The organism is Nostoc sp. ChiQUE02, assembly GCF_034531305.2.
Lineage (GTDB): Bacteria > Cyanobacteriota > Cyanobacteriia > Cyanobacteriales > Nostocaceae > Nostoc.
Window position 1 is genome coordinate 1 of sequence record NZ_JAVRBN020000027.1, and the last position, 57,671, is coordinate 57,671.

General features: G+C 41.0%; 48 protein-coding genes and 1 riboswitch (1 of these 49 running past the window's edge). Of the genes, 27 read left to right on the forward strand and 21 right to left on the reverse strand.

Going from position 1 to position 57,671, the window contains the following annotated elements:
- Positions 1-197 precede the first annotated feature (197 nt).
- Together cobO and RM347_RS23990 are read right to left on the reverse strand one after the other, a co-directional pair.
- Complete coding sequence (gene cobO / locus RM347_RS23985; protein ID WP_322715630.1) at positions 198-875, reverse strand: cob(I)yrinic acid a,c-diamide adenosyltransferase; 678 nt, start codon at positions 873-875, stop codon at positions 198-200.
- A 490-nt stretch (positions 876-1,365) separates the two neighbouring features.
- The gene (locus RM347_RS23990; protein ID WP_322715631.1) at positions 1,366-2,634 is read right to left on the reverse strand and encodes a plasmid pRiA4b ORF-3 family protein; all 1,269 of its coding nucleotides are present in this window, start codon (positions 2,632-2,634) and stop codon (positions 1,366-1,368) included.
- Between the two features lie 195 nt (positions 2,635-2,829).
- Between RM347_RS23990 and RM347_RS23995 the strand changes: the two genes are divergently transcribed.
- The 3 genes from RM347_RS23995 to RM347_RS24005 all read left to right on the forward strand — a co-directional run bounded on the left by RM347_RS23995 (position 2,830) and on the right by RM347_RS24005 (position 10,184).
- Positions 2,830-3,366 carry a nucleotidyltransferase family protein gene (locus tag RM347_RS23995; RefSeq protein ID WP_322715632.1) on the forward strand — a complete coding sequence of 179 codons (537 nt, stop codon included), beginning with the start codon at positions 2,830-2,832 and terminating at the stop codon, positions 3,364-3,366.
- Between the two features lie 184 nt (positions 3,367-3,550).
- On the forward strand, positions 3,551-8,977 hold the full coding sequence (locus RM347_RS24000; RefSeq protein ID WP_322715633.1) for an ATP-binding sensor histidine kinase: 5,427 nt from the start codon (positions 3,551-3,553) through the stop codon (positions 8,975-8,977).
- Between the two features lie 544 nt (positions 8,978-9,521).
- Positions 9,522-10,184, forward strand: a complete 663-nt coding sequence (locus RM347_RS24005) for a nuclear transport factor 2 family protein (protein ID WP_322715634.1) — start codon at positions 9,522-9,524, stop codon at positions 10,182-10,184.
- 182 nt (positions 10,185-10,366) lie between these two features.
- Here the strand turns inward: RM347_RS24005 and RM347_RS24010 are convergent, their stop codons facing one another.
- Positions 10,367-10,786: a (2Fe-2S) ferredoxin domain-containing protein gene (locus tag RM347_RS24010; RefSeq protein WP_322715635.1), complete on the reverse strand. Its 420-nt coding sequence runs from the start codon at positions 10,784-10,786 to the stop codon at positions 10,367-10,369.
- A gap of 197 nt (positions 10,787-10,983) precedes the next feature.
- Between RM347_RS24010 and RM347_RS24015 the strand changes: the two genes are divergently transcribed.
- Both RM347_RS24015 and RM347_RS24020 read left to right on the forward strand, forming a co-directional pair.
- Positions 10,984-11,376 carry a carboxymuconolactone decarboxylase family protein gene (locus tag RM347_RS24015; protein WP_322711936.1) on the forward strand — a complete coding sequence of 131 codons (393 nt, stop codon included), beginning with the start codon at positions 10,984-10,986 and terminating at the stop codon, positions 11,374-11,376.
- A 55-nt stretch (positions 11,377-11,431) separates the two neighbouring features.
- Positions 11,432-12,253: an alpha/beta fold hydrolase gene (locus RM347_RS24020; protein ID WP_322715636.1), complete on the forward strand. Its 822-nt coding sequence runs from the start codon at positions 11,432-11,434 to the stop codon at positions 12,251-12,253.
- Positions 12,254-12,294: 41 nt separating this feature from the next.
- Here the strand turns inward: RM347_RS24020 and RM347_RS24025 are convergent, their stop codons facing one another.
- The 8 genes from RM347_RS24025 to RM347_RS24060 form a co-directional block, all read right to left on the reverse strand.
- On the reverse strand, positions 12,295-13,854 hold the full coding sequence (locus RM347_RS24025) for a hydantoinase B/oxoprolinase family protein (RefSeq protein WP_322715637.1): 1,560 nt from the start codon (positions 13,852-13,854) through the stop codon (positions 12,295-12,297).
- A gap of 118 nt (positions 13,855-13,972) precedes the next feature.
- Positions 13,973-16,069, reverse strand: a complete 2,097-nt coding sequence (locus RM347_RS24030) for a hydantoinase/oxoprolinase family protein (RefSeq protein WP_322715638.1) — start codon at positions 16,067-16,069, stop codon at positions 13,973-13,975.
- 19 nt (positions 16,070-16,088) lie between these two features.
- The gene (locus RM347_RS24035) at positions 16,089-16,922 is read right to left on the reverse strand and encodes an energy-coupling factor ABC transporter ATP-binding protein (protein WP_322715639.1); all 834 of its coding nucleotides are present in this window, start codon (positions 16,920-16,922) and stop codon (positions 16,089-16,091) included.
- Positions 16,897-17,730, reverse strand: coding sequence for a cobalt ECF transporter T component CbiQ (gene cbiQ / locus RM347_RS24040; protein ID WP_322715640.1), 834 nt, complete (start codon positions 17,728-17,730; stop codon positions 16,897-16,899). The genes RM347_RS24035 and cbiQ overlap by 26 nt, the downstream gene beginning before the upstream one ends.
- The gene (locus RM347_RS24045; protein ID WP_322715641.1) at positions 17,727-18,029 is read right to left on the reverse strand and encodes an energy-coupling factor ABC transporter substrate-binding protein; all 303 of its coding nucleotides are present in this window, start codon (positions 18,027-18,029) and stop codon (positions 17,727-17,729) included. The genes cbiQ and RM347_RS24045 overlap by 4 nt, the downstream gene beginning before the upstream one ends.
- Positions 18,016-18,795, reverse strand: a complete 780-nt coding sequence (locus tag RM347_RS24050; RefSeq protein ID WP_322715642.1) for an energy-coupling factor ABC transporter permease — start codon at positions 18,793-18,795, stop codon at positions 18,016-18,018. Before RM347_RS24050 ends, RM347_RS24045 begins: the two co-directional genes overlap by 14 nt.
- Before the next feature lie 26 nt (positions 18,796-18,821).
- Positions 18,822-18,961, reverse strand: a riboswitch (cobalamin riboswitch).
- A 98-nt stretch (positions 18,962-19,059) separates the two neighbouring features.
- Positions 19,060-21,882, reverse strand: coding sequence for an ATP-binding protein (locus RM347_RS24055; protein WP_322715643.1), 2,823 nt, complete (start codon positions 21,880-21,882; stop codon positions 19,060-19,062).
- Positions 21,883-22,162: 280 nt separating this feature from the next.
- Entirely contained in the window at positions 22,163-24,469 is a 2,307-nt protein-coding gene (locus RM347_RS24060; protein ID WP_322715644.1) for a glycoside hydrolase family 65 protein, read from the reverse strand.
- Positions 24,470-25,115: 646 nt separating this feature from the next.
- Between RM347_RS24060 and RM347_RS24065 the strand changes: the two genes are divergently transcribed.
- Positions 25,116-27,752: an ATP-binding protein gene (locus tag RM347_RS24065; protein WP_322715645.1), complete on the forward strand. Its 2,637-nt coding sequence runs from the start codon at positions 25,116-25,118 to the stop codon at positions 27,750-27,752.
- 133 nt (positions 27,753-27,885) lie between these two features.
- Here the strand turns inward: RM347_RS24065 and RM347_RS24070 are convergent, their stop codons facing one another.
- Positions 27,886-28,284, reverse strand: coding sequence for a hypothetical protein (locus tag RM347_RS24070; RefSeq protein WP_322715646.1), 399 nt, complete (start codon positions 28,282-28,284; stop codon positions 27,886-27,888).
- Between the two features lie 499 nt (positions 28,285-28,783).
- On the opposite strand from RM347_RS24070, the gene RM347_RS24075 reads away from it, so the two are divergent.
- Entirely contained in the window at positions 28,784-29,218 is a 435-nt protein-coding gene (locus RM347_RS24075; RefSeq protein ID WP_322715647.1) for a hypothetical protein, read from the forward strand.
- A gap of 99 nt (positions 29,219-29,317) precedes the next feature.
- On the forward strand, positions 29,318-31,192 hold the full coding sequence (locus RM347_RS24080) for a tetratricopeptide repeat protein (RefSeq protein ID WP_322715648.1): 1,875 nt from the start codon (positions 29,318-29,320) through the stop codon (positions 31,190-31,192).
- A gap of 31 nt (positions 31,193-31,223) precedes the next feature.
- Here the strand turns inward: RM347_RS24080 and RM347_RS24085 are convergent, their stop codons facing one another.
- Entirely contained in the window at positions 31,224-31,370 is a 147-nt protein-coding gene (locus RM347_RS24085) for a hypothetical protein (RefSeq protein WP_322715649.1), read from the reverse strand.
- Positions 31,371-31,414: 44 nt separating this feature from the next.
- On the opposite strand from RM347_RS24085, the gene RM347_RS24090 reads away from it, so the two are divergent.
- The 7 genes from RM347_RS24090 to RM347_RS24120 all read left to right on the forward strand — a co-directional run bounded on the left by RM347_RS24090 (position 31,415) and on the right by RM347_RS24120 (position 34,084).
- Positions 31,415-31,672, forward strand: coding sequence for a type II toxin-antitoxin system ParD family antitoxin (locus RM347_RS24090; protein WP_322715650.1), 258 nt, complete (start codon positions 31,415-31,417; stop codon positions 31,670-31,672).
- Positions 31,669-31,869, forward strand: a complete 201-nt coding sequence (locus RM347_RS24095) for a type II toxin-antitoxin system RelE/ParE family toxin (protein ID WP_322715651.1) — start codon at positions 31,669-31,671, stop codon at positions 31,867-31,869. Before RM347_RS24090 ends, RM347_RS24095 begins: the two co-directional genes overlap by 4 nt.
- A 220-nt stretch (positions 31,870-32,089) precedes the next feature.
- On the forward strand, positions 32,090-32,269 hold the full coding sequence (locus RM347_RS24100) for a hypothetical protein (protein WP_322715652.1): 180 nt from the start codon (positions 32,090-32,092) through the stop codon (positions 32,267-32,269).
- Positions 32,270-32,399: 130 nt separating this feature from the next.
- Positions 32,400-32,651, forward strand: a complete 252-nt coding sequence (locus tag RM347_RS24105; RefSeq protein ID WP_322715653.1) for a UPF0175 family protein — start codon at positions 32,400-32,402, stop codon at positions 32,649-32,651.
- 5 nt (positions 32,652-32,656) lie between these two features.
- Positions 32,657-33,148, forward strand: coding sequence for a DUF3368 domain-containing protein (locus RM347_RS24110; RefSeq protein ID WP_322715654.1), 492 nt, complete (start codon positions 32,657-32,659; stop codon positions 33,146-33,148).
- Positions 33,149-33,415: 267 nt separating this feature from the next.
- On the forward strand, positions 33,416-33,589 hold the full coding sequence (locus RM347_RS24115; RefSeq protein WP_322715656.1) for a hypothetical protein: 174 nt from the start codon (positions 33,416-33,418) through the stop codon (positions 33,587-33,589).
- Positions 33,590-33,730: 141 nt separating this feature from the next.
- A complete protein-coding gene (locus RM347_RS24120; protein ID WP_322715657.1) occupies positions 33,731-34,084 on the forward strand; it encodes a hypothetical protein in 354 nt (117 codons plus the stop codon).
- On the opposite strand, the gene RM347_RS24125 is transcribed toward RM347_RS24120, so the two are convergent.
- Positions 34,081-34,290, reverse strand: a complete 210-nt coding sequence (locus RM347_RS24125; protein ID WP_428850601.1) for a hypothetical protein — start codon at positions 34,288-34,290, stop codon at positions 34,081-34,083. The two genes, RM347_RS24120 and RM347_RS24125, sit on opposite strands and share 4 nt — an antisense overlap.
- Before the next feature lie 374 nt (positions 34,291-34,664).
- Between RM347_RS24125 and RM347_RS24130 the strand changes: the two genes are divergently transcribed.
- The 3 genes from RM347_RS24130 to RM347_RS24140 all read left to right on the forward strand — a co-directional run bounded on the left by RM347_RS24130 (position 34,665) and on the right by RM347_RS24140 (position 38,320).
- Positions 34,665-36,017 carry a histidine phosphatase family protein gene (locus RM347_RS24130; protein ID WP_322715659.1) on the forward strand — a complete coding sequence of 451 codons (1,353 nt, stop codon included), beginning with the start codon at positions 34,665-34,667 and terminating at the stop codon, positions 36,015-36,017.
- Between the two features lie 27 nt (positions 36,018-36,044).
- A complete protein-coding gene (locus tag RM347_RS24135) occupies positions 36,045-37,349 on the forward strand; it encodes a dihydroorotase (RefSeq protein ID WP_322715660.1) in 1,305 nt (434 codons plus the stop codon).
- Positions 37,350-37,783: 434 nt separating this feature from the next.
- Positions 37,784-38,320, forward strand: a complete 537-nt coding sequence (locus RM347_RS24140) for a pentapeptide repeat-containing protein (RefSeq protein WP_322715661.1) — start codon at positions 37,784-37,786, stop codon at positions 38,318-38,320.
- Between the two features lie 221 nt (positions 38,321-38,541).
- On the opposite strand, the gene RM347_RS24145 is transcribed toward RM347_RS24140, so the two are convergent.
- Positions 38,542-38,889 (reverse strand): hypothetical protein, encoded by a 348-nt coding sequence (locus tag RM347_RS24145; protein WP_322715662.1) that lies wholly within the window; start codon positions 38,887-38,889, stop codon positions 38,542-38,544.
- 124 nt (positions 38,890-39,013) lie between these two features.
- Entirely contained in the window at positions 39,014-40,519 is a 1,506-nt protein-coding gene (locus tag RM347_RS24150) for a CIA30 family protein (RefSeq protein ID WP_322715663.1), read from the reverse strand.
- 1,024 nt (positions 40,520-41,543) lie between these two features.
- Between RM347_RS24150 and RM347_RS24155 the strand changes: the two genes are divergently transcribed.
- The 4 genes from RM347_RS24155 to RM347_RS24170 are packed head-to-tail and all read left to right on the forward strand — an operon-like array spanning position 41,544 to position 47,033.
- A complete protein-coding gene (locus tag RM347_RS24155; protein ID WP_322715664.1) occupies positions 41,544-43,037 on the forward strand; it encodes a sensor histidine kinase in 1,494 nt (497 codons plus the stop codon).
- A 22-nt stretch (positions 43,038-43,059) separates the two neighbouring features.
- A complete protein-coding gene (locus tag RM347_RS24160; protein WP_322715665.1) occupies positions 43,060-43,488 on the forward strand; it encodes a response regulator in 429 nt (142 codons plus the stop codon).
- A gap of 11 nt (positions 43,489-43,499) precedes the next feature.
- The gene (locus RM347_RS24165) at positions 43,500-44,537 is read left to right on the forward strand and encodes a sensor histidine kinase (RefSeq protein WP_322715666.1); all 1,038 of its coding nucleotides are present in this window, start codon (positions 43,500-43,502) and stop codon (positions 44,535-44,537) included.
- Between the two features lie 21 nt (positions 44,538-44,558).
- A complete protein-coding gene (locus RM347_RS24170) occupies positions 44,559-47,033 on the forward strand; it encodes a GGDEF domain-containing response regulator (protein ID WP_322715667.1) in 2,475 nt (824 codons plus the stop codon).
- A gap of 187 nt (positions 47,034-47,220) precedes the next feature.
- Here RM347_RS24170 and tmk read toward each other — a convergent pair whose 3' ends face one another.
- The 5 genes from tmk to RM347_RS24195 form a co-directional block, all read right to left on the reverse strand.
- Positions 47,221-47,856: a dTMP kinase gene (gene tmk / locus RM347_RS24175; protein WP_322715706.1), complete on the reverse strand. Its 636-nt coding sequence runs from the start codon at positions 47,854-47,856 to the stop codon at positions 47,221-47,223.
- Positions 47,857-48,030: 174 nt separating this feature from the next.
- Positions 48,031-49,362: a lactate racemase domain-containing protein gene (locus tag RM347_RS24180; protein WP_322715668.1), complete on the reverse strand. Its 1,332-nt coding sequence runs from the start codon at positions 49,360-49,362 to the stop codon at positions 48,031-48,033.
- A gap of 2 nt (positions 49,363-49,364) precedes the next feature.
- Entirely contained in the window at positions 49,365-50,201 is an 837-nt protein-coding gene (locus RM347_RS24185; RefSeq protein ID WP_322715669.1) for an SDR family oxidoreductase, read from the reverse strand.
- Positions 50,202-50,758: 557 nt separating this feature from the next.
- Positions 50,759-52,180 carry a glucuronate isomerase gene (uxaC, locus tag RM347_RS24190; protein WP_322715670.1) on the reverse strand — a complete coding sequence of 474 codons (1,422 nt, stop codon included), beginning with the start codon at positions 52,178-52,180 and terminating at the stop codon, positions 50,759-50,761.
- 215 nt (positions 52,181-52,395) lie between these two features.
- A complete protein-coding gene (locus RM347_RS24195) occupies positions 52,396-53,424 on the reverse strand; it encodes a LacI family DNA-binding transcriptional regulator (RefSeq protein ID WP_322715671.1) in 1,029 nt (342 codons plus the stop codon).
- 182 nt (positions 53,425-53,606) lie between these two features.
- On the opposite strand from RM347_RS24195, the gene RM347_RS24200 reads away from it, so the two are divergent.
- The 5 genes from RM347_RS24200 to RM347_RS24220 form a co-directional block, all read left to right on the forward strand.
- Entirely contained in the window at positions 53,607-54,116 is a 510-nt protein-coding gene (locus RM347_RS24200) for a gluconokinase (protein ID WP_322715707.1), read from the forward strand.
- Positions 54,117-54,254: 138 nt separating this feature from the next.
- Positions 54,255-54,578, forward strand: a complete 324-nt coding sequence (locus tag RM347_RS24205; protein ID WP_322715672.1) for a DUF1815 family protein — start codon at positions 54,255-54,257, stop codon at positions 54,576-54,578.
- 322 nt (positions 54,579-54,900) lie between these two features.
- Positions 54,901-55,179, forward strand: coding sequence for a hypothetical protein (locus tag RM347_RS24210; RefSeq protein WP_428850602.1), 279 nt, complete (start codon positions 54,901-54,903; stop codon positions 55,177-55,179).
- Between the two features lie 150 nt (positions 55,180-55,329).
- A complete protein-coding gene (locus RM347_RS24215; protein WP_322715674.1) occupies positions 55,330-56,226 on the forward strand; it encodes an inositol oxygenase family protein in 897 nt (298 codons plus the stop codon).
- Between the two features lie 1,105 nt (positions 56,227-57,331).
- A protein-coding gene (locus RM347_RS24220) for an ABC transporter substrate-binding protein (protein ID WP_322715675.1) crosses the window boundary here: on the forward strand, positions 57,332-57,671 show its 5' portion. 656 nt of this gene lie beyond the right edge of the window; only the first 340 of its 996 coding nucleotides appear in the window; its start codon is at positions 57,332-57,334; its stop codon lies off the right edge, out of view.

The following is a 57,671-nucleotide window of genomic DNA, read 5'->3' on the forward strand; positions in this document are numbered from 1 at the left end:
CTTTGGTGCCGTACTCTCGCCGATAACACACCCTACAGATACTTAGATTTTTTCAGAAATCAAATCGGATTCCTATAGCTTGACAAAGTACTAGAAAATATAGACTTGACATCCGATAAAAAACTAGGTTTCTGATCTCTGCTGAATAGGAAACCTAGTTTTTTATCGTCCTCTTTTTCTTCCTCTGTTTACTGAATTTAATATTCAATTCCCGGTTGCGCTTTAACACCTTGATCGCGGAAAGGGTGTTTAACTAGGGTCATTTCGGTTACTAAGTCAGCACACTCAATTAAAGCGGGTGGTGCGCCTCTACCTGTGAGAATAACGTGTTTGTTAGCTGGTTTTTGTGCCAAACCCGCTAAAACTTCTTCTACTGGTAAGTAAGCCATTTTAAGGGCGATATTGATTTCGTCTAACAACACCAGTTGAAAGTCTGGGTTGCGGATGTATTCTAATGATTTCTCCCACGCAGCGCTAGCTTTGTCGAGATCGCGATCGCGGTCTTGAGTTTCCCAGGTAAACCCTTCGCCCATTGCGTGAAATTCTATCTGGTCTTCCCAATAGCTGAAAACCCTTTTTTCGGAAGGTTCCCAGCTACCTTTGATGAATTGAACGATCGCTACTTTATACCCGTGACCAAGCGATCGTAACACCATCCCCAAAGCCGCAGTGGTTTTACCCTTACCGTTACCAGTATTTACAATAATTAACCCTTTTTCTGGTACAGCTTCTGCTATGCGCTTGTCTTGCACTTCTTTGCGTCGCTGCATCTTTTTGCGGTACTGTTCATCAGTCAGAGATGAAGACATTACCTCATCAATCAAGCGTCCAATTTCTTGGTCTGGGTTCAATTCTTGTGGTGTATCGTTTTTCATCAACCTTGTGTGCAAATAACTGTTAAAACTTTCGAGAATGAATCGAAATTCTGTTAATTATCCGATTTTACTTAAAGCACATAATTGAATACGTCCAGTAAGATTTTACGGAAATATATTTGATACTATCTTAGCTTTTTCTACATAAGTAGTAGACAAGTATGTAAAACTATATGATATCCAAACTGAACTTATAATTTGAGTTTACTATTACTATTTTAAATAATTTAATATGTTCATTAAAGCACTTTACTGATAAAACTTTGTCTTTTTCTTGGGCAGGTGAGTTGGGTAAGATAAAGATTACTATTTTATCACTTATTTAAAAACAAAAGGCTAAGATTCCCTACTTATCTAAGAAGTAATAAATGTTGTTGTATCGCTGACAACTTCATGCTTCTGTAATTTTGATAAAATGTTGACAAACATAGAACTACAGCGTAGAAAGACACGGGGACATTTTCACTCTCCTCGTTTCCCCAAATCCCCCTCATCCGTCATCTTCATCCGATTCATCATCCTCACTCCAATACTGTTGAGGTGCATTTCCCTGAACTTCTAAAATCTTGGCTTTTTTTATTTTGTTATCAGGTGGATTAATTGCTTCTAACAGCACATCAAATTTCCAGCTGTCACCAAAATCATAAAGATAGGTCATCTTAACACCTGGTTCTACAGACAAATCACCAATCTGTACTTGATCTGCAAATGGAGGTGTTTCCATATAGGGATGACCGATTTTTATTATGCGACCAAAACGGTCTTTATAACTAAACTCGTACAGGTGATCGTAATCAAAGTCAAAAGCATCGAGAATTGTCTCTGCTAGCCAGCTTAATGGTTTTTTTGCTGGGATGGCAATACGTCGCCAAGCCTTATCAATGGATACTTTAAAAATATAAATACCATCAGTAAAGCCTTGCTTTTGAACAAGTAAATTATGCTCCCATTCTGGAAAAAATGGTTTAAAAGGTGACTGCAATTTTCCAAAATTAACATTTACATCATCCTGTAATTCTCCTCGTATACCCAATGGAAATAGTAATTGCAACAGAGCATCACCAAAGGGCAAACGTTGTAAACTATGAATACGCCATCCTTTGCCTTCTTGTGGTTTTCCATGTTTGATAGATAAAAATCCAAATAACTCTAACAGGGCTACATTATGTAGACCAGGATAATAACTAATATCGTGTTGGTCTTCATATTTAGGAAATTTCAAACCTTTATCTGGCACGCGGGGCCAAAGTTGAATGCATCTAAATAAATTCCCAAATGAATCTTGATGTTCGCCCAAAATTTCGTTATTTCCCCAAATCAACCAGGCTTCTAATAAGTTGAAATAGCGTTCTGTTGAGTTCAGACTTGACCATGATTGCAAAGTTGCTGCGTCTAAAACTAAAACCTGCTTCTTCCCTTGGGATCTAATTTGGGCTATCCCAGAACTGCGTAATAACAGATATAGTCCATTAATGTAGGGGTATGATTTTTGTACGGGGCGTTTGAGTTTAGTTTCAATTGGGTGACTTAACTGAGAATTAAGTTCTGATAGTACTTTTAGCGGTAGAAGGTTATTAACACTACTAACTTCCACTCCATTTGGTTGCAAGAAATCTATCAGGGTTTGAAAGTCATGCAGAATCGTACCAGGTTGATTTTGATCGATACTGAGTTCTTGTAGGAGTTGTTGTTGTGACTCTGTTAGGGAAGGGAGTTCAGGATTGAGTGTGCGTTCTAGTCGCGCAAATAAATCTTCCATAAATAAAAATTCTAAATTCTAAATTCACGATTTAACCTTCCGTAAAACCCTGTTATTTTTATACTATGAGTTCAGCAGTTTCCCTAAAAAACATTGAACCGCCAAGTGTCACCCTTGAACTATCAACACCGTAAGTTTAATGAAATGTGAATGATAATATTTTCACCTTCTACTTGACAATCCCAGGAATTTGATATGAATAGTAACACTCGCCTACAGATGATTTTAGCGGATACACGTATTGATACAGTATTACCTGCGATCGCTCAACTAAATCTACCTAATTGGTGGTTAGCCGGAGGTGCAGTCCGAAATACCGTTTGGTCTTCAGTTTTTGGTGAGAATTGTGGGTTAGGTATTAAAGATTTTGATATTGCATTCTTTGATATAGAGGGGAACCGTTCTCAAGAACTAGCAGCGAAGGCGACTCTCACAGAACAATTTCCTCATGATGAGTTCGATGTCAAAAATCAAGCTAGTTTTGCTCGTTGGCGTCTTGGTAGTAGACCCTACACTAGTACAGAGGATGGCATTACAGATTGGCTGCACACCGCTACTGCTGTGGGAGTTCGACTAGATAGCCAAGGTCAATGGCAATTTTTCACACCCTACGGATTGGATGACCTATTTGGTGGCATTATTCGACCTACACCAACACATACTCATAATTTAGATGCCCATAATAAGGCCTCTGGATTTTTACAAAAGTGTCCTTATCTGCGGTTGGCGTAAAAGTTACAGTCAGATTTTAGGCACTGGTTTCCGTTACAAGGGAATAATCGCTTTTTAATTTACAACCCTTGAGTACGGAATCCCAATGTTAATAATTTTCTACCGTTGGGAATAATTAAACTAGAACCCCTTTCACGACGGAATGGGGGTGATGCTAATTTTGTAACTTTATAGTCAAAAATCAATGCCAAATCGTACTGGATACCAAATAAACTCGATTCTCCACGAAGGAATCCAAACAATTATTTATCAAACACAAATTCCAAAGACACAACAGCGAGTTATCCTCAAGCTGCTTAAAAATGAATATCCTACTCTCGAAGCCTTTACTCACCTGAAAAACGAGTATCAAATTCAGCAAGGTTTAGATCATCCCAATATAGTTAAATCTATTAGTTTAGAAACCTTTGAAAATCGTGTGGGACTGTTGTTGGAAGATTTTGGTGGTCAGTCTTTAGATAAACTACTACAAATAGAAAAATTTAACTTAATTAACTATTTAAAGATTGCTATTCAACTGACTAAAGCTTTAGATTATTTGCATAATAACCAGATTATTCATAAAGATATAAAACCCAGTAACATCATCATTAACTCTCAGACAGGTATTGTTAAGCTCACTGACTTTGGTATAGCTTCTCGCCTCAATAAGGAAAATCCTCAATTTAATAACCCTAACTGCGTTGAAGGCACACTTGCTTATATGTCTCCTGAACAAACTGGGAGAATGAATCGCATTCTTGATTATCGTACTGACTTTTATTCTCTTGGTGTAACTTTATATGAAATGCTCACTGAGAAAACACCATTTTTTAGCCAAGATCCCTTAGAAATAGTTTATAGTCACATTGCTGTTCAACCGATAAACCCGCAGTCATTAAATCCGCAAATTCCTACTGCTATCTCTGAAATTGTGATGAAGCTGATGGCCAAAAACGCGGAAGACAGGTATCAAAATGCTACAGGATTATTAGCAGATTTAGAATTATGTCTTAACCTGTTAGAAACCAAAGGAATAATTACTGATTTTGTCCCAGGTCGTTTAGATATCTTGAGCCAGTTATTAATCCCTCAAAAATTATATGGTCGTGAAGAACAAGTTAATGAACTGTTAGCTGCATTTGAGCGTGTTACATGTGGAACTAGTGAAATGATGCTAGTTTCTGGCTATTCTGGTATTGGCAAATCAGTTTTAGTCAACGAAGTTAATAAACCCATTACTCGCAGACAAGGGTACTTTATTTCTGGTAAATTTGACCAATTAAAGCGAAATATACCTTATGCTTCTTTAATTCAGGCTTTTGCTTATTTAATGCGGTATTTGCTGACAGAGAATAATGAAAGAATAGAAGCATGGCGTAATAAAATATTATTAGCTTTGGGAACAAATGGAAAAGTTATTACTGACGTAATTCCAGAAGTAGAATTAATCATCGGTATACAGCCGGAAGTTGCCCAAATTGGCGCAACAGAATCACAAAACCGTTTCAATCATGTTTTTAAAGAATTTATCCAAGTTTTTACTCAAAAAGAACACCCTTTAGTCATCTTTTTAGATGATTTGCAATGGGCAGATTCAGCCACATTAAATTTAATCCAACTACTTGTAACTGACACAGACAGCAAATATTTTTTATTTATTGGGGCATATAGAGATAATGAAGTTAGTCCGGCACATCCTTTAATCCAAAAAATAGAAGAAATTAAGAATAGTGGCAGAGTTGTTAATAATCTAGTATTGCAACCTTTAAATTTAGACAATGTGACTCAGCTACTTGGCGAAACTCTCCAACAAACAGAGATTAAGCAGCATGTAGAAACGAGAATATTTAACAAGCAAATTATTGAACTAGCTGAATTAATTTGTAACAAGACAGGTGGAAACCCATTTTTTATAACACAACTAATTCAAGCACTTCATCAAGAAAAGCTGTTTATATTTGACTTTGCTAATGCTAAATGGCAATGGAGCATAGAGGATATTCAAGCAATTGGAATTACCGATAAAAACGTAGTTGAGTTAGTTGCCAGTCGAGTTGAAAAGCTACCAAAGTTCACCCAAGATGTTTTAAAACTAGCAGCTTGTGTGGGTGACAGATTTAGTCTGGATATTTTATCGATAGTCAATGAAAAATCACCTTCTTTGACAGCGAATGATTTACACTCGGCTTTGCAAGCGGGATTAATTCTACCTTTAAGTGAAGCTTACCGTATTCCGTTAGTTTTTAATCAAGAAGAAGCGGTTAATTTAAATTTCGACAGTTCACGGGTGGGTTACAAGTTCTTGCATGATAGAGTACAACAAGCAGCATATTCGTTGATTCCAGAAGAACTAAAGAAATCTACTCACCTGAAAATTGGGCAATTGCTTCTCCAAAATATACCTAAAGATGAAATAGAAGCTAATATTTTTGATATCGTCAATCAGTTGAATGTAGGTATTGTTAACCTGATAGAACAATCTGAAAAAACTGAATTGGCACGATTAAATTTAATTGCAGGGCGAAAAGCTAAAGCTTCTACAGCTTACGAAGCTGCTCTTAAGTACTTCACAAATGGGATAGAACTTTTAAATATAGATGCTTGGCAAACTGAATATACCTTAACTATCGGTTTATATGAAGGAGCCGCAGAGGTAGCCTATCTGGGCGGTAATTTTGAGCAGATGCAACAATGGGCTGAGGTGGTGCAACAACAAGCCAAAGTCCTTCTAGATAAAGTGAAAGTCTATGAAGTACAAATTATCGCTTCTATAATTCAAAGCAAACAACTGGAAGCCATTCAGATAGCAGTATCAATTCTGCAATTGTTAGGAATAAGTTTTCCAGATGAACCGACATCAACTGATATTCAGCAGGGGATGGATGAAATCGCTGCTTCTTTGAAAAGGAAAGCTATTGCAGATTTAATTAACTTACCATTAATGACCGATCCTAACAAGATTGCAGCTATGAGAATCTTAATGGGAGTTCTTCCTGCGGCTTTTCAAACTGCTCCTGCAATGATGCCAATTATTGTCTGTAAAATGGTGAATTTGTCCTTAATGTATGGGAATACGGCTGTATCTGCCTATGGTTATAGTCTTTATGGATTACTTCTTTGTGGAGTTCAAGGAGAAATTGATTCTGGCTATGAATTTGGAAAATTAGCTTCACGTCTGGTATCACAATTTAATGCTGAAGAACTTAAGGCTAAGATTCTGACGGTTGTTAGTGCCCATGTTATGCATTGGAAAGAGCATGTTAGGGAAACATTAACATCATCAATGGCAGGGTATTCTAGCGGTCTTGAAACTGGAGATTTAGAATATGCTGGTTATTGTGGTTATATTTATCCCTATCATTCATTTTGGCTAGGTAAGGAACTTTGGGTTTTAGAAAAAGAACTGACAGCTTATTGCGATTCGCTGAAAAAAATCAAGCAACAAGTAGCTTTAACTTGGAACTTAGTATATTTACAAACAGTTTTGAACTTGAAAGGTAATTTTGAAAATGTGGACTGTTTAATTGGAGAAGCCTACGACGAGCAAAGTATGCTGCCAATTCATCAGCGAGTAAATGATCTTTACACAATTAACCATCTATTTGTTAATAAGTTGATGCTCTCTTACATATTTGGGGAGTATTTGAAAGCTGTAGAAAATGCTGCGATCGCAGAAAAATCTTTAGGTGGTGTTACAGGATTATTTGTTGTTCCACTGTTCTATTTTTACGATTCTTTAGCCCACTTGGCAATATATCATACTGCTAAAGAGTCTGAGAAGCAAGCTATTCTAGAAAAAGTCCGAGCTAATCAGCAAAAGATGGAACTTTGGGCTACTCATGCTCCCACAAATCACTTACATAGATTTTATCTTGTGGAGGCAGAACGATATCACGTTTTGGGGCAAAAGCTTGAAGCAATGGACTATTATGAACACTCTATTGCCAAATCTCAAGAAAACGGTTTTCTCCAAGAGGAAGCTTTAGCTTATGAGTTAGCCGGAAAATTTTATCAGTCTTTAGGTAAAGAGTTAATTCATCAAACTTATATAACTAAAGCCTATTATGCCTATATTCGTTGGGGTGCGATCGCTAAAGTTAAACACTTAGAATCAAAGTATGCTTTTCTAGTAGGACAAACTACTACTATAGAAAATAGTACTTCAAAAATAGATACAATTCAGCTTACTACTAGCACTACTACCAATAGCAGCTTGAGCGATTTTTTAGATTTTAATGCATTCATTAAGTTTTCACAAGCGATTACTAATGAAATTGTCTTAGAAAATTTATTAGGCAAACTGATCAAAATTTTACTAGAAAATGCTGCTGCACAAAAAGCGGTACTACTTCTACTTAAAGATAATCACTTGTATGTCGAAGCTTCTGGAAATACTGCTAACGATGTTGTGACAGTTTTAGCCTCTATTCCTGTTGAAACATATCATGATTTACCACTCTCTGTAATTAATTACGTTTTCCGAACTCAGCAATATCTTGTATTAAATGATGCTAGCCTTGCAGAACCTTTTAACCTTGATATCTATATTCATAAATTTCAAACAAAATCAATTTTCTGTTTGCCTATTATGTACCAATCACAGCTTACTGGGATTATTTATTTAGAAAACCAGTTATCATCAGGAGCTTTTGTTCTAGAAAGAGTAGAGGTATTAAAAGTTTTAGTTTCTCAAATGGCAATAGCCATAGAAAATGCCAGTTTGTACACAAGGGCGAAAGATAAATCTAGGGAATTAGAACAGTCAATAAAAGATTTACAAGAGGCGCAACTACAACTTATCCAAAGTGAAAAAATGTCTTCTCTGGGAAATTTAGTTGCAGGTGTCGCACACGAAATAAATAATCCTATTGCTTTTATTACAGGTAGTATTGCCCAAGCAAAAGATATTGTTAAAGATTTGATAGACTATCTGCAATTGTACCGAGAAAAATTCCCAAATCCTGGTGCAGAAATTGAAGAAAAAGCCGAAGAAATAGATATAGATTTTTTGCTAAAAGATTTACCCAAAATGATTGATGGTATGACGGTAGGGACACAGCGCATTCGTAATATTAGTACATCTCTCCGTACTTTTTCCCGTGCCGATACTACCTCTAAAGTATTAGCGAATATCCATGAGGGCATTGATAGTACTTTAATGATTTTACAGCATCGACTGAAAGCCGATCATAATCGTCCTGCCATTCAAATAATTAAAAATTATGCATATATTCCATCGGTAAAATGCTATTTAGGACAATTAAATCAGGTATTTATGAATATTCTTGCAAATGCAATTGATGCTTTAGAAGAAGCAAATATCGGTCGTGATTTTTTAGAAGTTCAAGAAACATACCCTAATATTATTACCATAGAGACTTATTTAGAAATAGATAATAAAAATGTGGTAATTAAGATTAAAGATAATGCCAAAGGAATGACTGAAGAAGTTAAATCTTGCATTTTTGAAAATTTGTTTACTACTAAATCTGTAGGAAAAGGTACGGGATTAGGATTATCTATTAGTCAGCAAATTATAGTAGAAAATCATGGTGGAAGATTGATTTGTGAATCAGTTTTAGGAGAAGGAACACAGTTTATAATTTCTATCCCTATTTTGGGAGATTAGGGACTTCCAATTAAAAACATATCCCATCGCTTTGATGGCAGGGGAGCAGAGAGCAGGGAGAGGGAAAGTTGTTTTGAAAGATTGAAATTGGATAATTTATTTTTTGGAGTTCCCTTAAAAGACTTTTGATAGTTACAGCCACAGAACCCCGACTTCTTGGAGAATTCGGGGAATTATCATGAATGATCTAGAATTGCCAGAGTGATTATATTTGATTTCTGTCACTTGGTAAAATAAAATTTATCTCACTATTAATAAAACTATGTAAGTAGTAACTTGTTTACTTAATCAAATCAATATAAATTAAGTTGCAATTATCACTTACAAACTGGATGCATACTTGCTATAACTAATTATATACATCAAATCTTGTCCTATTTCATCATTTACTATAAGACAGATTTTTTAGCATACATAAAATGTAATTGCTAGCAAATTTTGCAAGTATTTTAGCCATGTCTAATGAGCTAAAACTATTAGCTAAAGCTTTAGTTTATGGTAAATTGCAAGATGCGTAAATCGTAAAAACTAAGGTGGCTATACTGTGGAAAAAAGAAGAGGTAATGGGCGAATAGTTACAAATTCTATCTCGTTTCTGTTAAGTCAGATAACTCTGATTGTGATTGCAGTTGCTCTTGTGCTGTTTATTGGAGGGAGGTTTGAACTAGCAAGTGCAACTCAACCTAACGCAGAATTAGAAATTCAACAATTAACATCCTGTTATGCACTGGGAACTGACGCTATTGGTAGAGGAAATCTCCTAGAGGGAAAGAATATTTATCGGGATTGTTTTACTCAAGATTCAGTCCTCACTGCTATTTTTCCTGATGGTGCGAGTGAAACACGTTATGGGACAGATTCTTGGGCGGATTTTGTCTATTCAGTATTCCAAGGAAATGGATATCAAGCTACTCAACATTTGATGGGTACGATAAACATTTCAGTTGAGAATAATAAAGCAGCGATGACCTCTTATCTCCATGCGACTCACAAACGTTCGGAAACCAGCATTGATGTCGCTAATGGGACTTATGAAGATCAAGTCGTCAAAATAAATGGGCGCTGGAAAATTCGTAATCGTACTCTCAAACTCATCGATTTCTTGAATCTCAGTTCCCCAACTACTAATTCTTCAAGCACTAATGCTCGAAGCATTAATTCCTCACCTACCTTTGTAAGACCAAATATACCTCGTTTAAAAGAATAATTCTTGAGATTGAAATAGCGCTAATACGGGTTGGATAAATATTCTTTACCTCCCTTATAACCTGGAAAAAGGGGTGAATTAAAATATTCACCCCTTTTTTATTTGCCACTTCACCAAAACATAGTGCGAGATAAAATACAGTTTTGAATTCAATAATTTTAAGCTTTAGTAAACCTTTGCAGTCAGCCTTGATTTTGTTTGATGTATGAATAGAGAAGTTCGCGATCGCTCTGGGGATTTACAATTAAGCATGGTCTATTACCGCCACTTCTATTACTGACAAGAACAACAGTAATGCCCATCCGGGGACAAACTCCTAAACAACTGGTGCTAACGACCCGAAATTCACCCCATAATCCCTCAAATTTTAAACGCGATTTCAACCAATTCTCTAAATCTTCGGAAGCCGTTGAGCCTGATTGCTCGTTTGCACATTGTGAACACACAAGCACCAAACCAGACTCCCATCGCGGAGAAACGGTTGGAATAGAAGTTTCTAATGGGCGAGAATTTATTACGGGCGATGGTTGCTGAGAATTGGATGCAGACCTCTTGAGGATACGTTTGAGCAATCTCTTAATACGCTGGATCAGTTTTTTCATGGACGACCCTACCTATTTCTCTCTCTGAGAGAATAATATAAGTTTCCCGTTTAGTCTGTTCAAGTAGATAAGTATCAGTAACCTGACATTGGCTAAAAGTTTCAGCCTCAAAGACTCAAGTTACTATCTTTAAATTGCAACTCAGTATTACAATCTAGGGGTTCCCACTCGCTGGGGAGACTATATGGAATTAAAACATGACTAAGCTGATCGAATACGAAGAAGCCAGCGACGAAGTACGTGCAGTGTATGACGACATCCGCATTACACGTCAGAATGACTACATCAATAACTTCTGGAAAGCCATAGCTAACCATCCGCCCACCCTGCAACGAACGTGGCAAGCGTTAAAGGAAGTGATGGTTAGCCCTGGTGAAATTGATCCACTGATGCGCGAACTGATTTATATCGCCGTGAGTGCAACGAATGGCTGTGAGTATTGCATCGCCTCGCATACAGCGGCAGCACGTGCCAAGGGTATGAATGATACTATGTTCGGGGAACTAATGGCGATCGCAGCTACTGCCAACATGACCAATCGCCTCGCCAACGGCTATCAGATTCCAGTGGACGAGAAATTCAAGACATAGCAGTATAGCCTTGTCTATCCCTGCTTCAAAATAAGGTTTAGCAGAATCATTTACTATGCCCAAGGTTCAGATTAACGGGATTGATTTGTTCTACGACATTAAGGGAACGGGTGAGCCTTTACTATTAATAGCTGGCTTTCTTTGCGATCATGCCTATTGGTCGCTAATTATGCCATCGCTGGTTTCGCAGTATCAAGTCATTCGCTTAGATAACCGAGGTATGGGGAGAAGTTCTGCTCCCGAAAGTCCCTATAGTTTGAAACAGATGGCTAGTGACGTAGCAGGATTGCTCGATCGCATCGGAATTAATCAGGTGCATTTAGCAGGTCATTCAATGGGTAGTCAGATAGCCCAAGAGCTAGTGTTAGCACACCCTGAAAAGGTAAAAAGTCTGATGCTACTCTCATCTTTGGCAAAGGGTGATGCATTATTCAACAGCATCATCGAGACTTGGGGCGAACTTCCTAGTAATGTAGACCTAAAACTTTATGAAAAAGTCGTATTGCCCTGGATATTTACAGATGCATTCTACTCGATTCCGGGAATGATCGAAGGTCTGATTGAATTTGCTATCAGATATCCTTTCCCGCCTGCGACTCATTCACTTTATCATCACAGCCAAGCCATCCTTGGTAGTGACACAACAAATAGTCTCCAAGAAATTCGTTGTCCTACCTTAGTTTTGGTTGGTAAACAAGATATTCTCACTCCACTAAAATTTTCTCAGCAACTTGTTGAAGGTATTCCCAATGCTGAACTTGTAGTCATCGAACGTGGTGGTCATGGCTTCTTGATTGAGTCACCTGATGTTGTAGTTTCAGCTATGCTTAATTTTTTGGGGAAGTTTAAGCCAGCTTATACTAATTTTGGCTTTTAGATTTTGGTGAGTCCAGTGTTGCAAAATTTTGGTAAATGGTATTAGGATTTCCCAAAGCCACCGCCACCAGGAGTTTCGATCACAAAAACATCTCCAGTTTCCATCTCTACTGTTGCTGTGCTGTCTAAATTCTCTTCAATTCCATTCTGACGTTCTATCCAGTTGCGTCCTACTTTTCCTGCTTCCCCACCATTTAATCCAAAAGGAGGAACAACCCGATGACCAGAGAGAATATTAGCTGTCATCGGTTCTAGAAATCGAATGCGGCGGACAACTCCATTACCACCCGAATATTTTCCTTTACCACCGCTATCAGAACGAAGATTAAAGCTTTCTAAAAGTACAGGATAACGGCTTTCTAAAACTTCTGGATCGGTCAAGTGGGAGTTAGTCATGTGGGAATGGATACCATCAGTTCCATCAAAATCAATTCCTGCCCCAGAGCCGCCACAGATAGTTTCATAATATTGATATTCCTCATTACCAAAAGTAAAATTATTCATCGTTCCTTGAGAAGCAGCCATGACACCTAAAGCACCATATAAAGCATCAACAATAGTTTGAGAAGTTTCTACATTACCCGCTACTACTGCTGCTGGATAGGTTGGGTTGAGCATACAGCCAACCGGTATAATAATTTCTAAAGGATTAAGACACCCAGCATTGAGAGGAATATTATCATCAACTAGAGTCCGGAAGACATATAAGACTGCTGCTTGAGTTACAGCTTTGGGAGCATTAAAATTACTATTTAGTTGCCGAGAAGTTCCAGTAAAATCAATAGTAGCACTGCGGTTTTTTGGGTGAATCGTCACTTTAACTTGAATTTGTGCTCCATTATCCATCTTATAAGTAAATGAGCCATCCTTGAGAACTGCGATCGCTCGTCTAACCGACTCTTCAGCATTAGCTTGCACAAATGTCATATAAGCTTGAACAGTATTGAGCTTGTATTGTGAAACCATTTTAGAAAGTTCTTGAACTCCCCGTTCATTTGCGGCAATTTGTGCTTTGAAATCAGCTATATTTTGGTCAGGGTTACGAGCAGGGTAAGTATGATTTGACAGGTGCTGTCTTACTGCGGATTCTCGAAAATTTCCCTCTTCAACCAAGAGGAAATTATCAAAAAGAATTCCTTCTTCTTCTACTGTGGTACTGTGGGGAGGCATAGAACCGGGAGTAATTCCACCGATATCTGCTTGGTGTCCACGAGAAGCAACAAAAAAGAGGGGAGTAGGTAGATTATTTTCACTACTTTCCAAGAATACAGGGGTAATTGCAGTGACATCAGGGAGATGTGTTCCGCCATTATAGGGGTTATTAGATAGATAGACATTTCCCGGTTTTAGGGTGTCGCCTTTATCATTAATTAAACTGCGGACACTTTCACTCATTGAACCTAAATGTACAGGGATATGGGGGGCATTTGCTACTAATAATCCCGATGAGTCAAAAATAGCACAGGAAAAATCCAGCCTCTCTTTAATATTCACAGATGTGGCCGTGTTTTGTAACACAATTCCCATTTGTTCGGCGATAAATTGATAGAGATTTTTAAATATTTCTAATCGAATGGGATCAGCTTGAGATGTTGTATACATTTTTAACTCCTTTTTATAAAAAACGCAAATATATAATAAAAATCCGAGTCTATATATTTTTACAGATTAAGGTAATTTATATTGATTATGCTGCAAATGCAGGCGAAGCCTAATAAATTCATCGATATTTACGCTGTAAAATCAGATGATTTTGTGCAGTTAATTTGGCATTCCAGTTAGATTCCACTACAATTGTGCTAATTTTTTCGACAACGATCGCAGGCCCATCAATACTATCTTCTGGTTGTAAATCTTCCCGTCGATAAACAGGAGTATCATGCCATTGATCAGTAGTAAACATCCTAACTGTTTCAACAGATAAGGGGGTTTCATCTAAAGGTCGATTACAAATGGTTAAAGGTTCTTCGGGAGTATCCATCTTCTGAATTACTTCTACTGAGGCGGATTCGACAATTAAAGTTTTCTCTAATTGAATAAAACCATAGCGAGATTTATGTTCAATCTCAAATTCTTGTCGCATCAATACTACATTGTCAGCAAAATTAACGGTCAAGGTAGAGTTAGTCCCATCATATTTTAAGTTGGCTTTCCGGATTATTTCAACTTGACTATGCGCTTCATCTATTTCACTTCTAGCTTGAGTTTCTAAAGTCTCCATTAACTGCTGTAATTTAGGGATTAATGTTTGAGTTAAAGGTTGTTCAACTCCCCCTTCTCTAATCGCCCTAATATCAGCTAATCCCATTCCATAAGCAGACAGAACGCCAGCATAAGGATGTAAAAAGATTTGTTTCATTCCTAAGGTATCGGCAATTAAACACGCAACTTGCCCACCTGCACCACCAAAACAACAAAGCACATATTGGGTAACATCATAACCGCGTTGCAGACTGATTTTTTTAATTGCGTTCGCCATATTTTCCACTGCGATCGCAATAAATCCAGCGGCTACTTGTTCGGGAGTACAATGATTTAATGTAGCGGGTTGAATGTCTTGGGCTAATTGTGTAAATTTCTGAATAACAGTATCTTTATCTAAAGGTAAATTGCCATCAATGCCAAAAACTGAGGGAAAATATTGTGGGTGAATTTTGCCTAACATCACATTGGCATCAGTAACCGCTAATGGCCCGCCACGTCGATAACAAGCAGGCCCAGGATTTGATCCAGCAGATGCTGGGCCGACACGATAACTAGAACCATCAAAAAATAGAACTGAACCACCACCAGCAGCAATGGTATTAATTGCTAATACAGGAACTCGCATCCGTGCGCCAGCAATTTCCGAATCTAGTTGTCGTTCATACTCTCCTTTAAAATGGGCAACATCTGTACTTGTCCCTCCCATATCAAAGGTAATAACTAACTCGAAACCTGCTCTTTTGCTAGTTTGAACTGCGCCAACAATACCGCCAGCCGGACCACTTAAAATACTATCTTTTCCTTGAAATTGTTCGGCTGCAACTAAACCGCCATCAGATTTCATGAACATTAATTTGACTCCGGGTAACTGACTCGCTACTTGGTTGACGTAGCGACGGAGAATAGGAGTTAAATAAGCATCGACTACTGTTGTATCTCCTCGACTAACCAACTTCATTAACGGACTAACTTGATGGGATACGGATATTTGAGTAAAGCCGATTCCTTGGGCAATCTTGGCTATTTGTTGTTCGTGATTCGGATAGCGATCGCTGTGCATAAAAACAATAGCGCAACTCCGAATTCCTGTATGGTAAACTGCTTGTAAGTCACTTTCGACTTGTTCAATATTTATGGGTATTAATTCATTTCCGTGGGCATCATAGCGTTCGTCTATCTCAATCACTTGCTCATAAAGCATGGTTGGTAAAATGATATGACGAGCAAAGATGTTAGGACGGTTTTGGTAGCCGATTCGCAGCGCATCTTTAAATCCTTTCGTGATGAGAAGAACGACGCGATCGCCTTTCCTTTCTAACAGCGCATTTGTTGCTACTGTTGTCCCCATTTTTACCACTTCTATCTCTTCATTAGGAATGGGTTCGTTGCTAGAAATACCTATGATATCCCGAATACCTTGGATGGCTGCATCTTGATATTGTTCGGGATTTTCTGAAAGTAGTTTATAGACTATAATCCATTGTTGATTAGGCAGAGGAACAATTAAAAAACGTTCAGGATGTTTTGAGAGTCCATCTATAATTGATTGATTATTAGTAACAGCGACAATATCTGTGAATGTACCACCACGATCAGCAAAAACCTTCAACATTACTCTGTTTCCTGTATAATCATGAAAAATTACGAAATAGCTCTAATATCCGTTGTCGCACTCGTTCTATAACTACTTCTTCCTCAGCAGATAGCCCATCAAATAACATCTCATATATTAATGGTACGCCCAACTCTAACTCTTCTAAAAGTGGACGCTGATTAAATACATCTTGTGGTTTACCTTCTAGCATCAGCCGCCCTTTATCCATGACAAAAACCCAATCTGCCCAGCGGTAAACTAAATCTAAATCATGGGTTGCCATTACTAAAGTAGTTCCATCCCGATGAATCTTTTTCAAAGTTGCTATCAAGTTACGAGTATGTTTTATATCTAAATAGGCAGTTGGCTCATCCAACACCAACAGTTCCGGTTGCAACACCATCACATCAGCTATAGAAACTCGCTTTTTCTGCCCTAAACTCAGGTGATGTACTGGTCTTTCTGCTAAATCAGTTAGCCCAAATTCAACTAATGCTTGCTCTACTCGGTCTTTAATTTCAGGTTCTGGCAAACCCAAATTACACAAACCGTAAGATATATCTTCTTCAACAGTAGAAGCTACTAATTGTTGTTCTGGATCTTGAAATACTAGTCCAATCTTCTGCCGTAAGTTACTAAGATAATTCCGGTTATAGATTAACGGCTCACCACGCCAACGGACAATACCGGTATTAGGTTTATATAAGCCATTAGCTAATAAGAATAGTGTAGTTTTACCACAACCATTTTGACCAATTAACGCACATTTTTTACCAAATGGAATCTTCAATGTTACACCATTCAAAGCTGATTCCTGTGAGCCTGGATAGGTGTAACTTACCTGCTCAAATTCTAGTAAATATTCCTGCATTTTGCCAAAATTCTAATCCTATTAATCCTAGACACCCGCAAATTGCTTCGATGATATATCGCGCTTGGGGATGATAGCGGCGGGGATGCCAAACTCGAAATTCACTCACAAAACCCCGTGCTTGCAATCCGAGAGAAAACTGACTATATCGTTGTAAGGTTCGCTGTAATAGTTGCCCGATTAGTAGCGCTAAACTCTTCATCCCACTAGCAAGAGTGCGGTAGCCACCACGAGAATTTTGTGCTGTCCACAATTCATCGGCTGTGTTCAGCAGGATGAAAATAAACCGATACATTAGTAATAATAAATCGGTTAAAAGCACTGGAAATCGCAAGGAACGCAGAGTTTGTAATATTTCCGTGAAAGGAACAGTTAGCATGAGAAAATATAGGCAAGAGACAGAGGCTAATGCTCTGGTTAAAATTCTAAATGCTTGAATACTGCCTCCATGACTGATATAAATATAGAAGTGTCCGAGAGTTAGTCCATACCACGAATCTAATTGTACGCTTGGCAAATCAGCGTAGGCGTAGCCCGTCGTAGACATCGCAACTCCATTCACCATCAGTGCTGGTAAACTTGTCAAACAAAAAACTATGGTGAACATTAACAAGCGGAAATAAACACCAGCCGGTATTCTTGCATAAATAACTGTCCAAATGCCCATCCAAAGCGCTATTAAAATTTGCACTAGCGGATGGGCAGCAATGGAAATAGCAAGAGTAGTAAATGCAAAAATTAGTTTATGTTCTGGTGGCAATCTTCGCAGTCGATTAGTATAAGCTAAAGTGTCTATTTGCAGGCTCATTCTTCACGTTTCTGTTGTTGGGAACGTCCTTTATACAACCCAATTGCATAACCAACTACTCCAGCACCTAAAGCTGCTTGGGAAGCAAATAATAAGCTTTCTATTTCCCCACTAGCTGGTTCAAAAAATGATTTAAACCAGGGTTTATATCCAGGTTGTATTTCAGTAATTGCTTTTTCGGCTTTGTCATCGGAACCAGCAAATTCTCCACCACACACAAATATTAACGGTGCAACCGCTAAAGCTATAACTGCTACTACCAACAACCAGTTACTCAACCCTTTTTTAGATTGACTCATTGCTTTGACGCCCCTGCTTGATTAATTTCAACAATTCCAATTCTTGAGGATTATAAGATTGCAGCCAGTTCCACACCAACACAGTTAGCAATCCTTCACTAATTGCTAAGGGAACTTGAGTAATGGCAAAAATTCCGGCGAATTTAGTAAACGAAGCGATAAACCCGCCAACAGGTGCAGGAAAAGCCAGGGCGAGTTGAATAGAAGTGATAATATAGGTGAGTAAATCTGCGATCGCAGCTGCTAAAAATATGGCGATTTTTTGTTTACCACCCAACTTTATTGTGAGATTATATATCCAGTAAGCCATAAATGGTCCAGCGATCGCCATCGAAAAAGCATTTGCCCCCAGCGTCGTCAAGCCGCCATGCGCCAGCAACAAAGCTTGAAACAACAATACTAAGCTACCCAAAACCGACATAGTCAGAGGGCCAAACAGCACCGCACCTAACCCTGTTCCCGTAGGATGAGAACAACTACCTGTAACGGAAGGGATTTTTAACGCTGACAGCACGAAAGTGAAAGCACCAGCCAAACCCAGCAGTAGTTTCAGTTCCGGGTTAGCTTGGGTAATGCGAGTCAGACTACGCAATCCGAGTAGAAAAAATGGTAATGCCACAATCCACCAAAAAATTGCCCACTGCACGGGTAAAAAACCTTCCATAATGTGCATGGCGTAGGCAGGTTTGGGTAAACCAACTACTAGATAAAAACTGATAACTCCCATCAGGGTTAGACTGACTAACGCCTGTTTTTTTCTTTTCATAATCTGTACCTCGCAGATTTATGTAAACGAATTGATTCTAACCGGCGGGCATCCTGACTCACCTAATTTTGGTTCACAGTTGCGGGACAGCGCCGGATTTACACCGGACTTTCCCCCTTGCGTCCGATGGCTGCTTCCCATCAGAACCGATTGGAGTAACTATATCACCATTACCAAGTTTGAGCAGCGACTTTTTACCCTTTCGAGCAAAGTTAATCATTCTACTTTAGTTAAATTTTTAACTACGTAGGATGATGTCGACAATTAGATAGCTTGCTGATTTAGCGGAATTACAATTACAAATTCTGTCCCCTGCCCAGGAGCAGAAATACATTCTAATTTTCCCTGATGTTTTTGGGTGATAATCTGGTAACTAATAGATAAACCCAACCCAGTACCTTTACCAATTGGTTTAGTCGTAAAAAATGGTTCAAATAAGTGTTTTTGTATAACTTCTGGAATACCCAAACCATTGTCGCCAATCCGAATAACTACTTGCTTTTGGTTAGTTAGTTGGGTGTGAATGCGAATTTGTCCTCTGTCATTAGTAGTTTGTCCTTTGTCGGTTGCAAATGACGAATGACTAATGACTAATGACTCTTCTAAAGCATCGATCGCATTTGCTAGAAGATTCATAAATACTTGATTCAGTTGTCCAGCGTAACATTCTACTAATGGTAGATCGCCGTACTCTTTAATCACCTCAATTGTTTGATTGTTAGATTTAGGTTTGAGGCGATGTTCTAGAATCATCAACGTATTATCTATACCCTCATGGATATTCACAGCTTTCATTTCTGCTTCATCTAACCGGGAAAAGTTTCGCAGAGATAGGACAATTTCTGTGATTCGTTCGGCACCAACTGTCATCGAAGTGAGCAAGTTTGGCAAGTCTGCAATCAGGAAATTTAAGTCGATCGCTTCTGTTTCTTTTTGAATTTCCGTTACTGGATGAGGATAGTTTTGCTGATATAGTTGCAGCAGTCTCAGTAAATCTTGGATATATTGATTGGCATGGGTGATGTTGCCATAAATAAAGTTTACTGGGTTGTTGATTTCGTGCGCTACACCTGCTACCAACTGCCCCAAACTGGACATTTTTTCACTCTGCACTAATTGAGATGCTAGCTGCTTTGCTTCTTGGCGCAATTGTGCTTCTGAGTATCGCAATATCTGCTCTGCTTGTTTGCGCTGCGTAATGTCGTGGAGAATGACGACATATTCCTGAAAATCCTGATGGGGTCGGTCTGAAATGGAAACTTCCAGAGTTCTGTTTTTCCCATTACCGATGAGGTTTTGTTCACTACGCTTTGTCCACTGGTCTGGATAGTAGACTAATGCGGGTAGCCATTTGTTGAGGTAATTTCCCCGCAACTCAGATGGGTTGACACCAAAGAACGATTCAGTCGCTGGGTTAGCTTGCCGGATAATGCCTTGATCGTCTACGACTAAAATACCATCCTGGGCGACAGTAAACAGGTGTTCGGCAGCTTCACGGGCTTCTGCGATCGCCACCACTTGAGGTAAACTTGTCCAACAAGCGATCGCAACTCCCACAAATGCCACGCTCATCAGCAACACCACAAATATATTTTCACCGCCCGCAGTTGCCACTTTATTAAGTTTGACACCAAATAACCAGCCAACTCCCACGGCGCTGCACAGTAAAAAAATCAGGATGCTCACCTGAAGAATTACTGAGTCTTTGATGATTACCACAGAGGGTTTGCGATATCGCCGCATCCACCAACTGGGATGGAACGGAGGGAAATTCACACGGCGAATCACCGCATCTATTCCCATGACACCAATAGGAAATAATAACCCAATGAGCAAGTTGAGCCAACCCCAGGCTAGTCCACCCACCAACAGCACCACAACTTCTAACAGCAGAATGCCCAGAGATATCCGAGGGAACAAAACTTCTTGGCGATCGCGCCGGAGCCAAAGCCCTAGATGCAGTAACATAAAGGAGACAAACCAGCCGATGTTACCAACGGCTACGATTCGCGCTACATCTCCCCAAATCAGATAGATTAAGCACAACACTAGTGTCAATGTCAATGCTGGAACAAACACACCCCGACGTGAGACAACGGCAAATACTGGTGAGATGTGTTTATCTAAGGCCAACTGATACAAAATTCGCGGACAATTAGAAACGACTGTTGCCGAACCTAAAAGACTTGCAGCTACTAGCAAGAAAGAAACACTTACACCAGCGAATCTTCCCCAAAAAGGTAGGGAAGCCGCTACAAGATTCAGGAAAGCATTGTCTTTAAGGTTTGGATCTGTTGCTAACCGCATCACTACCCAAGATCCCCCCAAAAAGATCGGTGGCATCATCCAAGCTGCAACGTCGAGAAAACGTAGTGTTTGACTAGGGCGGCGGCTATCGGCGACAAAGGAAGAAGCCGTTTCACAGCTGTAGGTTGCATAAGTGACGAAAAAGAACCACTTTGCCCAATCCACGAAGTTAAAAGGTGACCAATTGCTAGGAAAAAACCCAGGACTAACGGGAGAAAAGGCTAACCAGCAGAGACCTTGCACACAAAAGATGATTAGCAGTCCAAAGGCTGGAATTATAAAGAACAAATGTAAAATACTCAGGGCACGAGTACCACTAAACGCCACTATAAACGGCAACAGTGTAAAGCTAATCTCCAGAAATATATCTGGACAAGCAATACCCAGCGCCTCCAAATTCACTTTGATTAAATCTTTGAGTACGATTGTATTAACTGCTAAGTAGGAAACCCAATTGAGCAGGTATCCAATTGCTGCATAGTTAGCAAGTCCTGGGTAGTGTTGCAGTAGCTTGCTAGCATAGTTAGGTGTTCCTCCTGCCACATTCATAAAATGCATACCCAAGCGTTTTACCTGATAGTTGAGCAGCATTCCGAAAATCACTGCGGGTATCCAGACAAAAATAGCTTGGGAACCAAGAGCAGCATGAATTGCTGGAACCAATGCTGTCCAAGAAATATGAGCTGTCAAACCAAAGCCCCAACTTTCAACAGCACTCAGGCTTCTAGTCAAGCGAGGGTAAGAAGATTGGCCCAAAGTGGCATGAGCAGGATGGGACATGATTGGCAGTGTTAGATGGGATACTGTAATTAAGCTTATTAGCTAGAGTTCCCATCTCTTAAGTATTCTGAACAGAGATTTTCTGCTCTAAATCATACTTAGATGTTCAGTATATCACCAGAGAAAATTACCTTCACAACACCAGCATTTATTCACACCTACGCCTTTTTTAGTCAATACAGCGGTTTCAATTGAAAACCGCTGTATGGGAAGCAATTAGACGGACATTAAGATGAAATAGGCAAAATGCCCACCTCACAAGACTTTTAAACTGTCCTTTCTACAAGTGAAACTCTGAACTATCAATTAAAACTTCATCCAACTCGAAGATAACCTCACTAGTTTTTGAGCGTGTATCTTCCAAGATGGGAACCTTGACTTCTGTTTCGGCTTGTAAGTCGAAATCATACCACTCGTTACGCCATTGCAGGCGAAACTTCAAACGCGTCCAGTTAGGTGGTAGGTTGGGACAGGCAACGGGGCCAAACTGAGTCATCCGAATACCGCCAAACCCGAAAACTACCGCTTGCCATACTCCTCCAGCACTGGCAGCGTGAATCCCTTCGGCGGCGTTCAGTCTCACATCCTCCAAGTCTACCAAGGCCGATCGCAGAAAGTGTGTATAGGCTTCGGTTGGTTTATTAAGGTCGCAAGCTAAGATGGCGTGAATGGCTGGGCCTAGTGAAGAACCATAACTGTGGTCGGTGCGCTGGTTGTAATAGTCCCAGTTGGTGGCGAGGGTTTGATGGTCATAACGTTCGCGCAGTAAGTACAGGAGCATCAACACATCTGGCTGCTTGAGAATCTGCTTTTGGCTTGTGGCTTCAATTCCCAACAAACCTTGCAGAGATTTGCTGCGCGGTTCGTAATCAGCCAGGTTAACGTCTTCTAGCTGGAAAAAGCCTTCAAACTGCTCAATTAAACCCGTTTGGGCATCTTCATTTACAAATAGACGCTCTTGGATTTCCGCCCAACGGTGCAGACGCTCTGTGGTTAAATTGAGTTTTTGGACCAGTTGTGCTGAAGTTTCAGGGTAAGCTTGTTTGAGCCAGTCCCATAGTCCCAAAGCTGACTGCAAATGCCACTGTACCATCAGATTGGTGAAGGCATTATTATCAACGCGATCGTGATTTTCATCAGGGCCAATCACATCTAAGATGTCATAGCTGTGGCGCTCTTGGTTCCACTGCACCCGACTTTCCCAGAAAACAGCCGTATCTAGGATAATTTCCGCGCCATAATCCCGCATCCACTCATCATCGTTGGTAGCCTGCCAGTAGTGTAAAACTGCATAAGCGACATCAGCGGTGATATGCACTTCAATGTCACCACACCAGATGCGGATTAATTCACCGTTAGGAGCTGGTACCCAGCGCGGAGTCACTTCATCGCCAGTAGTGGCACTTTCCCAAGCAAACATCGCTCCTTGATAACCTGCTTCTTGGGCTTTGCGTCTAGCTCCTGGTAAGGTGTGATAGCGGTAGGTGAGCAAGTTACGCGCTAGAGCTGGTTGAGTTAAGGTGAGGAAGGGAAGAATGAATATTTCCGTATCCCAAAAGATGTGTCCGCTATAGGCAAAACCAGATAGGGTTTTGGGAGGGATGCTGACTCGGTCATCGTGACGCGGTGTTACAGCTAGTAATTGGAAGAGATTGTAACGGACGCTCAATTGAGCCAAGCGATCGCCTTCTATAATAATGTCACTGTCTTGCCACACTTGCTCCCATGCAGCAATGTGAGCAGCCAATAGGGTCGTATATCTGGGTTCATCAGCGAGCCTTTGTAGAGCTGCTGCAACGGGAATTTTTGTCTCTCGTGAAGTAAACAGGGTGACAATCTTTTCTACAGTCGTCGTTTTTCCTGGATATAACTCTAAGGTGGTTATCAAAGTGGGAGAACTAGAAGCATTTTCGACGCTCACCGATGTAGTCTCGTCACCATCTACCACTAACTTAGCCGCCATTCCAAGTTGAATACCTGAGTGGAGGGTTTGACTATTTAGCCAGATAATCTGATCTATGCCACCTTGGTTTAAGGTTTGCCAATGTTTAACGCCTTGGTTATGTGGTTCGCTGTCAAATCCTGCTTCGATGGTAATTTCACCCTCAAAGTCTACGGATGTAATTTGAGCGCGAATCGCTAAAACATGTTGGTCTGCTAAACTAGTGAAACGCTGGAAGTGAAAATCTAGGGTATGACCACTAGGACTACGCCACCGGACATCACGACTAACTAAACCTAAGCGCAGATCGAGGCGACGTTCATAGTTAAGAATCTCACCACTGTCCATGCTAAAGCGTTCGCCAGCTACTTTCACCACCAATGGCAGCCAGTTGGGACAGTTTACTAGTTCGGTATTAGCAATTGTCACATCATCATAAACACCGTGGATGAGTGTGGCTGGAAAATCCTGGGAATACCCTTCCTCAAACGTACCCCGCACTCCCAACAACCCATTACCAAGAGTGAAAACTGTTTCCTTGTGATGTAACTGCGTCGGGTTAAACTCCGTTTCAATAACGTTCCAGTCAGCATTGTCAATTAATTGCTGATTTTGTTGAGAGTTGTGAGTGGATACGTTGAGCATGAGTAATAAAACCTATGTCTTGGGGCTGGCTGTGGACAGTATGCAGTACAATTAAGAGCAATCTTTAATTGATTAACTCCTTTTCTCTAGCGCCTAGACTTGAATATAGCCTAAACACAAAAAAAGACGTTCCCATTAACAGTAACGTTTCAAATTTCATCTGTCTACAGTTAGATTTCGTTAAGAACACCAGTTAGAACTCATAAATCTCAATTAGCTATGAATTGATCCAGTTTTCCATCAATTTATTTCATATTTATCAGCCTTACATTACTTACTCATCAGCACGATGAATAAGTAATGCTTGCTTCAATTATTTTTGTTTTTTATTTTTAATTTAAATTACCAATCAGGGGACTGAGGAAGAGGCAGAGGGGCGGGGTGCGGGGTGCAGAGGAGAGGAATTTTCCCCCTACTCCGTGCTCCCATGCTTCTTCCCCAGTCCCCAATCCCTTTGAAGATCGTAATATTTTGGCTGGTAAAATCTACAGGTGCAGTTAACTAACATTTTGTTCTTTTGCCATAAGTGGTATATTGGCACTTGACCCGACTGAGTACAAACTATGCATAAGCCCACAGGACAGCGAAGTCGAGGTGTTGTACTTAGTACTAAAGGACAGAAAGGGGTAGCATGGAGAGTGGGCAGATGAACAAAAATACTGGGCAAAGTGGTGTTTTTTCCCTGTTCAAAGGCGTACCTCTAAATCGCATCCTGATAGCGTTGTTTCTGCTGCAAATCTTGCTAGCTGTGGGATTGACTGCATACTTATCAATTGGCAATGGGCAAAAGGCAGTCAATGAGGTAGCTAGCGAATTGCGTCATGAAGTTGCCAATCGAGTAGAGCAGAATTTACAGACTTATCTCTCAACCCCACGTCAAGTACTACGCAGTAATCAAAATATCATTGACATGGGGTTGCTGAAGATAGAAAATCTTGCAACCTGGGAGTCATACTTAATAGAGCAGTTAAAGTTATTTCCAGATGCATTGGGCTTAACGGCAAGCAATGAACAGCAAGAACACCTAACGGTTGAGAAGCTCAACGATCGCCAATTTTTACTCAGAAAAGCCGACAAGTCAACTGGGTACGACCTCTACACCTACAGAATTGACTCTCAAGGTCAACGTACCCAACTACCAGAAGTGATCAAAAACTATGATCCGCGATCGCGTCCTGATTATCAAACAGCAGTTAACGCCAAAAAATTCAGCTTTAGTCAGATTTTCACACCCCTCACCGAACCAACACTTTTTATTAGTGCTTCTCAACCTATATATAACTCACAAGGTCAGTTACTCGGAGTCAACAGCACTCTAACTCACTTATCAGAAATTGGGGATTTGCTGCAAAATATTAAAGTTGGCAAGTTTGGGCAAATTTTTATTATCGAGCGATCGGGGCTATTAATAGCAAGTTCCACAACCGAAGAACCATTCCGCTTACAAAATGGTAAACCCATTAGGTTAGCAGCTTCCCAGAGCGGGAATTCCTTTACTCAAGCAACTGCTAAATATTTAGCAACTAAATTTACTAACTTTGACCAGATTCAAAGTTTACAGCAACTAGATTTCTCCTTTAACGGCAAACGACAATTTTTAGAAGTTAGACCGTTACAAGGCGAACCAAATGTCAACTGGTTGATTGTGGTGGCTGTCCCAGAAGCAGACTTTATGGGACAGATTGATCGCAACACTCAAACCATAATTTTTCTCTGTTTAGGAGCATTAGGATTAGCTACTTTACTGGGAATTATCACCGCCCGTTGGATAACTCAGCCAATTCTGTACTTCAGCACGGCGACAAAAGATTTAGTCGATTTTACCAATAGCGAAGACTCAGTGATGAAAGTACAGGGCATTAAAGAGTTGGAGATACTGGGTGGATCTTTTAACGAGATGATGCAGCAGTTATGCAAAACCTTTACTGCACAGATTACCAAAAATGAAGAGTTAGAATTGCAAGTTAAGCAGCAAACTCAAGAATTACAGCAAGAGATTCAAGAACGCATTAACAGCGAGCGAAAACTAAGCCAGCATAGTCAAGTACTGCTAGAACTGACAAATCACAAAGCGATTTCAGAAGGTAATCTGGAAACGGCATTCAAAGTCATTACCGAGAAAGCAGCAAATGCTTTAGAAATAGAACGAGTCAGTGTATGGTTATTCAATAGCGATCGCACCAAACTACAATGTATAAGTCTCTATGAACGTAGCGACCAGAGACATTCGGCAGGTCTAGAACGCAACCTTGCAGATTATCCAATCTACTTTAGAGCTTTGGCATCTGCCCGTACCATCACCATCACTGACACTCACACCGATCCACGGGTACAAGAATTATGGGATGAACTTCTAGAACCAAATAACATCCTATCCCTAATTAATACCTCTATTTGGGTTGGCGGCGAAGTGGTAGGAACGGTATTGTATGAGCAGGTTAGTATTCCCCGAATATGGGAACTGAGTGAGCAAAACTTCATTAGCTCAATAACTCAATTTGTCGCCCTGACTTTAGAAGTATGCGATCGCAAACGTGCAGAATCCGCTTTGCGTGAGGCTAAAGAAGCTGCCGAAATCGCAAATCGTGCCAAAAGCACCTTTTTAGGAAACATCAGCTATGAACTCAGGACTCCCTTAAACTCCATTCTGGGAATCACAGAGGCACTTCAATATGAAGTGTACGGCCCTGTGAGTGAAGAACAGCGTCAGTCTCTAAATATCCTCGAATCCAGCGGTAAGAATTTACTAGAATTGATTAACCAGATCCTTGACCTTACCGACACCGAATCCAGCAAGATAGAATTGCAACTTGTTGCTACTTCGATTCAGGAATTATGTGACTCTAGCCTGAGTTTTGTCAAACATCTGGCGTTCCAAAAAAATATCCGGCTGAGAGTACAAGTACCTGAAGAACTCGAACCCATCCAAGTCGATGAACGCCGTATTCGCCAAGTATTTATCAACCTGTTGACTAACGCGATCAAATTTACTAAAGAAGGAGGCGAAGTCTGGATTGAAGTCCAGCCAAATTCTACAAATGAATATATCTTTTTCAGCGTGGTCGATACGGGTATTGGTATGCTTTCCGATGACCTTTTCAAATTATTTCAACCTTTTGTCCAGGTTGAAAATGCCTCTATCCATCGTTCCCCAGGCACTGGTTTAGGATTAGTAATGGTGCAAAGAATTGTAGAGTTGCACGGTGGTACTGTCCATGCCGAAAGTCAGTTAGGGAAAGGTAGTCGATTTACAGTGAAGCTTCCTTGGAAAAAAGCCGGATAATAGAAAGTGGGGAGTACAGAGTTTTCCTCGTTTCCATACTCCATACGAGAATGCATTTATTGAGTCTCTGACTCAATTTAGACTCAATTTCCTAACAATTTATTCTGCGATCGCTTCATCCAGTCCACTAAGACTATGATGCAGTTTTAGTATTCTCACTGGCTGATTCCTTTAGAGTCGTCCTTAAGCGTGTTGCTGTGCTTTTACGGATGCGATCGCTTTTGCGAACACCACCTGCCATTTGATATTCACGGCTATCTTTGCCGTACTTAAAGGCAACTCCAAGGAGCATTTTTTCCGTCAAGTCGCTCAAAGTTGTTTCCAACTCTTTCATCTCATTTTTGTAAGAGTCAATCACAGCCAGAGTGGTATTATAAGCATCTATTTTGCTACGGTACTGCTGAATTACTTGTGTAATATTTTGTAAGTTGCGAGCATCCCCAAAATCCATACTGGGATCAATTGCTTTGAGTCCGGCCATTCTCAATTCAGCTTTTTCTAGAACGCGATGTGTACGCTTTTGACGAGGCATAATTATGTTCTTTTTATTGTGTTCTAGAGCTAGCTTGCCTTATTAAAGCTTGATTTTGGTTGAGTAAAATCCACAAACTTGGTGTTGAATGTAACGATAGAATCAGCAATATCAACTAAAAATATGATGTTTGTAACGAAAATTGTAGTGGTGGTAACTAAACTCGTAACATTGTAACGAAAATTATGATATTTGTAACAAAAATCGTAGTGGTGGTAACTAAACTTGTTATTTTAGTAACAAACTCGTAATAATGTAACGAAAATTATGTTGTTTGTAACGAAAATCGTAGTGGTGGTAATTAAACTCGTTATTTTAATAACTTAAAAGCAATTCAAAAAGCCTAGATATCACAGGCAATAAATTGAGAAAGTAACGCTGGACTATAGAAAATCCCTAACGTTGAGTAAAAGCTGGGTTTTTTTAACTTAGTTGCGGAATTTAGAACAAAAGCGGTGTGTTAATTAAGTAAATAGGATACACATAGTCGGGGCAGGATATGATACTTGAAACTGCGGCGATCGCTGTTGGCACTATAATTGCCACCAAAGCCTTAGAAAAAACGGGCGAAAAAGTAGGCGAAGCTTTATGGGATAAGGCTGGCAAGTTTCTCGTCACGCTCAAAAAACAGTCTCCCCAGACTGTAGTTGCTATTGAGAAAGCACCAGAGCAACCACTTGACTATGGTAAGGCTGTACTAGAGGTGCAATCTGCGGCTCAAGATAATCCTGAAGTAACTCAAGCTGTAGAGGAATTGGCACAAGCAGCAAAAGCTGAACTAAATCCTAAATTTATTCAATCTATACAAGAATTTGCCGATACGCTGAAGTCGCAGCCGCAACAGCCAAATAGTATTAACTATCAAAATTTGGCAAATGAGATAAAGAATCTTTTTCAAGGCAATACATTTAACGGCCCAGTAACCTTTAACTGACCAAAGTCGTCCGACGGGGAACGGACAAAGTTAACTCCCACAAAATCTATTCCTTATCGCGGTTCCGTCAATTTCGTCGGGCGAGAAACGGAACTGACAATGGTGCATAAAGACTTGCAACGAGGAAATTATGTAGCAATAGCAGGAATGGGTGGCGTGGGCAAAACTGAATTAGCTACCCAATACGCCAGACGATATGAACAAGATTATGGCGGAATTGCCTGGTTTAACGACAGAGAAACTAATCTCGCCGCCCAAGTTTTAGAGTTTTTCCGGTTGCAGTTCAGTTTTGAGATTCCCCAAGAATTAGGAGGAAGACTTTTAAGCCTGAAAGAACAAGTCGCCTGGTGTTGGTCTAAATATCCTAACTCCGCCTTGCCTATTTTAATTGTCTTCGATGACGTAACTGATTTAGCTAACCTTGGCGAAGTCGTACCCTATGTTTCCCGCTTCCGAGTCTTAATTACTACTCGACTGCGAAATTTAGACCCAAATTTTATTCAAGAAATTTCTTTAGATGTTCTCTCGCCCGAAAAAGAACCAGGTAAAGCCTTAGGACTGTTAAAACGACTGTTGGGAGAAAAAGATCGGCGAGTTGAAAACCAGCCACAAGCCGCAACCGCAATCTGTGACTGTCTAGAATATTTGCCCTTGGGGATAGAGTTAATTGGAGGTTATTTACTAGGCGACCCAGAAATATCTTTAGATATGATGTTTGGGCGATTGCAAGAACGTAAATTAGCAGAACCAGGTTTACAAGACCGGGAAAATCTCAACTCAACTCAACTGGGAGTCAAAGCCGCCTTTGACTTAACTTGGTCAGAACTCGACCCACTAGCGCAACAACTAGGAAAATTGTTGAGTTTATTTTCTCCTGCATTGATTCTTTGGGATTTGGTCATTTGGGTAGCAACAGGTGGAGAAGAAGCAGAAAATCAAGAAGAAAGACAGCTAACTTGGTCAGAAGATGAATTAAACGCAGCAAAAAAGCAACTCTATGGGCGTAACTTGCTGCAACAAGTAGAAGAAAGAGAAAGATGTTATAAAATTCATGCCTTAGTGCGGTGGTTTTTGCAAGCCCAGTTAGCCGATGCTGGCGAAACTAAATCAGTTTTAGAAACAACCTTTGCCACTGCCATGATAACCCTTGCCCAAAGCCTTCCCGATTCACCAAATTCTAAGCAGATTGGATTTTTCAGTGATTTTGTTTCCCATCTTGAGGACTTGGCACAACGTTTAATTGCAGAGATCGACAAGCAACCAAAAGAGACACAAATAATTTCTCTAGGATCAATCCCAAACGATCGAGTAATTTGGGTATTTCTGGGAACAGGAAGGTTTTACGAGGGACAAGGATTATATAAATTAGCAGAACCTTGGTATGAAGAATGCGTAAATGTTTACAAGGGTCTGTTTGATGGCGACCATCCCGATGTTGCTACTAGCTTGAACAATTTAGCTTTACTCTACTATAGTCAAGGGCGGTACAGCGAAGCCGAACCCCTCTACAGCGATGCCCTGGCAATGACAAAGCGCCTGTTTGATGGCGACCATCCCGATGTTGCTACTAGCTTGAACAATTTAGCTTTACTCTACTATAGTCAAGGGCGGTACAGCGAAGCCGAACCCCTCTACAGCGATGCCCTGGCAATGAGAAAGCGCCTGTTTGATGGCGACCATCCCAATGTCGCTACTAGCTTGAACAATTTAGCTTTACTCTACAAAAGTCAAGGGCGGTACAGCGAAGCCGAACCCCTCTACAGCGATGCCCTGGCAATGTGCGATCGCATTTTAGGAGTTAATCATCCCACTACAGCGACAATTCGAGAAAATCTAGCAATCTTGCAAGGCCAGTCTACTTCCCGTGCTATCTGGATGCGTCGGTTAAGTAAGTTTGTCCAAATTTTGTTAGCGATCGCAATCTTACCGTTTTCCCTGCTGTGGCGATTGGCTAAAAAATTAATTCGTAATTAAAAGAGCGGGTTCAGGCGATAGAGTTTGCAATCTAGTAGTTTTGAGCGATCGTCGTTCGCGTAGCGTCTCGTAGAGAAGACGTTGCCGTTTGCGTAGCGTCTCGAAGAGAAGGCATCGCTATTTTCTCATCAACCAAGGTGCGATCGTTAAACGTTTCCTCAAAGACAACGCCTAACAACCTTGATAAGATGGAAAAAATAGTTCAACCTCACTGCCAAGGTTATGAGTAACATTAATATTTCCTTGCCTGAGTCGATGAAAGCCTTTATTGAAGAACAAGTGGCTGAAGGTGGCTACGGTTCAGTTAGCGAATATCTACAAGAGTTAATCACTCAAGACCAAAAACGCAAGACGCAAGAACATATAGAGGAACTTTTAATTGCAGGACTTGAAAGTGGAGAGGCAATCGAAGTTAATGATGAATGGTGGCAGCAAAAACGCACAAACTTGATCAACCAGCTGCATCAAGAGAAAGAATGACAAAGCGGATAGTCATTACACCCAAAGCCAGTTTAGATATTGATGAGTATTTTGCTTACATTGCCCAAGAAAACCCCGACACGGCTCTTTTATTTTTTGACTCTGTAAGAGAAACTTTTGCACAGTTAGCAAGAATGCCTGGAATGGGTAGCCGTTATCCTCTGGATAATCTTCGTTTACAAGGTTTACGTAAATAGGCTGTTAAGGGATTTAAAAAGTATCTAATTTTTTACTTTGAGCGAGATGAAAGCATTGAAGTTGTGCGGATTATCTATGCGGGGCAAGATATAGAAAGGATTTTAGAACAGGAATGAGATTGATTAGCGATCGCTTTTCTCTCGTCAACACAAATGTTTAGACCTAGCCCGTCGTAGGCGATCGCCTTTTACAATTGGAGTATTAATTGTATTTACGTCTATGAACTTTCCTCCCCAACTCCAACAAAAGATTGAAAAATGGGCAAGCAGTCAGGGAATTTCGACTGAGCAATTTGTTTTGCAAGCTATTGCAGAAAAAATTGACACGCTGAGTCAGCAAGTCACTGAAGAACATACTCAACAAAACTCTGAGATGACCCGCCAACGGCAAGTTCAGTGACCATCGTAGACATCGCTGTTCAATCGCTACTGTGCTACTTTAAGAAAAATACTGCAAGTATGACCAGTGCGATCGCTTGACTGTGACTCGTATGATAAAACTAGTAAACCCTAACTAACACGAGTTGGTAATGAGTCAATTTATCCAACCCATAAACTTGCAAATATCACCTGATTCCTTAAATCAAGGTGAAGAAGCTATCCGCCAAGAATTAGCTTTACATCTGTACGCACAGAATATTTTTACCTTTAGTCAAGCACGTAACTTAGCTAACTTGTCTGTATGGGAATTTCAGAAATTGTTAGGACGAAACAAAATTGAGCGTCATTACAATGAAGCAGATTTAGCTCAAGATATTGAGATAATTGAAGCAGGTTTTTAGAGATTGTGACCGTTGTTTGTAACGCTACTCCTTTGATAAATTTTGCAGCTATTAATCGCCTTGATATCTTGCAGGCTGCATTTAAGCAAATTGTTATTCCCCAAGCTGTGTATAATGAAACGACTGTTGCAGGTTTTCCAGGATCAGAATTTGTATTGCAAGCGGTTGCTGACAGATGGCTGCAAGTGGTCTCAGTTTCAACAATAACACTCAATATACCGTCAGAATTAGATAACGGTGAACGCGAAGCAATTGCCTTAGCACTAGAAACTGAAGAACGGCAAATTTTGTTAGATGAACGTGAAGCACGCCAAGTAGCTCAAAGTTTAGGATTACAAGCAATTGGGACTCTAGGTATTCTCTTATTAGCAAAAAATAGAAAGATAATTACACAAATGCAACCCCTACTAGATGCCATGATTAATACTGCTCAGTATTGGGTGAGCCGCAGTCTTTATGAACAGGTTTTACGACAAACAGGAGAATTAATAGACTAATCAGCAAAAAATAGGCAAATTTTCTAACTGACTTTGAGCAATGATAATTCGATCAAAAGGAATCTAGCTAGATGCGTACTCCTGGGGAGCATCTTGTAGACAAGCAGCTTGTTGTCAGGCGATCGCTTTTCTCTCATTAACACAAATGCGTAGGCGTAGCCCGCACAACTCTTGGAGAGGCTGCGCCAACGACATGGTTTGACTCCGCTCACCAGCCGCTCAGTGACTATCGTAGACATCGCTCATATTGTGCAAGCCCTTGATTAGATGCGTAGACGCTGCATCGGCTTGCGTCAGAGAATGATTGCGACTAAAGAAGAGAATTCTGATAACATCCCTGAATTAATGCTGGCATATCTCAACGAACTTAACTGCGATCGCTTGGAAACTGAACTAGATAATCGCACAGTCCAAAAAGATACAAAAGTTATAGCTTGGTAATATCTGAAACACCAAGAATAATTGACTGGCTAATTATATACGCAATACAATTACTGTTATAGAGCCTAACGATAGAGTTAATTAAAATAATTTGCCCAGAGAATAAAGACAAGCAATATTAAAGATAATTTGGATAAAAAAATGAACACCAAAATTATTGCTTTCTTGGGAATTACGGCAGCTTTGGCAAGCTTAGGAAGCCAAGCCTACGCACAGTCACCAGCATCAAGCTCAAATCCAGGGCAATACAAATTAACTGGTGATTCTTTACTTGGAATTGATAATAGAACAGCTCAAGATGACTTTAGAAGCTTTTTTGAGCAAACTAATCCAGCAAGTCTCTCTAACAATAATAGAAGAGACAATAAAACTCCAGTAAAAATCCGCTTTAACGAAACATTATCACAGCCAGATACTTCTGTTTTCTTAGCACCGGCTCAGTCGGGGAGTGAGAATGATGGGTTGCAAGTACAGTTAGATATAAGGGGAGATTAATCAGGTATAAAGGTTGATGCTGTAGTTTTGAGTGTAAATGCCTTATTTGCCTTATCAAAGGATACGCCAACAATTAAAGCAGATAGTCCTGTTGAAACTGATTTAAATCTCAATAGCTTATTTGTGGCAAAAATGACTTGTGGGTTTAGTGTAAAGGTAAGCCACCACACCAGACCCACATCAGGGGTGGGAATGTTTCCACTCACTACAGTTTTTTGATTCACTTAAAGAAAGAACCTGCTATTGCTTCCCAAAAACAGACTTAACAGCAGTACGAAAGAGGGTTTACGGCGAAATTCTTGAGTTTTGTCAGTCAAGCAGGTGGCAGAAGTTTTCTTACCTTTAACAATTTGCTCAAGCCCCTTATTTTAGGAGACCATTTATAAAGAGGAAATATTTTTGCTTGAATAAAAACAGTTTTGTTAGGAAATATTGTTGACACAACGGCAGTTTTTGCTGCTCATCCTGCCTCCTCTACGAGAATAAACTTTCGCATTTTACTAAATCCGCCCTCCTGAGTCGATAATTCTGCAATCATTTTGCAGTAGAATTAATCGTCAAGATAGAGGAGGGCTTTGAGATGACTCGTGTCATCATTGTGCGCCACGGTCAAAGCGGTTATAACACCGAGCGGCGTATCCAAGGGCGCACTGATGCGTCAACATTAACCGAAAAAGGTCGTAACGATGCTAGTAAAGTTGGCAAAGCCCTCAGCAATATTTTATTTAATGCGATTTACAGCAGTCCCCTGCAACGAGCTAAACACACAGCAGATATTATCCATAGCGAGTTAGCTACTCATGCTGAACAATCTGCTGTAATTCAAGTTTCTGATTTGCTGCTAGAAATCGACCTGCCTTTATGGGAAGCACTGCTGACTGCTGAAGTGAAGCAGAAATTTGCCGAAGACTACCGCACTTGGCACCAACGCCCCGACGAACTGCGGATGCTGCTAAATGATGCAGAGGGAACAAGAGAACATTTTCCCGTTCTTGCTTTATATGAACAAGCACGGCAGTTTTGGCAAGAAACCTTGTCTCACCATCAAGGCGAAACTATTCTTATAGTGGGACATAACGGCATTAATCGTGCCCTGATTAGCACAGCGCTGGGAATTTCTCCAAGTCGTTACCATTCAATACAGCAATCTAACTGTGGCATCACTGTACTAAATTTTGCTGGGGGATTGGGCGAACCAGTCCAGCTAGAATCTTTAAATCAGACACAACACACTGGGGAAAGTCTACCCTCATTGCGACCAGATCATCAAGGAATACGGTTGTTGCTAGTGCGTCACGGCGAAACCGACTGGAATCGCCAAACCAGGTTTCAAGGACAAATTGATGTCCCTCTCAACGACAACGGTAGACAACAGTCGCAAAAAGCAGGCGAATTTCTCCAAGAGGTAGCGATTGATTTTGCTTGCAGTAGCACAATGCTGCGCCCTAAAGAAACAGCAGAGATTATCTTAAAACAGCATCCGAATGTAAAGTTAGACTTGCAAGATGGTTTAAGAGAAATCAGCCACGGTCTCTGGGAAGGAAAATTAGAAACAGAGATAGAACAAGAGTTTCCGGGAGAGTTGCAGCGCTGGCGGTTAGTACCCGCCGAAGTGCAAATGCCTGAAGGGGAAAATTTGCAAGAGGTGTGGGAACGCAGCGTTGCAGCTTGGCAATTAATTGTGCAAGCCGCATCAACTAATCAATTCAAAACAGTCTTAGTAGTAGCTCATGACGCTACTAACAAAACGTTGCTTTGTCACATTCTGGGTTTATCGCTGGAAAATTTCTGGAATTTCCGTCAGGGTAATGGTGCAGTCAGTGTTATCGACTACCCTTTTGGAATTGATGGTTTACCAGTAGTGCAAGCGATGAACATCACCACTCACTTAGGTGGAGGCGTACTAGATAAAACAGCAGCGGGGGCATTGTAATAAAGCTTAGTAGAACTAAAAACTTTCATGACTGAACTGCTGCAAAAAGTACGGGTGATTGACCCAGTTTCTGAAATCGACGAACTATTTGATGTGCTGATTGCTGATGGTTATATCCGAGAAGTGGCTTCGCACATTTCTGACATCAGTTCCGATACTCAAATTAGAGATTGTCAGGGATTAGTTCTTGGGCCTGGGTTAGTGGATTTGTACAGCCACTCCGGTGAACCAGGCTTTGAAGAACGGGAAACCCTCTTGTCTCTCTTACAATCTGCTGCTGCTGGCGGCTTTACCAGAGTTAGCATTTTACCCGATACATCCCCGGCTATTGATAACCCTGCACTTGTGGCACAGTTACAGCAGAAGAAGGCAGAGGGGCAGAGGGGCAGAGGGGCAGAGGAGAATTTGTCTCCCCTGCTTCCCTGCTCCCCTGCTCCCTTGCTTCATCTCTGGGGTGCTATCACCTTAGATGTTGCTGGAAAGCAAATGACGGAATTGGCGGATTTAGCGTCGGCTGGAGTTGTTGGTTTTACCGATGGTAAGCCGTTAGAAAATTTGGCGCTGGTGCGGGGAGTGTTAGAGTATCTCCAGCCGTTGGGTAAACCGGTGGCATTTTGGCCTAGCGATCGCCAGTTAGCAGCAAATGGTGTAATGAGAGAAGGGACAGATGCTCTCCGTTTCGGTTTACCTCCAATACCTGCCAGTGCTGAAACTACTGCGATCGCAGCAATGCTTGAATTGGTTGCAACTATAGGTACACCAGTCCATATCATGCGTGTCTCCACAGCTCGCAGCGTGGAATTAATTGCCTCAGCCAAGGCTGCTGGGTTACCCATCACCGCCAGCACCACCTGGATGCACCTTTTACTTGATACAAAAGCTGTTAAGAGTTATCACACCAGCTTGCATTTAGATCCACCTTTAGGTAAGCCTAGTGATGTGGTGGCGTTGCGTGCGGGGGTACGTGCGGGTGTGATAGATGCGATCGCTATTGACCACACACCCTACAGCTATGAAGAAAAAGTCCAAGCTTTTGCCGAAGCACCTCCAGGAGCAATTGGTTTAGAGTTAGCATTACCTTTGCTGTGGCAATATCTCGTTGAAACAGAGGAATTTACAGCTTTAGAATTATGGCGGGCATTGAGTATCAATCCAGCAGAGTGTTTGGGGCAGAAAGTCAGTGCAATTCTACCTCATCAACCAGCGGAACTTACTTTATTTGATCCCCAGCAAACCTGGAAAGTCGAACGGAAAAGTCTGTATACACTTTCACAAAATACACCTTGGTTAGGACAACAGTTGCAGGGTCGTGTTGTGAAAACCTGGTGTTGAAAAATGTAAAATACTTTGAGATTTTTCACTTTTTAGAGAGGTGTCAATGCATTGGTAATTGAAACTTATATAGCGGTTCTCGCTTGAGTGAGATACAAGAACCCCACCCCCAACCCCCTCCCCGCAAGCGATGAGGGGAATATGATATACCTTGTATGATTAGGAAACGCTATATAACTATAATTTTGTTCCAAATCATAATAACCAAGCTTGTAAGCCGTACTTAAAACTACTGAATTAAACTGATCTCTTTAAAAAACACTCTTATTTTAGTTTTGTTTAATAAAGACCAGCTAAGTTTTATTACTAAATCGTGTTATAGTGACGACTTAAAATAATTTGAAAATCATTGTTTTAAGCTTAAGATAGATTGCCCTTACTGCCTGAATTGCTAAATTAAGAATTGATGTCAAGCAGAAAAGGCTGATAGAAAATTGAAGTCTGTAGCTGTAAAGAAAAAGATTAGTCTAGCTGCGATCGCTATGTTAGCAGCAGGAGTTGTAGCGGGATGTTCGAGAGCCGAACAACCCCAAGCGGCAGAACCGAATCTGGCCCCCGTTCCCAATACACCCCTACAAACAAATCAGCAAAATCCACAGAGTATTCCAACTCCTTCGACCCTTGTAAATGCGACAGGCGATTCAGTTCAACAGCTTCTATCCACCAGAAAATGTCAAGGCTGTAACCTCCGAGGCGCTGACCTAGATAAAATCGACCTCAACGGAGTAGATTTGAGTAATGCCATCCTGATTGACGCTGACCTAGATGAAACTAATCTGAGTAATGCTAACCTCAGTGGGGCTGATTTAACCGATGCAGACTTAGGAAAAGCAAATCTTACGGGAGCAAATCTCAGCAGAGCTAATTTTACAAAAGCTGATCTAGAAGATGCAAATCTAACCAATGCTAATGTGACTGGTGCAACTTTTACAGGAGCAGACTTAAAGCGGGTAATTGGTTTGCATCGCTAAAGCGATCGCTACTGATTCAGCAAAAACTGCCCTTTGCAAGGGGTAGGTTGGGTTGAGGAACGAAACCCAACATTTGTAGGGCTTTGTTGGGTTTCACTCCATTCAACCCAACCTACAAATCTTCTTAACCGAGCAGTATTGGATCGCTACTGATTCAGCAAAAACTGCCCTTTGCAAGAACTGCCTTCTTTGGTAAAGTGCGGAATGTGAGATTAAAATATTCAGCGTGATTCTAATTTACCAACTCGCTCCTCTAATTTGTTGACTTGTTGCTTCAATTCAACTACCAAAGTTGCAAGCCGATCAAACATCCGATCTTGCTGTGATAAATTTCCTCTGGAACCAGTTGACTGTCGGGGAGTAAGTGTTGTTCTTGAGGATGGAGACTGACGGCTTTGACCTAGTTGAGATTCTATCTGATTTAACCGCGACTCGATACGATTAAAGTCCGCTTCTAGGTTGTTGATACGGGATTCAACTTGCTGTGATAAAGCAGTGTTTGGAAATAACCCAGCCCAGATTATTGTTAATAAAATCCCAGCAAGTATTAGCACTGTGATTTTTTTCATGTCAATAGCTAAAGTCTTACAAGATTCTCATTTATTTGCGGCTATACAGACAAAAACCGCATGACAAGGGTTTCAAATTCCCTGAGTCCGTGCAGGTGGAGGAAAGTTTGTATAGCCGGAATTTCTAATTGCCAAGTCTATTGGCTTCTTTATCCTTTACTAAATTAGAAAATAGCTTCTGCCAATCGATAGAGTTAAGAGTATTATCTTTCTGTTTTACCTCAAAAGTGACATTACAAGCTCTCTCTAGTTTTAGAGCTTGCACGCAAAGTTCTGCCACCTCCTCACGGCTGATTTTGCCTCTAATATTGTCACCTTGCTCAAATATTAATTCCTTACCACCTGCCTCTTCAGTTAAAGCACAAGGTCTAATAATCGTATAAGGAATTCCACTTTCTCTTAAACTATCTTCTCCCTTCAACTTCCAAGTCAAAATTCCTCCCAATTGGTCATTTAATTTCACTGCTGGGGGTTCTTCATCTAAATTAATACCAGGGCGTCCGGGACGAGTTACACCTGCTGAACTGACGAGGATAAATTGCGGTAATGTTGTCCCACCATAAGCTTTAATTGATTCCAACTGCAAAGTAAAACCACCGGGAGAAAAGTTGGGATTTAAAGCGCCATCGTATTCAAATTTGCTCAACATCAGTTGGAATGAGCAAATTCGACTTTGCTCGATTGGCGGCGCATCTTGGACAACTTTTGCCCGAAATACGGGAATTAAATCTGTAAAGGGAATGTGAATGTCTATCCAGGTATTAGCGACAGTATCAAAAGAATAGCTATAACCAATACCATCCCATTTTGTATCTGTTCGCAGAAAGATTTTATAACGCTGACCATCGCCTTTGACACGCAATTTCACACCTTCATAACCAGATAAGTTGAAGGGTGGATCAAAATTCTTAGTTCTGACAGAAGCAAATCCGCCAGAGTTAGCGGTGGAGACATTACCAGCAAAAAAAGCTGTATTTTCTCCTAATTGGATGTTACTAGCACTCACGCCACCCATGACGACATCATCCAACGCTCCCCAGTTATCCTTTAATTCTGCTGATGGCTTTGTGAAATCAAAGATTATTTTTTCGTTTGCTTGGGGTAAATATTTTGCCGCAGCTTGGACTAAGTTTTTGACACCTTGATATTCCACATTTTCTGGGGTGTCGCCAACAATTTCTGGCTGGTAAAATTTAACACCTTGATAGTATTTGGCTCTATCTGCTGTATCTCCCTCAACTGGTTGTACACGCACTGCTGTGCAACAAATTACAGCTTGGATATCAGCCATAACTAAAGGAGTTAAAGTTTCTGGTTGAGTAATATCCGCAACTACTAAATCTATATCATTACCAAGAATTAACCGCGCTTTGCCAATGTCTCGAACTAGTGCGCGAACTTTATAACCTTGTTGGAGCGATCGCTGCACCACTCGTTTACCTACACCACCTGTTGCACCTGCTACTAATATTACACCCACGTTTCTTCCTCCATTGGGTCTATCTTGATTATCCTTAGGACGGCCTTGGATTAACTGCTGTACCCAGTTAAGGAAAGGAATTACCTCAAAGTAAGTCAGGGTTTCGATAAACCTGCCTAAGTCCCATTGAGAACGATTTTTATCAGTCATATTTGCGTCCTCATAACTTTCTTCAGTCTAGCCCAATGAGCTAGTTATGTTGTCTTTAAGCAAGTCCCCAGACTCTGAGCTAATGCTGTTTTGCATCTTCGCATTGTGATGCGATCGCACACCAACTCACTACAAGCACAAATGGCGTTGCAGAACAAGTCGCAAATAAATCTCTTTTGTTTAATTCTCTTCGAGAAACGATGGAATATGTCTTACGTTTAGCGTCCTAACTCGGCTATTGCTATACCTTATTTACACCTCATTTAGGACTGCTATAGTCTACGTATTTAATACGTCAATTTAATATCAAGCTAATATAATCAAAGGCTTCTAAGTGAAATTACTAAATTTTCATATCACATTGACATAATTTATGCAAGAGAAAATCTCTTGAATATGACTGGGGAAATATACTGAATAATTTCACAAAATTTACTATTTGCCTTCCCATAAGTCAGAAAATATACGCTCCCAATAATTAACTAATTATAGATATCCTTTATTAGAGCTAATTTTGCTCTCGAAGTTAAGAAAGTTGGTATCAGTTCTCAGGACTATGACCAGTAGTACCGTGAAAAACTGTTGGCATTGCTAAATAAGAAGTATGAATCAAGATGTAGAGACGCGATATATCGCGTCTCTACATGGGTTTTGACATCAAACAAAATCATTTTCATACTTCTTACTTCAGCAAGCCAATTTTTTCATGGGTGCTGTTTGGTGGAACGAAGATATAGCCATTTGGACTGGGGCTGCTAGTCACCCTTCTTTTTAAGAGCGGGAAGCTACAGCTTCTTTTTCCGTAGGGAGTATGGGTGACCCTCTAACGCTGCGATCGCAAAGCGTCTCGTTGGTGCAGCCTCTCGTAGAGAAGAGAAAACAGCCAATAGAGAGTAGACCTCTTGCAAAAGTTCCTTTTCCCCACTTCTGCAAGAAGTCTAGTGACTGTTACCCGTCTACCGCGCTGGCTCACCGTTTTTACCACTTTAGTCAGCGGTTACTTTTTTAAATAGGAAGGTAAAAAATGGAATGGGCTATTTACAAAAAGAATACAGGCAGTTTTGTAATAGCAGTGGCAATTATGGCTGGTGTTGGAGTAGTCTCTTATCTTAGTTTGCTTCAGTATAGAGAAAATGCTCAGTGGGTCACACATACACGCGAGGTGCTGGAAAAGACTAAAGAAGTAATGTCACAAATTAAAGATGCAGAGACTGGACAACGGGGTTATCTTCTCACGGGAAAAGAACGGTATCTGGCTCCGTATCGCACTGCAAGTGGCGAGATTACTCAGAAACTTAAAGCTCTGCGCCAATTGACAGCGGATAACCCCAATCAACAGCAGCGGCTCGATCGCCTTGAACCCATGATTGCCAAAAAACTAGTTTTGATCGAACAGGCGATTAATGCTAGGAGCAAAAATTTAGAGTCCGCGCTGCAAATAGTTCAGACAGATCGGGGTCAGCAGATTATGGAGGACATCCGAATGCTGACTACAGCTATGGAGAACGAAGAGAATGAGTTGTTGAAACAGCGGTCAATGGAGGCGAACGCCAGCGCTTATCAAACAACTTTACTGACTATTTTTGGCAGCATTATAGCTTCTGTTGTCGTCGGTTTAGCAGCCACAATCACCAATCAGGAACTCGTTAAACGCAAACGGATGGAAAATTCTCTGCAAAAGGCTCGCGATGAGTTAGAAATAGAGGTTAACAAACGGACTGCCGAACTTAGAAATACTAACGAAGAATTGCAAACTGAAATTAATGAGCGCAAAAGAGCAGAGTCAGAGATTTTGCGCTTGAACGTTCAGCTTGAGCAGCGAGTTGCAGAACGCACAGCACAACTCGAAGCCACTAACAAAGAGATGGAAGCATTTAGTTATTCTGTATCTCACGACCTGCGGGCCCCCTTGCGGAGTATCGACGGCTTTAGCCAAGCACTACTAGAAGATTATGCTGACAAGTTAGATACAGTAGGTCAAAACTACCTCCAACGAGTGCGTGCAGCCACTCAGCGGATGGCACAACTGATCGACGATTTGCTGAATCTGTCACGATTGACGCGCAGTGAGATGCGTTACGAAAAGGTTGATCTCAGCGCACTGGTGGAGGCGATCGCTACAGAGTTGCAGAAGACACAACCAGAACGCCAAGTAGAGTTTGTCATCGCGCCGGGATTGGTTACCAATGGTGATACTCATCTGTTACGGATCGTGCTAGAAAACCTGCTGGGTAATGCCTGGAAGTTTACAGGAAAACATCAAAAAGCCCGAATAGAATTTGGGCTTTTGCAGCAAGATGACACCCATGTGTATTTTGTTCGTGATGATGGCACAGGCTTCGATATGGCCTATGTTGAAAAACTCTTCGGTGCTTTTCAGCGCTTGCACGCCATGACTGAGTTTGAAGGCACTGGCATCGGACTAGCTACTGTGCAGCGGATTGTTCACCGTCATGGTGGTCGTGTCTGGGCTGAGAGCGCAATCGAGCAAGGCGCAACATTTTACTTCACCCTTTAACTACAAGAAGATATAAAACAAGATGATTTTACTAGTAGAAGACAATCCTGATGATGAAGCGCTAACCCTACGCGCACTTAAGAAAAACAATATTATGAACGAGGTGGTAGTGGCACGCGATGGGGTGGAAGCCCTAGATTATCTCTTTGGTAAAGGTGTCTACGCCGATCGCGACATGAGCGTTATGCCCCATCTCATCCTCTTGGATTTGAAGCTGCCTAAAATGGATGGTCTGGAAGTTTTGCGACACCTGCGAACTGACGACAGGACAAAAATCCTTCCAGTCGTCATTCTCACCTCGTCCAAGGAGGAGCAAGACTTAATCAATGGCTACAGCTTGGGTGCTAACAGCTATGTTCGCAAACCAGTAGACTTTTCTCAATTTAGTGAAGCAGTGCGACAACTAGGGTTGTACTGGTTTGTCTTAAACGAATCACCGCCAAGATTATAGTTTAGATGGGTATGGGTACACCTCTGCGCGTATTACTTGTTGAGGATTCAGAAGACGACGCTTTTTTGTTGCTACGTGAACTGCAACGTGGTGACTATGAAGTAACTTTTGAACGGATTGATACACCCACAGCCATGAAAGCTGCGATCGCAGGGCAAATATGGGATATCGTCATCTGCGATTATTCCATGCCCACCTTTAGCGCCCCTGCTGCATTGAAGCAGGTCAAGGAAAGTGGGCTTGACCTGCCATTCATTATCGTCTCAGGAACTATTGGTGAAGATACCGCAGTAGCCGCCATGAAAGCTGGTGCCCATGACTACATTATCAAAGGTAATTTAGCACGACTTATCCCTGCTGTTGCCCGCGAGTTGCGTGAGGCACAGGTGAGACGGGAGCGTAAACAAGCAGAGGAGCAGATTAAAGCATCGCTTCAAGAAAAAGAGGTGCTATTGAAAGAAATTCATCACCGCGTAAAAAATAATTTACAGATTATTTCTAGTCTGCTCAACCTGCAAGCAGAGTATCTCAAGGATAATCAAGCCCTTGAGGTATTCAAAGATAGCCAGAACCGGATTGAATCAATGGCTCTGATCCATGAGAAACTGTATCAATCTCAAGACTTGGCAAGGATTAATTTTGCTGACTATATCCAAGATTTAGTAACTAATTTATTTTATTCATACAACGTTAATTCCAGCGCTATAACTTTAAAAATGAACGTTGAGGAGGTTTTTCTAGCCATTGATGCAGCTATTCCTTGCGGCTTGATTATCAATGAACTTATTTCAAATTCCCTAAAATATGCATTTACTCAAAGAGAACCGGGGGAAATTTGTATTGGCTTTTGCTCCATAGAAGCAAACTTATTTACACTTACTATCAGTGATAACGGTATCGGTTTTGCCCAAAATTTTGACTTTCAAGCTACAGAATCATTAGGTCTGCGATTAGTAAAAGGTCTAACACATCAATTACAAGGCAATATCGATTTTATCAGCTATAACGGAGTGAAGTATAAAATTACATTTCCGACTAAAAATTTCTAAATTTATAAGTTAAACAAAATCATGAATCCAGTAAATATATTAGTTGTTGAAGATGAATTCATCGTGGCAATGGATATACAAAATAGGCTAAGAAAATTTGGATACACTGTTATGGGGCTTGCCGATTCTGGAGAAGAAGCAATTAAGAAAGCAGCAAATGATTCTCTAGATTTAGTTCTAATGGATATTCACCTCAAAGGAAATATGGACGGTGTGGAGGCCGCTCAGATAATTCATAATGTTTTTAAGATTCCAGTAATATATCTTACTGCTAATGCAGATGAATCAACATTAAATCGAGCCAAGGTAACAGAGCCGTTTGGCTACATTCTCAAGCCTTTTAAAGAAAAAGAATTAAAGTTCACTATTGAAATTACCCTTTCTAAACATCGGACGGAAAAAAAATTAAAACAGAATGAACAATGGCTGACTACCGTACTTAAAAGTATTGGAGATGCTGTGATTACTAGCGACGAATCTGGAACTGTGACTTTTATGAATCCTATTGCGGAGGTATTGACGGGTTGGAATTATTCAGATGCGTTTGGTAAAGAAGCAACAGAAGTATTCAATATTGCTCATGAAAAAACTCGTATAATAATTGAAAGTCCTGTAAGGCAAGTCCTTCAGTCGGGCGTTACTGTCGGTCTACCAGAACAGACGATACTTATTGCTAAAAACGGTACAGAAATACCAATTGATGATAGTATTGCAGCGATTAAAGATGACAACGGTAACATCACGGGTGCAGTTTTGGTCTTTCAGGATATCACCGAGCGTAAGCAGATATTGGAGGCACTAGCGCGTCGCCAGCAAGAATTCAAAGCACTAGTTGAAAATGCACCTGATATTATTTCCAGATTTAACCCTCAATTGCGCTACGTTTACGTTAATCCAGCTATTGAAAAGGTTACAGGAATATCAGCCGAAACATTTATCGGCAAAACAAATGTAGAGTTAAGTCTGCCAGAAGAATTTTGCCGGATATGCGATCATAAGCTTCAACAAGTTTTCCAAACTAAGCAAGAAACCGAGTTTGAATGCAGTTTAGCGATCGCTTCCCAAACAAGACATTACCATACCCGTCTTGTGCCTGAATTGGCTAGCGATGGTTCAGTATATTTTGTTTTGAGTATCGCTCGCAACATTACTGCTCTCAAACTTGCAGAGGCGCAATTAATTCATGATGCCTTTCACGATGTACTAACCGGTCTGCCAAATCGCGCCTTATTTATGGAACGGCTAGAACGTGCGCTCATGCTGACAAAACGACGTGCGGACTATAAATTCGCTGTTCTCTTTTTAGACCTAGATCGCTTCAAAGTTATCAACGACAGTCTCGGCCACATGATTGGCGATCAACTACTAACTGCCCTTGCTCGCAGATTGGAGAATTGCCTGCGCTCTGGAGACACAGTTGCCCGTCTAGGGGGAGATGAGTTTACAATTTTGCTTGACGATCTCAACAACATCAATGACGTAACAGGCGTAGTAGAGCGGATACACGAAGCTCTGACATCTGCGTTCCAACTCAGCGGGTACGAGGTATTAACCACCGTCAGCATTGGCATCGCCCTGAGCAAGGGTAGTTATAACCATCCAGAGGAACTCCTGCGCGATGCTGACATTGCAATGTATCGCGCTAAGGCATTGGGTAAGGCACGCCATGAGATATTTGACTCAACCATGTACACCCAAGTAACGAAGCTATTAGAGTTAGAGATGGATCTACGACGGGCAGTTGAACGCCAGGAGTTTCAGGTTTACTACCAGCCAATTGTTTTATTAGAAACTTACAAAATTATTGGCTTCGAGGCTCTCGTTCGCTGGCAGCACCCGCAACACGGATTAGTTCCTCCAGACAACTTTATTCCATTGGCGGAAGAAACTGGGCTGATTATCCCTATTGGTTATTGGGTACTGCGCGAGGCTTGTCGTCAGATGCGTGCTTGGCAAATAAAATTTCCTACTGACCCACCCTTGACAATTAGTGTAAATCTTTCCACAAAACAGTTTTCACAACCCGGGCTTATTGAGCAAATTAACCAAATTATCCAAGAGACTGGTTTGGAAGGTGGCAGTTTAAAGCTGGAGATTACCGAAAGCGTACTTATGGAAAATATTCAATCAGCAGCTTTTATGCTCTTGCAATTACAACAGATGAATATTCAATTACACTTAGATGATTTTGGCATAGGCTATTCATCCTTGAGTTACCTGCACCGCTTTCCAAGTAATGCCTTGAAGATTGATCGTTCGTTTATTACTAAGATTGGTGCTAATGGAGAAAACTTGGAGATTGTTCAAGCGATTATCACCCTAGCACAGAGTCTAAATATAGATGTAATAGCAGAGGGCGTAGAAACTATAGAGCAACTGGCACAACTTAGAGCCATGAAATGCAAATATGCACAGGGATATTTTTTCTCCAAACCCCTGAATAGCAAGTCAATAGAGACATTAATTGCATCTGGCATTCAGCCGAGACAAGGATAGGATTACGGAGTAGGGGAAGCAGGGGGCAGGAGGCAGGGGAAGCAGGGAGAGAATTTTGGAAGTTGCTAAATCATCCCGCAACTATGCAACGCCAGAATTTTAAATATTTTCTAAAAAGTACTTCTTTACGAGTTGATCCAAAAAACAAGTATTATTTTATATATCGCCTCAAAATTTGAGGCGATGCCTACGGCAACCCCTTCAGGTGTAGGCGCAAAATTCCTTGAATTACCTGTTGTACAGCTTCTTTACTCAAGCTGCCATCTACCCGCACAATTCGTGAGGGATGGGATGCTGCTAAATGTGCGTATCCTTGCTGAACGCGCTGATGAAAAGCGATTGTCTCCTGTTCAATGCGGTCTAGCCCTACTTTGCCGTCTAGTTTGCGGGCCAGTCCTACTTCGACATCGACATCTAGCCAAATAGTTAGGTCACTTTCTAAACCACCAGTAGCAATATAGTTAAGCTGATTGATTAAACTCATGTTAAGACCGCGACCATATCCTTGGTAGGCAATGGTAGAGTCGGTGTAGCGATCGCATAAAATATATTTGCCTGCTGAGAGATTTGGTTTGAGTTCTTGTTCAACGTGTTGCGATCGGTCAGCAGCATACAACAATAGTTCTGTCACTTCAGCAACCGGTTTATCCTCTGCCTTTTCTAGTAGCAAGCGGCGAAGATGTAAACCTAATTCTGTTCCCCCTGGTTCACGAGTTACCACCACAGATACACCTAGACTTTCTAACCACTCAGAACAAAGCTGCATTTGGCTGGTTTTGCCACAGCCTTCCACCCCTTCAAATACAATTAATTTCCCACCCATGCTTTTTTGTGTTCGCTGCAATAAACTTAGATTTTTTCACGCAATCAAATCGGATTGCTATATAGCATTTATCGTTTGGATGCAATACAGTTTGACCTCTCTCCAAACCTCTCTCCTAAAAGGAGAGAGGCTTTGAATCTTACTCCCCTTCCCTACAAGGGAAGGGGCTGGGGGTTAGGTCTGTATTTCACTCAACCCAGAAGCGCTATATGTGCCCCTACCCGATGATTTAGTTGCCTGAAAACTGCTGTAACTTACACGGTACAGTATCTCACCAGCTTTCGGCACAAGCAAGATGCCTTCATCTTCCCGGTTAGCCCATTCTGCTGGTCGAATGGTAGCTGGGTCACGATAGTTCAAGTTATGAGCAGCACAACGTTCAGCAGAAATACCAGTAGCCAAAGTGACGCGAATCCGCGCTTGTTCCCCTTGTATAGGATCAAAAGTACCCATACCTTTTAAATGAGTACTATGAGCCAGCACTCCACCAGGATACGCTTGGAATTTATCCCACTGTTTGAGGAAGTAATCCCGCACATGATAGCCAATTTGGGACAGGATTTCGCCATGTGTATAGCTAAACTCGGTGATGTGAGGCGCATATATAATAACTTCACCTCCGTCGGCCACTACTGGCTCTAGTTTGTACATTCCTTTAGCTGCTGTCCAAATGTCGTCATACATTTGGGGCATTACTGAAAGTACTTGTTTAAAAGGCTGATCTACATATTTAATATGCAGTTTAGCTGATAATTTTGCAGCGGCTTCCCAGGCTGACTCTGGTTTATCTATATAAAGTCCAGCTAACTGATTCGTTTTTGGTGCGACTACCATCGCCAAACAAAGCTTCGGGGTAGAAATCAGGCTAGCGGCTCGGTTAATCAAGCGCCGAACTGGTGTTATTCCCGGTGTCCCAATAATTTCATAACTGGTGATTAAAGCACCCAACCAGTGTGATAAATCAATTACTTCTTGACCAGCAATGCCGGGAAAAAAGTATTTATTTCCACCAGAGAAACCGACAACTTCGTGGGGAAAGACCGGGCCGCAAATCATTATTAGATCGTACTCTGTTACAAGCTTGTTAACACGTACATCAACTGCCTGATGCAGCATTCCACGGCTAATCTCTGCTATCTCATCTGCCGAAATTACTCCACAAGAAATAAAGGTATCCGGCTCATCCCAAAGGTGGTTAAAGATGCTAACTTTTTTAAAAGTTGTCTCTCGCTCCTGGTGTGTCACTCCCACCAAGTGATTGATTTGTTCCTCACTCATGGGATTATGTGTACCCAGAGCGATCAAGAAATCTAGAGCTGCTACCCTTTTACTCAACTCCTGATGAAGCAATCGAAACATTTGAGGTATGGGAGCAGTGCGGGTACCATCTGGAATTAACACCAAGATGCGCTGTCCATCCAACTTGGGGTCTGCTAAAGCTTGATGAACTAGCCCGGAAACTTGCTCATCTGAAAGTGTTCCGTTATTTACAGCCAGTGAATACATTATTAAACTCCACTGTAGATACTAAATCCACCATCTACCGGCACAACTACCCCGTTGACGAAACTAGAACCCGAACTACATAACCAGATTAAGGTGCTGAGTAATTCATCCGGTTTGCCAAAACGTCCGGCGGGGGTATGCTGAATAATTTTTTGCCCGCGTTCGGTCAAACTACCATCGGAATTTAGGAGTAAATCTCGATTTTGTTCTCCAATAAAAAAACCTGGCGCGATCGCATTTACTCTTAGTCCATCTCCATACTTTTGGGCAAGTTCTACCGCTAGCCAGCGAGTAAAGTTATCTATCCCGGCTTTAGCGGCTGAGTAGCCAACCACGCGGCTAATCGCTCGAATGGCAGACATAGAAGAAATATTGACAATGCAACCGTGGGGCTGATTTCTTTCGACCATTGCTTGACCAAAAACTTGGCTGGGCAGTAGAGTTCCAAGTAAGTTGAGGCTAACCACTTCCTCAAAAGCCGCGTGTGGCATATCAAAAATAGTAGCATCAGGAGTAATTGTGGCAGCAGGGATATTACCGCCAGCCATGTTTACCAAAATGTCTATTTGACCCCAATGCTGTAGGATAACATCTTTGGCTATTTCTAATTGGGAGCGATCGCTAACATCTGCCAGCACAGCTATGCTTTCTCCACCGTTAGCGGTAATTTCAGCTACTACCGCACCCGTCCGTGCTTCATTGCGAGCCAGAACGGCTACTTGCGCTCCAGCAAGGGCCAAACCCTTTGCCATAGCTCCACCAATCACACCAGAACCGCCTGTGACTACTGTTACCTGTTCTTTTAGGCTAAAAAGTTTATTTAAAATCCAGTCTGGCATCAATGATTCCCCTGCTTATTCCAATTCGTAATTCGTAATTAAAAAAGTCAATATTTAATCTGGGTTTCCAAGTTTCCTGTGTAGCTTGGACTAGGGCGTGTTTTCAAACTACTCGTTTAGCTTCCTAACTTTTTAGATACCCTTAAATTCCTCAATAAATTGGGGGAATTTAAGAAACTTTTAGCCCCCTTTTTAAGGCTATGGTGTACACACAAGTCTTTTAGAGTTGTTGTGTAACTTAGAGAAAGTTAATTTTTGCAGTTCGATGCATCAAAGGTGCAGGTTAATGTATCAAAGGTGCAGGTCGATGTAACAAAGGTGTAGGTCAATGCAACAAAGGTGTAGGTCAATGCAACAAAGGTGCAGGTCAATGCAACAAAGGTGCAGGTCAATGCAACAAAGGTGCAGGTCAATGCAACAAAGGTGCAAGTCAATGCAACAAAGGTGCAGGTCAAAAGACTTGTGTGTACACCGTAGCCTTTTTAAAGGGGGTTGGGGGGATCTAAAACTTTGAAAACACGCCCTAGCCCTAATAGCTTGATTTTGGAAAATTGATATTAGTCCAATTTGTAAGCAACCTTAGCGAGGTCGTAAGCCAAAGCACGAGCCATATCATACCCTTCCTCTTCTTCAACCAATCCACGTGTTACCAATCCGGCTAACCAATTACAAGCTACCCGCCGCCAGACTGTGTGACGAGCCGGAATAGAAACGAAAGCCCGTGTATCATCATTAAATCCAGCAGTATTATAAATTCCGGCAGTTTCCATCACCTGATTGAAGTAGCGCTCCATACCATTTACGCTGTCGTGAAACCACCAAGGCGGCCCAAGCAAGACAGTAGGATAATGACCGGCTAACGGAGCCATTTCCCGGCTTAGGGTGCTTTCATCCATGCCAAAAATGATTAAGCGGAAACGTTGATCGTTACCGTAGGCTGACAATAATGGGCGTAGATTTTGAGTCCACTCTATTTTTAGCGGAATATCAGCACCTTTATCAGATCCAAATCTCTCAAATAAAACCGGGTTATGGTTACGCATAACACCACAATGCATTTGCATCACCAAGCCATCTTCCACACTCATCCGCGCCATTTCCATGAACATGTGCCCGGTAAAATGTTCTACATCACCTGGATTCAGCTTGCCGGCTAATGCTCTAGCAAAGATAGCTTCTGCTTCCTGGTCGGAAAGGCGTGTGGTATAAGGCGTAGCTGCACCTTGGTCGGTAGCTGTCGCGCCCATTTTTTTAAAGAAAGCTCGACGTTCTTCTAAAGCTTGCACAAAAGTGGCGTAAGTGCTAATTTCTCTGCCAACAGTGCTTTCCAATTGGCTAAGATTTTCGCGCCAACCAGGAGCATCCAGGTTAACTACTGCATCTGGTCGAAAAGTTGGTCTGATTTGAGTAAAACCTTCTTCGTGGAGCGATCGCTGGTTTTCTAGGGTATCACTGGCTGCATCGGTAGTACAAAGCACTTCGATGTTAAAGCGTTTGAATAAAGCACGAGGGGAAAACTCAGGCAAGGCTAACAGACGTTCCAGGTAATCATAGATATGTCCGGCATTGCGAGAGTTTAAAAGTTCATCTACGTCAAAGACGTTAGTTAGTTCGTCTTTCAGCCATAACCCAGACGGAGTACCTTGGAATAGATAAAAATGGTCGGCGAACAACTGCCAGATTTTGCGATGGTCGGTTTCTACTGGTGAACCATCACTGGTAGGTATGCCCAAAGCTTGCAGAGGTACGCCCCGACTATAGAGCATCCGCAAAAGGTAGTGGTCAGGGATAATAAATAATTCGGTCGGCGAACCAAAACGGGCTGCGGGATTAGCTAACAAGGCTGGATCTACGTGGCCGTGTGGGCAGACCAGAGGTAACGCAGATATGCTGTCAAAAAATTGATGGGCTAGTCGTCTTTGAACTGGTTCTGGAGAAAAGCAGCGATCGCGAGATAAAGTTGCTTTTTTGGTTAACATAATTTTTGTTTGGTTAAAATCTTGAATATTGTTAAGTGAAAATATGAATTTGCTTCACGCAGAGAGTAAGAGTTTCCAATTTTTTCAAATTAAACCCCGTCCATTTTGAAACCTGGAGTTTTTAATGAGAGTATATTTTTGGTTGTGGCTTGAGTTCTCAGCTTTACTCTGATTACAAAAAAAACTACAGTTTTCAAGATAGACACGGTTTCAGATTACTTTCTTAATGCTGCACTACTACCACGCTGTACTAGAAAAGGAGATAAAATGCGGTTTTCCACAGTTTTTTCTTCTAATAAATCGAGTAACATTTGCATGGCTATGCCACCAATTTCCAACATTGGTTGGCTGACTGTGGTGAGTGCCGGCGTAACGTAACGCCCCAAAGCAATACCATCAAATCCAACCAGACTTAAACTTCGCGGGACTAAAATACCTAGTTCTTGGCAGGCTAGCAGAGCGCCAACCGCTACCATATCGTTGTAACAACAGATGCCTGTTACCTCAGCAGTTAATAGTTTAGAAAGCATATTTTGCCCGGTGGCAACATCGCTTATTCTGGTATCATATTCGTCATTAATTGAAACCCAATCAGGATTTTGTGGTAGGCCAGCTTCAGCCAGAGCCATTCGATATCCTTCTAGGCGTTGCTGATTTGACCTGCTGCGATCGCCTACACCCAGATAACCAATAGCGGTGTGCCCTAGACTTATTAGATGCTCTGTGGCTAATTTAGCACCTAAGCGATCGTCTATTGCTACTGAGTGAAATATGTCGGATTGATCTTCTGTCTGACTATTAATCAGAACTGTAGGCACTGCAATTTGCGTGAGTTGCTTTGTATGCTGTTTACTGATTCGCGAGTCGGCTATTAAGATCCCGTCTACTCTACGACGATGAAAAGTATCAATAGCTGCCATTTCCTGCTCAACATCTCGGTGTGAAGCACTCAACAAAACGCTCAAGCCTTCTGGTCTGGCTACCTTCTCGATTCCCTCTACTACCTCCGCGAAAAAGGGATCTGCAATTGAAGTTACTACTACACCAATGGTATTAGTACGTTTATTTTGCAAGCTTTGAGCTATAGCATTTGGCACATAGCTCATCTCCTGCGCCAGTCGCTTAATTTCTTCTCGCACCTTAGGGCTAATTAGTTCGTTATCTCGCAAAGCACGTGAAACTGTAGAATGAGAAACGCCTGCTCTGCGAGCAATATCTTCAATTGAAGTTCTTCGTTTATTCATTTTTTATCTGAGCTTTTAAATATTGCACACGTGTGCATTTATATGTATTATAGAAAATAATTGTTATTTGTCAACAGATTTAATACAACTCACATTTTGCCTAGAAAGAAGTCAGAAGCCTTGAATTCTGCCTCCATTTCAATAACTTAACTTTTCTTAAGAAAAAGATGATTAAGCAGTCAATGATTATTATCGTCATGGGTGTATCCGGTTCCGGCAAAACCACCATCGGAAAACTGCTAGCAGACTCGTTAGAATGGGAGTTTAGCGACGCTGATACTTTCCACTCGCCAGAGAATGTTGAGAAAATGCGGCGCGGTATCCCTCTGAGTGAAGCTGACAGGACGCCTTGGTTGCAAGATTTGCAAACAGCGATTAAACATTGGCTGCAAGAAAATAAAAATGTGGTGCTGGCGTGTTCGGCTCTAAAAGATAGCTATCGGCAATTTTTGGTATTGGATAGCGATGGCTCCGCCAACGCCAAGGGCGAACGCATCAAGCTAGTTTACCTCAAAGGGTCTTATGAGTTGATTCAAATGCGGTTGCAAGAGCGTAGCAATCACTATATGAGCGAAAAACTCCTCGGCAGTCAGTTTAATACTCTTGAAGAGCCATTAGATACTATATCTATGGATGTTGCACAACCACCCCAAATAATTGTACAAAACATTAGAACGGCTTTGGAAATTTAGCTTATTGCTTACAACCCTAAGATTAAGATTAATCACGTCTCTAGGAAAACACGAACTTTTGGCAACTAAATTACATCAAATATCAGTCTAAAGAAATTTTCAAAGGAACCACATAACTGTAGTGGTAGGAGAAAACTAGTGTTTCTAAGATTAGCGCAACAACATCGGGAATTCATCCAAGACTTGGTAATGAACCTGCAAGCCTTGACAATTATACTTGAGCGGCGTGGCTATACTGCGTCTTGTTATACATGCGGCGACGAAATGAACAGTGCTTCATTTATGGTTAGCTTGGGAGAAAAGCACCTGATTCGATTTTTAGTGTCTGATTACGGGATTACTTGGATGGAATTGTGGGACGATCGCGAATTAATGAAGTTGGAGGGTGCAGAAGCGATAAACCAGCTACAAGAGTTGGCTAATATTGTCAAGTATTCTCCAGCCATACAATTGACAAATTGACACTCCTCTGGGTGAAGCTGATAAAAACATTAACATGGATGCACACCTGTGTAAAACAAAAGATAAACTTATATTTAATAGTTTATGCAGACGTGTGCATAAACGTTTAAACAATTTACCCAACAGATGAATTATCTGTAGGCACGTACAGATGTACGCTCCTACCCATGTATTTGCAAATGAAGTGATGGTTTCGGCTCGTCTTGAAACCACTAGATACGTGCAGATGTAGGAGAACCTTATGGAAACCAAGTTTAGGTACAGGGATTATAGTTTAGTTGGGCCGGAATCGGTGAAAGCTGTGGAGAGCGGTTTGTCATGTGTGCAGTGGTATAGATGTCCGATTGAGCGTCAACAACTGAAGGAATTGATGAAGCGCCGCGATATGCCGGCATTGCGCGATACGGCGCTGTGGTTCATCCTAATTATTACAGCTGGTGCGATCGCTTATGTCAGTTGGGGCAGTTGGTTCGCAGTACCGGCGTTTCTGGTCTATGGCTGGCTTTATGGGGGAAATTTTATATTTTGCAATCGATGTGGTCCATGCAGCGCCTTCATCCGAACGGCAAAGAACGCTCGACATCGGAATCGTTCAAGATGATCCCTATGCAAAGACGAAAAGAAACTTAACACATATTTTTGCACACGTGTGCAAAAATAAAATAAGTCCAAGACAGGTTTTGCACACCTGTGCATAAGGTGGAGTGTGAAAGTACCATTTAACAAATACAATATCGACAAGTAAAAAGATATGTCTCAAACTCTAAAGAATTCCATCGAACAAGCTCAAAACAATCCCTTACATTCGCTAGAAGAATGGGAAGAAGACTTACTTAATCGCTATCCCGACCCGGACAGCATAATTAAAGAAGGTAAAACCACCGAAGAGTACAGGAATTACGAAACGCCTATTAGAGACACGGTGAAAGAGTTCTATCGGTTAAATCATATCAATCAAACCTATGATTTTGTATTAGAGAAAAAAGAACAATTTCTGAAGTTAGATAAGAAAGAAATGTCTGTCTGGGATGCATTGGAGTTTTTGAATCAATTGGTTGATGATTCAGATCCTGATACAGACTTAGATCAATTACAGCACCTATTGCAAACATCAGAAGCCATTCGCGCTGATGGTCACCCAGACTGGATGGTACTTACTGGCTTGTTTCACGATATGGGGAAGGTACTTTGCTTATTTGGTGAACCCCAATGGGCCACAGTAGGCGATACCTATCCTGTGGGTTGTGCATTTTCTGATAAGATTGTCTTCTCGGAATTTTTCAAACAAAACCCTGATTACAATAACCCTATATATAACTCGGTATATGGTGTTTACGAGCCGAATTGTGGTTTGAGTAATGTACACATGTCATGGGGACATGATGAGTATGTATATTACATGATGAAAAACTATTTGCCAGAATCTGCATTGTACATTCTCCGCTATCACTCATTTTATCCTCAACATCGTGAAAATGCTTACGAACATTTGATGGATAAACACGATAAAGAAATGTTTAAATGGGTGAAGTTATTCAATCCCTACGACTTGTATTCAAAGAATCCTAATCCTCCAAATTGGCAAAAACTAAAGCCTTACTATGAAGATTTAGTGGCTAAATATTTACCTACAACCTTAAAATTCTAAATCTCCGCTAGTAGCAAAGGCAAAGAATTTAAAGCATACCCTATAGACTTTATAACTGATTGGGCTTGTGGAGATTGGGATTATTTTTCCCTAATGATGATGAATAACAATTCTTCAGCAAGCCTAAACCGAGTGGAATGTTTTCTAAGAAAAAATAGCACATTGCCACTTCTAAAAATATAAAACATCTGTGCAGATGTTTTAAGGTTTATAGGCACTGGCTCGGCTTTTCTTTAATTCCCAGATCGACTGAACAGGCGCGAACTACTCATTGCGTCCGTTCTTTCACATCTTGACAACGGCTGTAATCGGTCGGGTGAGAATGACTTTTTTGGTATTCATTCTCCCTCTATCCAAAGAATTATTTAAGTCGAGATATAACAAGACGAACTCTGGCAAATTAGTATAGCAAATAAGCGCACTTGACAAGCATATTTGAGTCAACTCTGAAAATCAGGCAACAGGATTTATAAAAATGGTAATATGCTATATCCTTCTAACCCTAAAAGATAGATTTAAAAGCAAAGACTTACCTCTTGCGGTATTAGATTTTCTCAATTCAACTTAAGCTAAATATGTTAACTTTTTTAAACTCCATCTAAGCTGAAAACTTCTTGTTTTTCGCAAATGCTCCAAAGCAAAAAGCCTAAACTGCATAGAGATAGAGCAGTTTTCTTGACTTTGTAAAGTTCAATAAACGGCTTTCATATTTGGAACAATGCAGGTTAAACTAAAATTAATGTAAAACCAAATACAAATTTGGAATTTTGATAACATTAGATTCTAATAATTTTAGTTTAACGCTATTTTTAGCCCAGGCACTTCCAAATGTAGTTTCACAAAAAAATGTGATTTTTTGATGTAGTGTAGTGCTCATAGTTTTGCTTTAATAATCAAAACATCTAATTTACGGCAATTAATAGTACTAACTCAAATCAGGTCACATTATTATAAAACCTTTGAGAGGAGCCTAAATTGCCAAACCTAGCAGTACTGCTAGGTTATTTCTGAGCTTTTCAGACCTAGCTCATATTGTGATAAATTGGCAAATTTATATTCTACGTACCTTTTTCAAATTTAAATACGTTATTAGAAACAGATGAATATGAAGAGAATTTTGCTCATAGTTGGGATATTAGGTTTCGCTGTTGTTGGTTGCACAAATGGCTCTGCAAATAACAACGCTGCTACTAATACTGCTACCAACACTAGTTTAGAGAGTCAGGTTAATGCTCCTAATAAAAAACTGCAAACAATCGGCGTTGCCTTGGGTGACTTGGGCAACCCTTTCTATAATGCAGTGCAGAAGGGGGCTGAGACAGAAGCCAAAAAAATCGGAGGTAATGTCAGAGTTAATGCAGTTTCCAGTGCCTTTGACCTGAACCAACAAACCAACCAAATCGAAAATTTCACGGCTGCGAATACAGACCTAATTATCCTCAGCG

Bases quoted from the DNA above. Each gene is read 5' to 3' on its own strand.
- cobO (WP_322715630.1), bottom strand. From the start codon at position 875: ATGAAAAACGATACACCACAAGAATTGAACCCAGACCAAGAAATTGGA.
- RM347_RS23990 (WP_322715631.1), bottom strand. From the start codon at position 2,634: ATGGAAGATTTATTTGCGCGACTAGAACGCACACTCAATCCTGAACTC.
- RM347_RS23995 (WP_322715632.1), top strand. From the start codon at position 2,830: ATGAATAGTAACACTCGCCTACAGATGATTTTAGCGGATACACGTATT.
- RM347_RS24000 (WP_322715633.1), top strand. From the start codon at position 3,551: ATGCCAAATCGTACTGGATACCAAATAAACTCGATTCTCCACGAAGGA.
- RM347_RS24010 (WP_322715635.1), bottom strand. From the start codon at position 10,786: ATGAAAAAACTGATCCAGCGTATTAAGAGATTGCTCAAACGTATCCTC.
- RM347_RS24015 (WP_322711936.1), top strand. From the start codon at position 10,984: ATGACTAAGCTGATCGAATACGAAGAAGCCAGCGACGAAGTACGTGCA.
- RM347_RS24020 (WP_322715636.1), top strand. From the start codon at position 11,432: ATGCCCAAGGTTCAGATTAACGGGATTGATTTGTTCTACGACATTAAG.
- RM347_RS24025 (WP_322715637.1), bottom strand. From the start codon at position 13,854: ATGTATACAACATCTCAAGCTGATCCCATTCGATTAGAAATATTTAAA.
- RM347_RS24030 (WP_322715638.1), bottom strand. From the start codon at position 16,069: ATGTTGAAGGTTTTTGCTGATCGTGGTGGTACATTCACAGATATTGTC.
- RM347_RS24035 (WP_322715639.1), bottom strand. From the start codon at position 16,922: ATGCAGGAATATTTACTAGAATTTGAGCAGGTAAGTTACACCTATCCA.
- cbiQ (WP_322715640.1), bottom strand. From the start codon at position 17,730: ATGAGCCTGCAAATAGACACTTTAGCTTATACTAATCGACTGCGAAGA.
- RM347_RS24045 (WP_322715641.1), bottom strand. From the start codon at position 18,029: ATGAGTCAATCTAAAAAAGGGTTGAGTAACTGGTTGTTGGTAGTAGCA.
- RM347_RS24050 (WP_322715642.1), bottom strand. From the start codon at position 18,795: ATGAAAAGAAAAAAACAGGCGTTAGTCAGTCTAACCCTGATGGGAGTT.
- RM347_RS24055 (WP_322715643.1), bottom strand. From the start codon at position 21,882: ATGTCCCATCCTGCTCATGCCACTTTGGGCCAATCTTCTTACCCTCGC.
- RM347_RS24060 (WP_322715644.1), bottom strand. From the start codon at position 24,469: ATGCTCAACGTATCCACTCACAACTCTCAACAAAATCAGCAATTAATT.
- RM347_RS24065 (WP_322715645.1), top strand. From the start codon at position 25,116: ATGAACAAAAATACTGGGCAAAGTGGTGTTTTTTCCCTGTTCAAAGGC.
- RM347_RS24070 (WP_322715646.1), bottom strand. From the start codon at position 28,284: ATGCCTCGTCAAAAGCGTACACATCGCGTTCTAGAAAAAGCTGAATTG.
- RM347_RS24075 (WP_322715647.1), top strand. From the start codon at position 28,784: ATGATACTTGAAACTGCGGCGATCGCTGTTGGCACTATAATTGCCACC.
- RM347_RS24080 (WP_322715648.1), top strand. From the start codon at position 29,318: ATGGTGCATAAAGACTTGCAACGAGGAAATTATGTAGCAATAGCAGGA.
- RM347_RS24090 (WP_322715650.1), top strand. From the start codon at position 31,415: ATGAGTAACATTAATATTTCCTTGCCTGAGTCGATGAAAGCCTTTATT.
- RM347_RS24095 (WP_322715651.1), top strand. From the start codon at position 31,669: ATGACAAAGCGGATAGTCATTACACCCAAAGCCAGTTTAGATATTGAT.
- RM347_RS24100 (WP_322715652.1), top strand. From the start codon at position 32,090: ATGAACTTTCCTCCCCAACTCCAACAAAAGATTGAAAAATGGGCAAGC.
- RM347_RS24105 (WP_322715653.1), top strand. From the start codon at position 32,400: ATGAGTCAATTTATCCAACCCATAAACTTGCAAATATCACCTGATTCC.
- RM347_RS24115 (WP_322715656.1), top strand. From the start codon at position 33,416: ATGCGTAGACGCTGCATCGGCTTGCGTCAGAGAATGATTGCGACTAAA.
- RM347_RS24120 (WP_322715657.1), top strand. From the start codon at position 33,731: ATGAACACCAAAATTATTGCTTTCTTGGGAATTACGGCAGCTTTGGCA.
- RM347_RS24130 (WP_322715659.1), top strand. From the start codon at position 34,665: ATGACTCGTGTCATCATTGTGCGCCACGGTCAAAGCGGTTATAACACC.
- RM347_RS24135 (WP_322715660.1), top strand. From the start codon at position 36,045: ATGACTGAACTGCTGCAAAAAGTACGGGTGATTGACCCAGTTTCTGAA.
- RM347_RS24145 (WP_322715662.1), bottom strand. From the start codon at position 38,889: ATGAAAAAAATCACAGTGCTAATACTTGCTGGGATTTTATTAACAATA.
- RM347_RS24150 (WP_322715663.1), bottom strand. From the start codon at position 40,519: ATGACTGATAAAAATCGTTCTCAATGGGACTTAGGCAGGTTTATCGAA.
- RM347_RS24155 (WP_322715664.1), top strand. From the start codon at position 41,544: ATGGAATGGGCTATTTACAAAAAGAATACAGGCAGTTTTGTAATAGCA.
- RM347_RS24160 (WP_322715665.1), top strand. From the start codon at position 43,060: ATGATTTTACTAGTAGAAGACAATCCTGATGATGAAGCGCTAACCCTA.
- RM347_RS24165 (WP_322715666.1), top strand. From the start codon at position 43,500: ATGGGTACACCTCTGCGCGTATTACTTGTTGAGGATTCAGAAGACGAC.
- RM347_RS24170 (WP_322715667.1), top strand. From the start codon at position 44,559: ATGAATCCAGTAAATATATTAGTTGTTGAAGATGAATTCATCGTGGCA.
- tmk (WP_322715706.1), bottom strand. From the start codon at position 47,856: ATGGGTGGGAAATTAATTGTATTTGAAGGGGTGGAAGGCTGTGGCAAA.
- RM347_RS24180 (WP_322715668.1), bottom strand. From the start codon at position 49,362: ATGTATTCACTGGCTGTAAATAACGGAACACTTTCAGATGAGCAAGTT.
- RM347_RS24185 (WP_322715669.1), bottom strand. From the start codon at position 50,201: ATGCCAGACTGGATTTTAAATAAACTTTTTAGCCTAAAAGAACAGGTA.
- uxaC (WP_322715670.1), bottom strand. From the start codon at position 52,180: ATGTTAACCAAAAAAGCAACTTTATCTCGCGATCGCTGCTTTTCTCCA.
- RM347_RS24195 (WP_322715671.1), bottom strand. From the start codon at position 53,424: ATGAATAAACGAAGAACTTCAATTGAAGATATTGCTCGCAGAGCAGGC.
- RM347_RS24200 (WP_322715707.1), top strand. From the start codon at position 53,607: ATGATTATTATCGTCATGGGTGTATCCGGTTCCGGCAAAACCACCATC.
- RM347_RS24215 (WP_322715674.1), top strand. From the start codon at position 55,330: ATGTCTCAAACTCTAAAGAATTCCATCGAACAAGCTCAAAACAATCCC.